The sequence below is a fragment of the Verrucomicrobiia bacterium genome, assembly GCA_035946615.1.
Classification (GTDB): domain Bacteria; phylum Verrucomicrobiota; class Verrucomicrobiia; order Limisphaerales; family UBA8199; genus DASYZB01.
In genome coordinates, this window is the sequence record DASYZB010000111.1 from 1 (window position 1) to 44,440 (window position 44,440).

A 44,440-nucleotide genomic window follows, 5' to 3' on the forward strand; every position below is an offset into this window, starting at 1 on the left:
CGAACTGCCGCCCGAAGAGTTGAAGAAGGTGCCCAATGTGGCGGGGAGCCTGGGTGAGGCCCTGGATTGCCTCGAGAAAGACCACGAGTTCCTGCTCAAGGGCGACGTGTTCACGTCGGATTTTCTGGACATGTGGATAGCAGCCAAACGCAAGGAGCATGACGCCTTGCGCCTCCGGCCCCATCCATATGAGTTCTATCTCTACTACGATGTATAAGCATGGTTGGAAACGAAAAGTTTTCGAAGCATGCGCCTAGTCGAAAAACCGAAAGAATTGCCTGAATTTATCGGTCAAAATGGCCTGTGAATAACTCGTGAACAAAAGTTAATATGTTGTCCTCGCAAGTTGTCTCCCAATTTCCTACAAACTCCATCCGGCACTCGGTTCGGCCCGCAGGTTTTGGGCATAGAAAAGAGCCCTTGGTCGAGTTCTGTTGGATCGCTTTCGCAAGTACTTGAATTGCAGTAAACTAGATTAAAACATTTAGTGCTACTTTTAACAATGGCCTCGACATGGAATGCGGATTTGATTGGCTTGCAAATACTTTGGCCGTATGGGCAAGGGGTTGAGACCACTTTTTTAGCGCGGTAAGTGCCAAGTGAATAAAATGCCCGAAAAACGGGCTTTTGAGACACGAAAATGCAAACTTCCGCTGAGAAGATTTGGGGTTCAGCCCAGGAACATTTACGTTCCATGCTGGCTGCGGACACTTACAATCTGTGGTTTGCGCCACTGAGGGCGTGTGGCCAGGAAGACACAAATCTTGTGCTGGAGGTCGCGAATGATTTTTGCGAAGTCTGGCTCAAGGACAATTATATGGGGCTACTGCAGGATGTGGTAGCTGTGGCCTCGGGCCGCCAACTTCAGATCAAATTCAGGGTGGGCTCCAGCAATGGCAGCCAGCCGCAGCCGCTTGCGGCTCCGCCCGCCGAAAAAGCCAAACTCGCTGAGGCGGCGCCCGAGCGCAACGCCGCTCTGCACGATTTCAGCTTCAATCCCAAGAATACGTTTGATTCATTCGTTGTCGGGAACAACAACAACTTTGCCTATGCCGCTGCTTTGGCCGTAGCGCAGTCCCCTGGCAAATCATACAACCCCCTGTTCCTCTACGGCGGGGTGGGATTGGGCAAGACGCATTTGCTGCATGCCATCGGCCAATACGTCTTCAGCCATAAGAAAGGCGCCCGAGTCGCTTACGTCTCATCGGAAAAATTCACCAACGAGTACATCGATGGAATTCAGAACAACCAGTTGGCCAAGTTCCGAAAAAGGTATCGGCAAACGGATGTCTTGCTGATCGACGATATCCAGTTTCTTGCCGGTAAAGAGCGGATTCAGGAGGAATTCTTCCATACATTTAACACCTTGCACGAAGGGCACAAACAGATCGTCCTGACTTGCGACCGCCCGGCCAGCGAAATACAGAATCTCGAGCATCGCCTGGTTTCGCGTTTCGAGTGGGGGCTGGTCACCGACCTCCAGCCGCCGGATGTGGAGATGCGCCTGGCCATTCTCAATAAGAAGGCCCAACTCATGGGCGTCCAGTTGCCCGATGAAATCATGAACTTCCTGGCCAATCGGATTCGGACCAACATCCGCCGGCTGGAAGGGGCCCTGATTCGTGTCGCCTCGTACGCGGCGCTCACGGGCAAGAAACTGAGCCTGGAAGTGGTCGAGGGCCTCCTGCGCGAATTGCTGCACGAGGAGGGCCGCTACTCGATCAGCATCGAGGTCATTCAAAAGAAAGTGGCCGAGCATTTTGACATCCGCCTGGCCGATATGACCAGCAAACGACGGCCTGAGAATATTGCGTTCCCGCGGCAGGTTGCCATGTTCCTTTCGCGCCAGATGACCGAGAGTTCGCTCAGCACAATTGGCGAGGCCTTCGGCGGACGTGACCACGGGACCGTGCTGCACGCCTGCCGGCTGGTGAAGGATCGGATGGAGGTCGATGCCAATGTCCGGCAAGTGGTCAGCTACCTCGAAAAGCAGCTCATGCGCTAGGGCTGTCCTTAGGTTAGCTTCGGCGGTATGCCTGCCATCGAAGTAAAGGGCCTGACCAAAGCCTTCCGCACGTACAAAAAGCAGCCGGGCTTTTCCGGGGCAGTCAAAGGTCTTTTCAGACGCACGTACGAGCAGACCCTGGCCGTCAACGAGGTTTGCTTCACTATCCAACCGGGAGAATTGGTCGGATTTCTAGGGCCAAACGGGGCCGGCAAAACAACCACACTTAAGATGCTCTCCGGTTTGCTTTATCCCACCAGCGGCTCAGCCCGGGTATTGGGTTACGTGCCTTGGGAACGCGACGATGGGTACCGGCGCCAGTTTGCCCTTCTGCTGGGGCAAAAAAACCAGCTTTGGTGGGACCTGCCCGCCCGCGAATCGTTCGAACTGAACGCTCAGATTTACGGGATTGCGCGCCACACGATGGAAAGCCGCGTAGCGGAGATGAGCCAGTTGCTTTCGGTGAGCGACAAGCTGAACGTGAGCGTGCGCGAGCTGTCGCTCGGTGAGCGAACGAAAATGGAACTGATAGCCTCGCTGCTGCACCAGCCCAAAGTTCTTTTCCTGGATGAGCCGACGATCGGATTGGACGTCATTTCACAGAAAACGGTGCGCGAGTTCCTAAGAGAACACAATGCCACCAAAAAAACCACTATCCTGCTCACCAGCCATTATATGGCTGATATTCAGGAATTGTGTGATCGGGTGATCATTATCGACCATGGCGCCATCTTCTTCGATGGCCGGCTTGCCACGGTGGTGGACCGCTTTGCAGATTCCAAGCTGGTCACCATCCGGTGCGCGGGGCCAGCCGACTGTTTGGCCCAAGACCTGGCAAAATACGGCGAGGTCCTCGAACGCAATCCCGGCGCCATCCAACTCAAGGTCAAGCGCGAGCGGGTCATAGCGGTTTGCAAGGCCTTGTTGGATGAATTGCCCATCACTGATATTGATATTCAGGAGGTCCCGATCGAGGAGGTTATCCGGCGCATTTTCGCCGGACACGCCGGCCTGAGGCTCGATGCGGCATTAAAGGGCCCAGAGGCGCGGTGAATCCCGACTCGATCTGATTTGCCGAAACCCCTTGCCTTTAGGGACTTTTTGGGCACATCTTTACGGCTAAAAAATGGGTTTGCCTACTGAGCCAGTTACTTTAACCGCAGGACAGCTCGAGGAGCTGAATCGCAAGCTATCGACCATGCGCCATGACATAAATAACCATTTGTCACTGATTGTTGCGGCCGTCGAGTTGATCCACCACAAACCGCAACTGGCCGAGCGCATGATGGCCACCCTTTCTGAACAACCGGCCAAAATCACCGCCTCAGTCTCCAAGTTCTCCACCGAGTTCGAGAGCGCGCTGGGCATAACCCGGCCCTAATGGGAAGATTTTCGTTCGACAGCAGAGCCCTCTGGTTGCAAATTCGGGCATGGTTGCAGTGAATTCCACGATGCTTGCCTTGGGCGCGCGCGCGCCTGCGTTTCGTCTGCCGGATACCACCGGCAAGAGCGTTTCGCTCGATGACTTCAACGGGGCCGAGGCATTGCTGGTGGCCTTCATTTGCAATCACTGCCCTTATGTAAGGCACATCCGCTCCGGGCTGGCGCAGGTCGCTCGCGAGTACATGCCGCGGGGCGCTGCCATTGTTGGGATTAGTTCCAACGACGTTGAACATTACCCCGCAGACAGCCCGGCCAAAATGGCCGAAGAAGCCAAAGCCGCTGGATACATTTTTCCCTACCTCTATGACGAAACCCAGGAGGTCGCAAAGGCTTATCGGGCAGCTTGCACTCCCGACTTCTTCCTGTTCGATGCCAGCCAACAGTTGGTTTATCGGGGGCAATTGGATGACAGCCGCCCCGGCAGCAGCATCCCCGTCACAGGCAAAGACTTGCGCGCCGCCCTCGACGCGGTCCTCGGGGGCAAGCCGGTTCCTGCCCAGCAGCGGCCCAGTATTGGCTGCAACATCAAATGGAAACCAGGTAACGAGCCCGGCTACTTTGGATAACAAAAGTGGTTGTTCCCACTGCCCTATTCCATTAGATTCCCGTGTATTGTAGGAATGAGATGGATTCGGTCTATTCGGAGCAAGCCCCTTTCATGACACCCAATCGGCGCATTGGGCTGATTGCTCTGCTGGTTATCGGTTTGGACCAACTGACCAAGGGAATTGTCCTGCGCTTGCTGGGCTACGCCCAGGAGAAAGTAGTGGTTGAGGGCTTCTTCAAATTTGTTCATTGGGCCAATACGGGGGCCGCCTGGAGTCTGTTCCGGGGCAATAACGAGGCCCTGGCTGTTATCGCCTTGCTGGCTTTGCTCATCCTCTTTTTCAGCCGGCACCACTTTGATTCACGCACGCTGTTGGGCCAGGTCGCCTTTGGCTTAATCTTCGGTGGAATCGTCGGGAACCTCATCGACCGCCTGTTCCGCCATCATGTCATTGATTTTCTTTACTTTTACCTCCAGCAACGAGGCGGGACCGAGCTGGGTTTCCCCGCTTTCAATGTGGCCGACAGCGCTATTTGCACGGGTGTGGGATTGATCTTTTTGATGACCTGGCGGAACGAGCGCGATGCCAAAGGGCCCGCATCGGCTGTCGCAAAATAAAACTCCTGCCTTGGATAGTTTCTCTTTATTGATCGATGCCATCGCGCACTGAAGTCATAAGCATTGAGCAATCATTGCCTTCCGAACGGTTGGATGCCTGGTTAAAAAGCCATTTCCCGGCTGTCTCCCGAGGGGCCATCCAGCGCCTCATCCAGGAGGGCCATATCCGCATCAATGGCCGGGTGGTCAAACCGACCCATACCCCGCGCGCAGGCGAGCAGGTTCAGGTCCATTGGCCGGAGGCGCAGCCGGACCAAGCGCTCCCCGAAGCGATTCCATTGGAGATTCTATATGAGGACGAGGCCTTGTTGGTGCTCAATAAACCGCCGGGATTGGTGGTTCACCCTGCAGCAGGCCACGAAACCCGCACCCTGGTCAATGCGCTGCTGCATCATTGCCGCGGAGAACTGAGCGGTATCGGTGGGGTGGCCCGTCCTGGGATCGTCCATCGTCTGGATAAAGACACCAGCGGCTGCATGGTCGTAGCCAAAAGCGACGCAACCCATCTCGCGTTGTCCGCCCAGTTTGCCGGCCGAAAGGTGGAAAAGATTTACAATGCGATTGTGTGCGGCGAGATGGAGCGTGAGCGGGGGGAAATCCGGGCTGCCATCGCCAGACATCCCTCGCATCGCAAGTGCATGGCGGTGGACGAGGAATTCGGGCGCGAAGCGCACACCAGTTATCGGGTGCTGGAACGGTTGCGCGGCACCACACTGGTTGAAGCCCGCTTGCACACCGGGCGGACCCATCAGATTCGAGTGCATTTCAAGTTCCTGGGATACCCGCTGCTAGGCGACTCCACCTACGGTCAGCGCCAGAATCAGCGCCTGGGGGACCTGACCGGTTACCTGGCACCGCGTCAGATGCTGCATGCCTTGCGCCTGGCCTTTATCCATCCGCGCACTGGCAAACGGTTGGGTTGCGAAGCCCCGTTTCCTGAAGATTTCACAGACGCTCTCGCTCGCTTGCGCCCGCCAATGAGAACGTAACCGGTTGAAAAACAAAACAAAGGAATTCCGCTGCAATGGAACCCTCCCGTCCCGAGCGATTATTAGGCGTATTTATACTTCCAGTTATTCAAACTACAATCCGCTTGCGATCCCTTGTCGTGGGTGCTATTCTTCCTCGGATTTTTCTCGGACCATTTGCGCATTTATGAATAAAACTACTACTGTTGTCTTCATCGCCGCACTGGCGGGCTCTCTGCACCTGGCCACTGCGGGTGAAATCATCGGCACCGTCACTCTCAAAGGAACCCCGCCCAAAGAAAAGGACATCACCCCGCTCAAGGACGACCCTAATTGCGGCAAGCTCTATCCCAACACGATGCCTACGACCCATTTCTATGTCGTCGGCTCCAACCACGGCCTGGCCGATGTGGTCGTTTCGCTGCAGGGCATCACCGGCAAATCCACCGGCGCTTCGGCTCCGGCTGTGGTGCTCGATCAGAAGGGATGCGAGTATCATCCCCAGATTTTTGCCGTCCAGACCCATCAAAAGATCACGGTGCGGAATTCCGACCAGGTCCTGCACAATGTGCATGACCTGCCCACTGCCCCGAGCAACAAGGAACAGAACATGGCCCAAATGCCGGGCGGCGCCGACCTGACATTCTCTTTCGACGACCCGGAGATGTTCCTCAAGTTTAAATGCGATGTTCACCCCTGGATGTTTGCCTGGGCAAGCGTGTTCGATCATCCTTATTTCGCCGTGTCGGGCGAGGACGGCTCGTTCAAAATCGAGAATGTTCCTGCAGGCAAGTACACCATTCAGGCAGCGCATCGCAAGGCCGGGACCGCAACACAGGAGGTTGAGGTCAAAGAAGGCCAGCCTGCAAAGGTCGATTTTACACTCGAAGCCAAGTAAGTTTTTGGTCGAGCGGCATCTGTCAATGAACGAAAGAAAAGTGCTTCCGGTGGGAAATCGGGAGGGCAGTTTAATTTGTCCTGGCCTGCACCGGTTTGCTGTGCTCACAGCCGGCGCCACGTTTCTGCTGCTGGGAGCGGGCGGATTGGTCACCAGCCACGGTGTCGGAATGGCCGTGCCGGACTGGCCCAATACCTACGGGTATAACATGTTCTTTTTCCCGTTCTCGAAATGGGTTGGCGGTGTCTTTTATGAGCACACCCACCGCTTGCTGGCTTCAGGTGTGGGCCTACTGACTGCCATCCTGGCCCTCTGGCTTTACGGGCGGAGCGCCCGCCCATTCTTGCGCTGGACAGGTCTGGGGCTTCTGGCACTGGCCATTGGGACCGTGCTGATGGCGCCTAAACATTGGACCGATGCGATCGTTCTTGGCGTCACGGGCCTCAGCGCATTCTTTGCGAGCCGTGTCTGGCCCCGTTGCGAGCCGAGCCCGCGCTGGATGCGCCGATGCGGCCTGGCGGCTTTTGTGGCGGTGGTGCTTCAAGGTGTCCTGGGCGGGTTGCGCGTCGTTCTGTTCAAAGACCAAATTGGCATCTTCCACGCCACCCTGGCGCAACTCTTTTTTGCCCTCACCTGCGCGCTGGCCCTATTGACCAGCCGCGCATGGCAAGAGGCAGCCGCTTCCGGTCATTGGCTAGAGGCCGGGTTCCGCCCGCCCTTATGGTTGTCGCGCCTCGTGCTGACCGCCGCCCTATTAATCCTGGCTCAGCTTGTTTTAGGCGCGACCATGCGCCATCAACACGCCGGTCTGGCTATTCCCGACTTCCCCATGGCCTACGGCAAACTCTGGCCCGCGATGGACCCCCAGTCTGTGGCGCGCTATAACCAGCAGCGCATCGAGGTGCTGGCCGTCCATTTAATTACTGCTTTCCAAATCCTCCTTCAAATGCTCCACAGGTTGATGGCAGCCCTTATTCTTGGGCTGGTCGCCCTTTGCGCCGGGTTGGCCCGTCGCCGCCTCGGCACTAACCATCCCATCAGCAGGCTGACCTTAGCCTGGAGCGCGCTGATAATAGTCCAGGCCCTCTTGGGCGCGGCGACAATTTGGTCCGACAAGGCGGCCGACATCGCCACAGCCCACGTGCTGGTTGGCGCTCTCTCACTGGCGCTGGCCATGATTGTATGTATAATGTCATTTTGGCAGCCCGTGTTTGATCATTCGCCGGTGGAAGACTTGGTCGCCTCCGGCACCTTGTCCGCTGCGCGCTGGCCCCAACGTCCTTGGCCCGTAGGCGGACTGGACTAAGCCGATGTAATCATTAATAGAGTTGAAGATTTTTATGCCGAGTAGCACCTGTGTAGCTAACCCAACTGTTCAGTCATCGATTAATAGGTCGCGCCCTGCCGCAGCCCACTTCATCCTGCAACCCGCTCGATGAGAGCCACGGCCCAATCATTACTCCGCGCCGCTGCGCCGGACAAGAGCTGGGTTGCCGTGTACGCCGACCTGTTCAAAGCCCGGCTGACCTTCCTCGTCCTGCTCACCACCCTGGTCGGCTTTTACATCGGCTCCCGCGGCGCAGTCAACTGGCTGCTCATGGTCCACACCGTCCTGGGGACCGCTCTGGTTGCCGCCGGCGCATCCGCCCTCAACCAGTTGTCCGAGCGCGAGTTTGATGCGCGGATGCGCCGCACACACGACCGCCCGCTCCCCTCGGGCCGGCTCAGACCGGTAACGGTTCTCTTCGTCGGCTGGGCGACTGCTGCGGTCGGACTGGTTTACCTAGCGCTGGCGGTCAATCTCGCGACCAGCTTGCTTGGGGCCGCATCGCTGCTCAGTTATTTATTCATTTACACCCCGCTCAAACGGGTCACCTGGCTCAACACCGCCGTCGGCGCTATACCCGGCGGTTTGCCCCCCCTCATGGGATGGACTGCCGCGCGCGGCCAGCTCGATGCGCCGGGCTGGGCCCTCTTCGGCATCCTGGCTCTGTGGCAGCTCCCTCATTTCATGGCCATCGCTTGGATTTATCGCGACGAATACGCCCGCGCCGGCTTCAAAATGCTCTCCGTCATCGACCCCGAAGGTCGCCGCACTGGACACCAGGCCGTCGCCCACGCCCTCGTCTTGCTGCCTGTCAGCCTCTCCCCATTTCTGCTGAAACTCACCGGGCCCATTTATTTCTTCGGGGCCTTGACCCTTGGCCTGATGTTCTTATGGTGCGCCGTCCGCTTTGCCCGCCAGTTGACCATCCCCCGCGCGCGCCAGTTATTTTATTTCTCGATCTTGTACCTGCCATTGCTGCTGGGGGCGATGGTGTTGGACAAAACCCGCTAGATAAGGAATGGCAACTCCCGACGAAAGCCAGTTGACAGGGTAAAACGCACTAATACAATATTTGCTTTTGCAATGGCAAGATAAGTTGAATTAGATATACTAAATCATAACATCAGCGACGACATGCAGGCCACTACTCCCGCTATCCCGCACCCTACCCTCCACGATACCGCCCATGACGAGGCCGGGTTCTGGAGCAAATACGTCTTTTCCACCGACCATAAGATCATCGGCATCCAGTACGGGCTGACGGCGCTCTGTTTTCTTTTCTTCGGCCTTTGCCTGATGCTTATCATGCGCTGGCAGATAGCGCATCCGGGCCAGCCCGTGCCAGTCCTGGGCCCGTTGCTGGAATCGATTTTCGGCAATGTCGCCTCGAAAGGGACGGTCTCGCCTGACCTTTACAACATGTTCGGCGCAATGCACGGGACGATCATGGTTTTTATGGCGATCGTGCCGCTGGCCTTTGCCGCTTTTGGCAATTACCTGGTTCCATTGCAGATCGGGGCGCCGGACATGGCCTTCCCGCGCGTCAATATGGCCAGCTACCAGTTTTATGTGCTGGGGGGGCTGATCATGTTTATGAGTTTTTTCATCCCGGGCGGGGCGGCCCAGGCTGGCTGGACTTCCTACCCGCCACTCGCCGAGGTCGTTCCAACCGACGGCCAGACTTTTTGGATTATTGGCATGGTCTGTTTAATTTCCTCTTCGCTGTTGGGAGCGGTCAACTTCATCGCGACCGTCATCCAATTGCGGGCGCCGGGAATGACGTGGATGCGTCTGCCCTTTTTTGTTTGGGCGCAATTTGTGACGGCGTTCCTGCTGTTGCTGGCCTTTCCCCCGCTGGAAGCCGCGGCGGTCCTGCAGTTGATGGACAAGGTGGCGCACACGAGCTTCTTCCTGCCGACGGGCCTGGCGGTGGGCGGGCAACTGGCCCACGTCAGCGGGGGCGGCAATCCCTTGTTATGGCAGCACCTGTTTTGGTTCCTGGCGCATCCGGAAGTTTATGTGCTCATCCTGCCGGCGATGGGGATCGTTGCTGAAATCATTGCTAACAACACCCGGAAGCCGATTTGGGGTTATAAATCGCTGGTCTATTCCGTCCTGACCATCGGGTTTCTCTCGTTCATTGTTTGGGCACATCACATGTATTTGACCGGGATGGGCACCCGGATAGCCACCTTCTTCCAGACCACCACCATGATCATCTCGATCCCTTCGGTGATCATCCTGACCTGCATGTTCATTTCCTTGTGGGGAGGCTCCATTCGCTTCAATACCCCGATGCTCTTTGTGATGGCCTTCCTACCTATGTTCGGCATTGGCGGCTTGACTGGGTTGCCCCTGGGGTTCAGTTACAGCGATATTCACCTGCACGATACCTATTACGTCATCGCTCATTTCCATTACATCGTCGCTCCGGGCACCATTTTCGCCCTGTTCGCCGGCATCTATTATTGGTTCCCGAAAATGACCGGGCGGTTCATGAACGAGTTCTGGGGCAAGGTGCATTTCTGGTCCTCGCTGATTTTTATGAACCTCATCTTCCAGCCGATGTTCGCCCAGGGCATGGCCGGCATGTTGCGGCGCATGGCTGACGGGGGCGCCAATTACTCCGCTGCGCACGTGCCGGGCGCCATCGGCGGGTTGAGCGATCATATCATGGCCCTGCACACCTACATCCTCTGGGCGGCTGTGGGTTTGGCCCTCGCCCAAATCCCGTTCATGATTAATGTGTTTTGGAGCATCAACAACGGGCCGAAAACCAATTCCGATAATCCTTGGGATGCCACCACGCTCGAGTGGCAGACGCCAACCCCGCCGCCCCACGGCAACTTCGCCACCGCTCCGGTCGTCCATCGCGGCCCTTATGAATACAGCGTCCCCGGCCACGCAAAGGACTTTACGCCGCAAAACGAGCCAGACTGATTGCATCTATGGATATTCCCTATACCGTCGAACCCCGCGCTGATACCGGCCTGTACAATGCCAAGGTGGGCATCTGGCTTTTCCTGGCGTCTGAAGTGATGCTTTTCGGCGCGCTGTTTTCGTCCTACATCCTGCTGCGGGTGGGGGCTCCTGAGGGCTATTGGCCGCATGGCTGGCTGAACATCCCCATCGGCACCTGCAATACCCTGGTCCTGATTACTTCCAGCATTACCACCGTCATGGCCTGGGCTTCCTGCAAGATGAACCAGTTGGGCCGCTTCAAGTTCTTCCACGCCTGTACCCTCTTGCTGGCCATGACCTTCGTTGGCATCAAGTCCTACGAGTATCACGATAAATTCATGCACTACTCGATTACCCTGGCCGATGGCCGCACCGCCGACGGCCACCTCGTCGAGAAATCCAAGGACTTCGACCTCGCTAAGAAAACCGGTGAGGTAACCATTCACGGATTTGTCGTCAACTTTGCCAACAAGACCGGTGAAGAACTGCAGAACGAGCTGAAAAAGATTTATGATCTCCGCTCGCCGGAAGCCCGGGCGGTGAAGCACGAGGAACTGACCTTCAAGGCCTCGCAAATTGCTTCCATGGAAACCTATGGTCCCTGGCACAATACCTATACGGCGATTTATTTTACGCTCACCGGCCTGCACGCGCTGCACGTCATTGGGGGGGCGATTGTCATTGGGTTCCTTTGGGGACCCGGCAGCAAGCTGTGGGGGCGCGACCCGGAACGATTCACCAATCGCATCGAGGTTTCCGGCTTGTTCTGGCACTTCGTTGACCTGGTCTGGATTTTCCTCTTCCCTGTCTTATACTTGCTATAATATATTATGGACGCACACGCATCGACCGCCGGTTCCGCCCAGCCCGCCCCTGGCCCCCGAACCGTCGTGCACGACGAGCATTTCAGCCAGCATGTCCGGCGCTATCTCTATGTCTTTTACGCGCTGATCTTCGGCACGCTCCTGACCGTGGCAGCGTCGTACATCCCTTTCGGTAATCGCGAGTTCAACATTGCCGTCGCCCTGCTTATCGCGATTTGCAAGGCCTCGCTGGTGGCCGGTTACTTCATGCACTTGATTTCGGAACGCAAAATGGTTTATGGCGTTCTATCCTTTACGGCTTTCTTTTTCATTGGGTTGATGTTCCTGATCCTGTGGTCCTACAGCGATTTTCCAAACCACACCATCCGCCACTGATTATGTCGCTTAAGGCATTCCATCTGATTTTCATCACTGCCGCCTGCGCCCTGGCCTTCGGCTGTGGCGTTTGGGGGCTCAAGGATTACTGGTCGGCCAACGGCCAGGCCCTCGACCTGGTGTTTGGGTTGGGCTCGTTCGCGGCGGGCGTGGCGCTTATCCTGTACGAACGCTATTTCCTCAAGAAACTTAAAGACATTGGTTACCTATGAGAACAATCGTTCCGCCGAAGCGGTTCTGCAGAGTGCCTGGGTTGGCTATTGTGGCCCTTGCCACTTTGGCGCGGGGTTCAGCCCTCGCTTGCGCTGCCTGTTACGGTCAATCCGATTCGCCCCTGGCAGCGGGCATGAACTGGGGCATCTTCACGCTGCTGGGCACTATCGTGCTGGTGTTGGGCGGCGTAGCGGCCTTTTTCATTTATCTCGCCCGGAAATCCGCGCGCATGCCCATTGCCGCTGAGGTTGCGGCGGGGCTGGACGATGCCCCGCTAAAACGCCGGAGTGCGCCCGTGCTCGGGCACAGGGATGCCTGGTCTGCGCGCGGGTCCAGCAAAGGCCCAGCCCTGGCGCGCGCGCGTGAGCGTTGCAGCGGAACAGGTGGGCGGCTCTCTGGTGAGCGGCTTAAACCAACCCGGCGCTGACCTAACCGCAGCACAATTCTATGATGGAAAAACTTCTTGGACTGCCGGTACTGGCCTCCGAGCACGGGCGGCAAGTGGATGACCTCATCATCTATGTTCATTGGCTGATGATCGTCCTGTTCGTCGGCTGGATAGCTTATTTCGCCTACGTGCTCTTCCGGTTTCATCACTCGCGCAACCCCAAGGCGGATTATTTCGGCGTGCGCAGTCACATCTCCAGTTGGATCGAAGGCATCGTCGCCCTGGTTGAAGGCATCTTGCTGGTGGCCATTGCCGTTCCCTTCTGGGCCCGGGCAGTTGATAAATTCCCCAAGGAAAGCGAATCGACTGTTATCCAGGTGGTAGCCCAGCAGTTTGCCTGGAACATCCGCTATCCCGGCAAAGACGGTATATTCGGAAAACAAGACATGCATTGGGTGACCCCGGACAACGTGTTTGGCGTGGACCCCAACGACCCGCATGGCAAGGACGACATCCAGACCCTCAACGAAATGCATGTCCCGCTTGTCAAAAACCCCGACGGCACCACGCGTCCCGTTATCATTTATATCTCGTCCAAGGACGTCGTTCATTCCTTTAAAGTCATCGCGCTGCGTGTGACCCAGGACGCCATCCCCGGGATGCGCATCCCCATCTGGTTCAGGCCGACCGAAGAAGGCCGATTTCAAATCAATTGCGCCCAGCTCTGCGGCAATGGCCATTCCAGCATGTCCCAGGGTTTCCTCACCGTCGAGAGTGAGGCCGCTTACGAAAAGTGGCTCGCGTCAAAGGCCGGCTCCGCGACCAGCTTCGAGTAAAGAGCGCGCTCATCATGGAGAAGCGGATTTGAGGTGGAGAGGGTAGTGAGCAGGGGGTGCGCGGATTTCACGGATGGTGAGAACGCTGATAAACGCTAATGAACGCTGATGGGAACCGAGGGATTCAACGCAGAGACGTAGAGAGGAAAGACGTAAAGGTGGAGGAAGGGAACCGGTGATATTGAAGCTGAGGATGTTCATGGTAAGGTTTGGAGAAAGGGTGAACTGCAATTTGGCGCAATAAGCTGCCGGGGCGATGATCTAGTCACAGCCGAGCTTTGAGCGCCGCTACGAGAAGTTTTCTCCAGCCGTTCCTGCTATCTGGCAAAGAAGCTGCGCTGTTTGTCGCTGATCGGCATCTCCAACCTTTCCATCACTTGCAGCATATCCTCCCAGACGCGGCGCTTCTCGCTTAGGGCCTGGTTTCGCAAAAGAAACGACGGATGATACGTCGGCATTAACGGAATGCCCCGGTAGCTCTGCCAATGGCCGCGCAGTCGGGTGATTCCGGCGGTCTTGCCCAGCAACCCCTCGACGGCGGTCCCGCCTAAAGCGACCAGCACTCGCGGCCGGATAAGGTCAATCTGCTCGTGCAAAAACGGGATGCAGGTCTGCATCTCTTCGGTGGTGGGCTTGCGATTGCCCGCGCTCCAGCCGGGTGTGTCCGGGCGGCACTTGAGAATATTGGCGATGTACACGCTTTCACGGCTTAAGCCCATGGTCTGGATAATTCGCGTCAATAACTGGCCGGCCCTGCCAACGAAGGGTTCGCCCTGCGCATCTTCATCGGCGCCCGGGGCTTCGCCCACAAACATGAGCTGGGCGTTGATGTCGCCCACCCCGAACACCACGTTCTTTCGGGCGGCAGCCAAGTTCGCGCATTTGACGCAGGCCAGGGCGCGTTGACGCACGGCTGCAAAGGCGGCGAGCTTCTCCTCCGCCCCGAGCGCCGGGATTGAAGGCGCGCGGGCATCGGCTGAGCTTGCGTTCAGCTCCTCGACTGGCGCGGCCAGCGCCCTCCTGGCAGCCGCCGGTTCGCGCGATGCGATAGGAGAGCGCGGTGGGGTGGGCGGTTGTTGAGCGCGAGCCGGCCTATGGATTGGGGGCCGGGTCGGGCTTGTTGGCGCGGGACGCGTCAGACGCGCCAGCGTCTCGATATGGACGGGGACGAAGCGTGCCCCGCTCTGCTTCAGCTCGTGCAAATGCTGAATGGCGGCCTCGAGTAGTCGATCATAGGCCACGGACATCGCCGACCATCCTAGTAGCCCGCGTTGGAATTGGCCAGAATCTCTTGCGGCGAGTTGATAACAGTGCTGCCGGTTTGCTACCCTGCGGGCGTGGGACGTCAATGGTTACATGCCAAACGGGCGGTCGCCTCGATGAAAAAGGCGCAAGCGACCGGCAAGCTCGTGCGCGAAATCATGGTGGCCGCCAAAATGGGCGGCGCCGACATCGAGGGCAACGCGCGCCTGGCGGCAGCAGTCGAAAAGGCCCGCAAAGAGAGCGTCTCGCGCGAAGTCATTGAACGGGCCGTCAAAAAGGGAGCGGGAACCGGTCCGGAAAAACTGGTGATGGACCATGTGGTCTTTGAAGGTTATGCTCCGCATAAGGTCGCGGTCATCGTCGAGGTTTATACCGACAATGTAAACCGCACCGCGCCCGAGGTTCGAAACCTTTTCCGCAACAAAGGCCAGCTCGGCACGACCGGCAGCAATAAGTTTCTCTTCGACCACACCGGCATTGTGGAGGCCGGCCACCCCGGCGTGAACGTCGATATCGAAGCGGCCGCCATCGAGGCCGGCGCCAACGAAGTCCTGCCCCTCACCCGTGAGCAAAACGACGATATTCCCGAGGGATACGCGGGCGCCAGGTTCCTGACCGACCGGACCGCTGTCCACACTGTTTCCAAATGGCTTTCACAAAACGGCTGGACTGTGGTGACGAGCGAGATCGGCTACATCGCAAAGAACTATCCCGAGCTGACAGAGTTCCAACGAGCCGAGGCCGGCGAGTTTTTGCAGGCGTTAGAGGACCACGATGACGTGCACAGGGTCTGGGCCGCGCTCCGGTAAACTGGCTGATGGTCCCGCCTACGCTCCTTTTATCTGCGAGGACCGTGGGATGGATTACACACTGAGGGAGCACGCTTTCAGCGTGCGAGGACGCCAAAGGCGTCCCTCATACCAGCCCACGGCAATGCCGTGGGAAACGGGGTGCAAAGTGGATATGGTTGCAGGCCAACGGCCTGCTTTATAGATGACTCTATGAGGCAGGCTGTTGGCCTGCAGGCGGAGTGTTGTTTTCTCTTCCCAGGGCGCTGGCCGTGGGCTGGTTTAAGCGAGGCCTTTGGCCTCGGACCCCGCTGAAAGCGGGGTACCTCCCCTTCGGAAGGGGAGAGGAAGAAGAATCCGCAGATTAAAGATGGAGTTCATGTCAGGGACTCCTCAAGTAAATCATTTCCACCACGCTGTTTTTGATTTATAACGCCCGCCCATGCTCAAAGCCCTGACAGAGTTGATTACGCGGTTGGTGGAATGGTATCGAGGCGCCCTGGTGAGCGGCGGATACCCTTTAGTGGGCTTGCTGATGGCTATCGAGAGCTCGATTCTGCCTGTGCCAAGCGAGGCGGTCATCCCACCCGCTGCGCACCTGGCTTACACTGGAAAAATCCCACTCACTCTTAGCGGGATTGTGATTGCGGGCATGTTAGGGTCCTGGCTGGGCGCGACGGCGATGTATTGGGCAGCCCGGCTCGGTGGGCGTCCGCTCCTGATGCGTTACGGACGTTACGTCCTCATCACGCCTGAAAAAATTGAAGGAGCTGAACGTTGGGCATCGCACTATGGTTCGGTCGGAATCCTGATTTCCAGGCTGATGCCCGTGGTGCGCCACTTGATAGGCATTCCGGCAGGCATCGTGCGCATGAGCTATAAGGCCTTCTCGCTCTATACCCTGTTGGGTTCGGGGATTTGGTGCTCTGTGCTTTGTTATATTGGCATCAAAATGGGCCAGGATGAGCGCCTGTTGCGGGGCGAGGTCAAACACGTTTCACTCTGGCTCGGTGGAGCGGTTCTGGTGCTCGGGGGGATGTATTACGCCTTTGTGCATCGTCACATGAAACGCGACGCCAAGTTGCCGGAGTCCACGACAGCGGGCGGTAAACTGGGATAGCGTTGGAGTAATCGGTTAGTGACGGCGGGCGCTGCCGCCTAAAGGCGGCGTTCCGCGCGTCCGGAACGCCGGCTTCAGCCGGCAGCCCCGCAGTCACTGAGGCATTACGCGTTGGACTGCGCATTGGGTTGAGATTTCCCCCTCATTGCAGCCGACCTGGGACTTTCAAACATGCTCGGAGGCATTTGTCCTGGACCAACTTCTGTGCGAGACTGGCGGCAAATAGATGAAGACAAACATGATTTTATCGGCAGCCCTGCTGTTGGGCAGCATGAGCGCCGGTCGTTCGCAAACCAAGATTATGCAAAACTCAACCAATCTGACCGAAACCGCCACGCTGGGCGGCGGTTGTTTCTGGTGTTTGGAGGCCATTTTCCAAATGCTGCCCGGAGTCAAATCCATCGCCAGCGGATATGCGGGAGGGACAAAGGCCAACCCGACTTATCAAGAGGTCTGCACCGGCACGACGGGCCACGCTGAGGTCATCCAGATTCAGTTCAATCCGCAGCTCATCAGTTACGAAAAAATACTCGATACTTTTTGGGATGTGCACGACCCCACCACGATGAATCGGCAAGGACCCGACTCAGGAACTCAGTACCGGTCCATCATTCTTTACAACAGCGAAGCTCAAAAGGTGGCAGCCGAAAAGTCAAAGGCGGATGCGCAAAAGCATTTTGACCAGCCGATTGTGACGCAGATCGTTCCACTCAAGGCCTTCTACAAAGCCGAGAAATACCATCAGGATTATTTCCGCAGCAACCCCAACCAGCCCTATTGCCGGGCTATCATCCGCCCGAAGGTCGAGAAGTTCGAGCACAAGCTTCAGGAAGCCAAGCCGTAGGATAAGGGCTGGTTAAGGGCTGTGCAGCAATTGGCCGGCTTTGGCGAGGGCTTCGTTGAGTTTAGAAGAGTCTTTACCGCCGCCGCGGGCATTGTCTGGCCGCCCGCCGCCTTTGCCGCCGACAATCGGGGCAATGGCCTGGATGATTTTGCCAGCTTGGACTTGCTTGGCCAGCTCGGGTGAGACGGTTGCCACGAGGGCCACGGCCCCGTTCGAGGCGCTGCCGAGCACCACGACCCCTTTGAACTGGCTTTTGAGCGAATCCGCAACGGCCTGGAGGAAATCGCCATCGCCTGTTCCGAGGTTCTCGATAATGGCTTGGGTCGAGCCGAAGGTCTGGGCTTTGGCGCTCAGGCCGCGCGCAATCTCGGCGGCTTGCTTTTGTTGCGCAGCCTTGAGTTGTTTCTCCAATTCTTTTTGCTGGGCAAGCAGCGATTCGATTTTCTTTTCCAGCTCGTTAACGGGCGAATTGACCTTGCCTGAGAGCGTTTTGATAAGCTGCAATTCCTGGCTTGCTTTCCTATAGGCCTCCAGCCCGGAGACCGCTTCGATGCGCCGGATGCCGGCTGCAATAGCGGATTCAGCAACAATTCGAAACAGGCCAACCTCGCCCGTGGCGCGGGTATGTGTGCCGCCGCACAGTTCCATGGAATAACCGTTCAACGCCCCTGTCCGCCCGCCGATTTGGACAACCCGAACCCGCTCGCCGTACTTCTCGCCGAAAAACTGCATAATATCTTTGCGGGACTTGGCCTCCGCATAAGGGATTTCCGTCCAGCTTACGGGCGCATTTTCCAGGATGCGTTCATTGACGAGTTTTTCGACATCGGCGACTTGCTGAGTAGTTATCGGCGCGCTGCTGAAATCAAACGTGAGTTTCTCAGGGCCGACGTAAGAGCCTTTTTGAACTGCATCGGGGCTGACGACTTCGTGCAGGGCCCAGTGCAAAAGATGCGTCACGGTGTGGTGGCGTTGGATGGCAAAGCGGCGCGGGCGGTCCACGGTCAGTGTCGCCTCCGAGCCAATGGCCGGCGCATTTGCATTGCGCGCCTCTTGTGGTCCATTTTCGCCGAGAAAATGCAACCATGCGCTGCCGGCCTTTTGCGTGTTCGAAATTCGCCAAAGCTCAGCCCCGGAGCTAAGCTCGCCTGTATCACCGACCTGACCGCCCATCTCGGCATAAAGCGGGGATGCATCCAGGATGACGGCGGTTTTGTCTTTTATCTCGAGCACTTCAAGCACCTTGCCGGGGGATTCCAATTCGTCATAACCGACAAACTTCGTGGGCGTGGTCGTTTCGACCTGGGAAAGTTCGATGACTTGTTTCTTCTGGGCGGAGCGGGCGCGCGCCTTTTGCTCTTCCATAAACTTGTTGAATCCTGCCACATCGACGGTGAGGCCGCGCTCGCGGGCCATCAACTCGGTGAGATCAAGAGGGAAGCCCTGCTCGTCATAGAGCCGGAACGCGAAGGCGCCAGAAACTTGCGCTCCGCCGCCTTGCTGGGGAGCGCGCCCGCCCCGAGCGCCGCTTGCCGTGAGCCGCGCGACTTCCTTTTCAAACAGCTCGATGCCGTTATCCAGCGTTTTGTTAAATGCCTCTTCCTCGCGCTGGATGACTTCTTCAATATGCTCTTGTTTGGCGCGCAACTCGGGGAAGACATGCCCCATCGTGTCGGCCAAGACGGTGGTGAGCTTGTAAAAGAACGGCTCGTGAAAACCTAACGACCGGCCATAGCGCACCGCGCGGCGCAGGATGCGGCGCAGCACATAGCCACGGCCCTCGTTTGAGGGGAGAATGCCATCAGCAATAGCGAAGCTGAGCGCGCGGATGTGGTCGGCAATGACACGGAAGGCAATGTCTATTTTAAGCTGAGGATTCCTCGCGTAGGCGAGCAAATCGCTTCCTTGTTCGGAGCGTCCATGGCCGGGCAGCGAGCTTTGGTATTTCTCCCCGCTTAACTTCTCGATGCGGTCGAACAACGGCCTGAAGATGTCCGTTTCGTAATTCGAGATAACCCGGTTGAAATCGGTAAAGTTCCTCGTGTTTTGGATGATACTGGTGACCCGCTCGAAACCCATGCCGGTATCGACATGCTTGGCCGGCAGAGGCGAGAATGTTCCATCCGGGTTGGCATTGAATTGGATGAAGACCAGGTTCCAGATTTCGATGCACTCGGCGGCGCCCTGGTTGACCAACCGGCCTTTGGTATCCCCTTGCGGGGTGAGATCGACATGGATTTCGCTGCACGGCCCACACGGGCCGGTATCGCCCATCATCCAGAAATTGTCCTTCTTGCTGCCGCTGACGATGTGGATTTTGGGGTCGAATCCTGCGGCACTGAATCGTTCGGCCCAGATATCATATGCCTCCTGGTCAAAGACGCTGGGGTCGCTCTTGCTTTTATCCGGCGAATAGACGGTCGCATAGAGACGGTTCTTTGGAAATTGCCAAATCCCTGTGACCAGTTCCCAGGCCCAATCAATGGCCTCTCTTTTGAAGTAATCGCCAAAAGACCAGTTGCCCAGCATCTCGAAAAAGGTGTGGTGATAGGTGTCGAGCCCGACATCTTCCAAGTCGTTGTGTTTGCCACCGGCCCGGATGCATTTCTGCGTATCGGCTGCGCGGGTGTTGCTGCCCGGAATGGCGCCAGGCCATTGGGACACATCCGGCGGGCGTTGGGCGAGAAAGATGGGGACAAACTGGTTCATGCCCGCATTGGTAAACAGGAGATTGGGCGAATCGGGCATCAGACTCGACGAGGGCACGATGGTATGCCCCTTCGATTTGAAGAAATCGAGGAAAGACTCTCTTATCTGGGCGCTCGTCATGAAAGCCAATTTAAACGAAAAAACCCCCAGGAGCACTGAGATTTTTAAAAATTGAAGCTGTAGCCGAACTTGCCGGGTTCGACCTGAAAGTGCGTGACAACTTCAGCGAATATCCTGGTTTGTTCGGGTGTTAAGAGGGCTTGGGTTTCCGTCTTGAATTGTTCCATAATCTGTTTGGCCGCGTCAGCGGCCTGCGGTGCTGGCGTCTCCTTCGAGAGACCTTTTTGCTTGGCCTCTTGCTGGATTTTTTGCATCACGCCGTACACCGCGTTGAACTGTTGCTCATCCAGATTGAGCGCTCCATAGAGCAAGCAGGCTACTTCGTCGATCATCTCATTGGATTGAAGGTCCTCGGATTTGCCCATATCGTATTGTTTGGCGGCCTTCACCAGGTTAGGGAGGTCCTCCAGGGCCTTCGTCCGGGCCGCTTCGAGGGCGGATTTTTCATCCGTTGAAAGCTTGCTGTCATCCTCCTTCGAGAGTGCCCCAATGCGGCCCATCCGGCCAAAAGCGGCCCAGACGTGCCGTTGCGTGGGATACTCGTTGGTTGGGTTCAAATCCTTGGAATTGGCTTGCTCGACCAGTTCCTTGTACAGGGCGGCGCTGCGCCGGGCCTGTTCGCGTTCCGTTTGCAAGCGGGCCTTGTCGGTATTGGCCTTGCTGAGCGCGAGGGACAGTTGGTCGTTCTGAACCTCCAGCCCTTCGACCTTGGTTTGGAGGGTAGCGAGGGCTTTTGCCTTCGCCTGGTTGGAGGGTGAGGTGAGTTGCTGCTGGAGTGTCTTCACCTGGGCACGAAGGAGGGCGGCCTGGCGGGCCTGGTAGGTTCCCACTCCAATCGCGACGGTCAGGGCTGTGGCGATGAGGGTCTTTTGCAGGGTGGTCATAGCAAGGGCCTTTGCGGGAGTTGAGGTTATGAGAGTGCCGACGGCTGTGCCCGCCACCGCTGCCGAAGTGGTTATCGAGAGGGCCAAACCCGCGGGCGCAGCCTGGACGGCGTTGGGCGCGATGAGCACAGCGAGCCCGCCAGCGCCGGCAGTGACCCCGCGTTTGGCAAGCAATTCGCGCAGGTGGTCCACCGCGCGGCTGACGCGCTTTTGCGCCGCCTCTTGGCTCGTGCCGAGGGTCTGGGCTATTTCGTCCGCCGATTTGCCCTCGAAATAGCGCAGCAGCAGCGCGTCTCGGTCCGTTTCGCTCAATTCGCCCAGGGCGGCGTCCAACTGCGGGTCAACCTCATCCCATGGGGCGCCGGGTGCGGTGGAAAGCAAATCATTCATGACAGCGGCCTCCTGTTCGCGGGCGTGGCGGCGCACTTCTGAGCGGACGGTGTTGGCCGCAAGGTTTTGGGTCGTGCGATGCAGCCAGCCGGATAAGACCGGGTGACTTGTGAGTTGCCCCGCGCTGCGCGATAGGGCAACAAACACGCCTTGCGTCACGTCTTCGGCGAGGTGCGCATCCCGGACCATGCGCAAGGCGGCGGAATAGACAAGGTCAACATGCCGCCGCACCAGTTCGCCAAAGGCCGCCTCCGCGGGGTGCTCGGCATATTCGCGCAACAATTCCAGGTCAGTCAGACCATTCATTCATTAGATAGTAACCGCCGCCGCCCAAAGCGGACAAATCCATGCAGGTTCGAGGGGTTCAAGCGTCGGGTTTGGATCGAGGTCCTCCGGCGTCATCGATGCCTTTGCATTTCCAATATGCAGCCTCATTTATGTAATAAAACCTTATTGACCAACAGTTTGTCAAGGTTTATCATATTGGTGTGGCGTAAAGGATTAACTCCAATTTGACGCCAGTTATTTATTCAGCGAGGTCTGACGCGCATGATTGGTGATATACGAAAGCATTTAAGAGCAACCCCCTTCGAGCCATTCACGATTGTGACCAGCAGCGGGAGGCGCTATGCGGTTCCCAGTGCGGATCATGCCAACTCCAATCCCCAGGGGACCCGCGTGGTCGTGTGGTTCGATGATGATACCAGTGTCACGATTGCAGGACTCCACGTCTCGGCCATTGAGGTGGGGAAGCCTTCGGGTGACGGAAACGGCGGTCAATCCGCTTGAGCGAATACCGAATTCATAGGCGTGCAAATGGTGGCGGTCTGATCATGCCTCGACTGCCAGTTCACACCAAAGGATTCAACAAACCTGAGGGACGCCAGTTCCACAGTTTAAGAGATTCTTTTGGCGACGTTTTGGCTGATTCCAGTTTGGCTTGACATTTGCTCTCAATTCGCTAGACCATTGGCTTTGGCCAGCCACTCCGGCGGCGTCGAGCGCTTCGCGAGGCTTTTCGGAAGGGCCAAAGCCGCAGTTGACTATGAAAGTTCGCGCGCCTGCTTTTACTTTAATCGAGTTGCTGGTGGTGATTGCTATCATTGCCATCCTGGCGGCTTTGCTGCTTCCAGGGCTGGCGCGAGCCAAGGCAAAAGCCAAGGACATCGCCTGTATCAATAATCAAAAGCAAGTCGGGCTGGGCTTGCGGATGTGGGCCAATGATCAAGGAGACAAATACCCCTGGTGCGTGAGCTACGATAAAGGCGGCAGCATGGGGTCGGCAGACTGGACGGACCATTTCCGGGTCTGTTCGAACGAATTGGTGACCCCAAAAATCCTGGTGTGTCCAACAGATTCCGCCAAGCAGCCGGGCACTAATGGGTGGGGCCCCCTGCGAGGCGACTTCAACATCAGCTTTTTCGCCGGCACGAATTCGCTCGATGCCAAGACGTTCAATGTTCTCATAGGCGATCGTAACGTGCTGGGCGGTGGCGGGGGGCTCGACCCGTCCTGGAGCGTGTTTCTGGGGACCTCGATTGATGCCGCCTGGGACCGGACACTGCATAATTTGCGCGGCAATCTGGGCATGGGCGACGGAAGCTCGCGCCGCACCACGACGCCAATATTGCGAGACGTGATTAGCGCCCAAATCGCCTCGGGGACAACGAATGTAGTGTTCTCCAAACCGCGTGGAGTGCTTTGAGCTGTCGTGTTTATGCATTCCCCGCAGGTAACATGAGCGGCGGAAAGGTCATGTCGCCCCGCCTGCTCCAGCCGATGCGCGACCCTTAGCCGATTTTAATGCGAGACAGCAGAATAATGTGCATTGGCGCGACCCTGGTTACGCTGGGGGCGATTGCTGTCATTGGAGTCGAACTGCAAGGGGGCTTGCCACCGCGGTTTAATAGCAAACCGCATGAGGCGGCCGGATGGTTCTTGGCACAGCAGGCACTGGGCCTTTTGCAGCCCGGTGGCCGCGTGATAGTCATCACTCGCGACACAACGGCTTTCAACAACCCGGCCACAGATGTCCAACTAGACAGCTTCCGAAAGGCGCTGCGCCGGGCCCATGCTACCTTGGGTCGTATTCATCTCTTGCAGGTGGACCCCTTACGGCCAGTTGAAGTACCCTCGGGGGACTTCGTCGAATTGATCCGGGCCACGCCCAAGGGCAGTGTCATCGTATCGTTCATGGGTCCGCCAGTGCTCACCGAGGGACAACGGCGGCAATTGGGTGACATCAAGCCGGCCATCATTGCCTTTTGCCCAGGTGAGCTGCCTGAATTGGTAGATTTGCGTGTTCTGTTCGCGCAAGGTTTGCTGCAAGCTGCCGTCATCAGCCGCACCCAGGGAATTGCAGCCGGTTCGCCTCCGCACGACATGCAGGGCTGGTTTGATCAGGAGTTTGTTGCGATTACGGCCTCCAATGTAGCTGGGTGCTACTCAGAGGCCGGGCTATGATGCAGTTTCTGAAAACCGAACCTCAAGCATTCACCATAACGGACTTGCTGGTGCTGCTGGCCGTTTTGAGCGTTCTGGGCGCGATTGTCATCGGGCGGCTTGAAAGCGGGCGCCAGCAGGCTGCACAGGTGGTTTGCGCGGGCAACCTGGGCAAAATCGATCGGGCCATCCTGGATTACGCAGCGGACAATGGCGGGCTGCCGGACACATCGCCAAGCGATACACGGAACCTCTGGTGGTCGTACAAGGAACAAGTCAAACGTTACCTGGGCCTCACAGCGCCATCGAGCGCCAAGGACACCGCCTTTGCCTGTCCTCAGGACCGGGGCTACTCGGAACCCGTGCCTTTTCATCTGAGCTTCCGGTTCGATTTCAACAGCTACGTTTACAACGGGGTCACATTGCCCGGCATGCCAAATATTGCCGGCCTGCAACTTTCCGGCGTGAAGCATCCCCGAAAAACTTTGCTGGTCATGGAGTGGACAGCGCACGCCCCTCTGTCCTGGCACAAAAGCAAAACCGGAAAAGAGAACATGCCGTTTTATTGCGATGCGCAAAGCGTGGCGGGTTTCGTGGACGGCCACGTCGGCCTGACCAGGATTTATTATGATGGTTACAACGCAGCCTATACTCGAGACCCAATCCCCGGCTATGATTACCAGTACAGCGCAAGGTGAACTGAACGAAAATAATCTCCTGCCAAGCAATGGATGGCTCTGGAAGGCGCGCCAGCGTCTTGGACTGCGGCAGCTCTCTGCCGCTTTTGCCGGCATGGCCGGCCGTATGAGTTCCACGAGGTTTCCTGCCCGTTTGCTCTTTGTCTGCCTGTGGGCGACGGCCCTCTGTAAAACCCAGGCGACAACCGTTCTGGGCCCATGGGTGCCTCTATTCAAAGCGGTGGATTGGGCGGTAGGGACCAATACCCCTGACGGGACAAGCCTGCCCCACCTGCAGGTCGTCAACGCCCTCCGAGTGGACCTGACGGACCCCGATGTGCGGATGTTCGCAACGCCGAGGACGACGAATTACGTGCTCAATTTATATGAGACCGGCGGACTCACGACTACAAATTTCCTCACGACCTACACCCCGCAGCTCGTGATAAATGCCAATAATTTCCATGACCCCAACACGCTCGATTCTCCCAGCTATACCCTTCCCCAATGGACCAAGTTCGTCGTGACTGGGGAATTGATGACCACTGGCCAGGTTGTGTCCGTGCAGGAAAGTGCGACCGATGCCGGGACTTTCATGTTCACCGCATCCAATCAGCCGACGTTCATCCCAACAAATTGGCCGCCAGCTTCAACCGCTGGGCAGTACACTATCGTTTCCGGGCTTTACGCGGTCCTGGTCAACGGTGTCAACATTGCTTACCCATACACCAACAGCGTGGATTTTGTTCATCAGGTTAACCCCCGAACTGGTTTCGGGCTCTCGAAGGACCGGCGTTATCTGTATATGCTGACCATTGACGGACGGCAGTCAGGCTACAGCGATGGGGCATGGGATTGGGAAACGGCAGATTGGCTCGCGCTGGTGGGGGCCTGGGACGGGGCCAATATGGACGGAGGCGGTTCGACCTGTTTGGCAATCCGCGATACGACAGGCCATGTGGTGGAACTCAATCATGACAGCGCCTCGGCTTCTTACAGGGTCGAGCGGACGATAGGCTGTCATCTGGGCTTTTTTCTCAAACCGGTCCCTGCCTTCATCAATGATGTCTCGGCCCTGCCCGACGATACGGCAGCCACGGTCACCTGGACAACTCTGAGTCCTGCGACGACCCAGGTGCAATACGGGCCGACAACCAACCTGGGGTTTTCGACGCTATTATACTCGGCTCTGGTCACAAACCATGCTGCTTTGCTCACTGGGCTTGCTCCAGGCACAGGCTACTACTTCAAAGTCCTGTCCTCTACAGGCGGGAATCCCTATGTCTCGTCGAACTTCTTTCTGATTACGTCGAACTATGCCGTCACAAATGCCATGTTCGATCTGACCAATACCTGGCAATACGACACAACCAATCTCGATGGAATCAACTGGACCTCACCTTCCTATGATGACTCAGCCTGGGACGGATCGGGACCGGGAGTGCTGTGGGTGGATAACCGGGGGCCAAACGCGGCGATTTATGTGCCGCTGAATACTGAGATGCCACTGGACCCAGCAAGCGGCTATCCGTTTCGCACCTATTATTTGCGCACGCATTTCACTTTTACCAATAATCTATCCGGCGTTTCGCTTTTGTTTCAGGATTTTATTGATGACGGCGCCGTGTTTTATCTCAACGGCACTGAAATCTACCGATTGCGAATGGCTGCTGCGCCTGCGCTGATTCAAAACTCGACCTTAGCGATAGGTTACCCATGCAGCGGCGATGCAACTTGCCCGGATAATTGGGCTGTGACAGGCCCCCTGACAACCAACCTTGTCAATGGCGATAACGTGCTGGCTGCCGAGGTGCACAATTACAATGCCCTCAGCCCGGATATCACCTTTGGCCTCTCGCTCGCCATCACCCTGCCGTACGTTTCGAATCCGCCTCTTGGCATCACCGTCTCGAATGATACCGCGAATCTGAGTTGGACCCGCGGCGGCTTTACCCTTCAACAAGCCAACAGCCTGGCAGGGCCATGGACGGATGTCCCCGGGCCAATCGTCAGCAGCCCCTATGTGACTGGCTTCTCAAATCTGGCGACCTATTTTCGGTTGAAAAAGTAGCGTGGGTTGCGTGCCCTCTATGATGGAATCTCACATGAGGAACTTAAACATCAAACCATGCTTTGCTATCGTGCTGGCGCTCGGCCTTTGCGCCTCAGCGCGCGCGCAAACCCTCAATATCCAGCTCACAGACAGTCTGGCCGGCGTGGGCAAGAGGTTGTCCCGCGCGTATATGGAGGGACATCCCGGGCTAAAGATACAGACAACTGCAGGCAGTCTCGAGGCCGCCCTTGACGCGCTTGACCGCAAAGAGGCGCCGATCATTCTCTTGCCTCGGGCTATCCGCTATAAGGAGGCTCGGGCGTGCCAGGAGGCCTTGGGCAAGCGCCCCGATGAATACAAAATCGGCGTAGAAGGTGTCGCCGTTTATGTCAATACGGCCAATCCGGTGAAGGCGCTGACCTACGAAGAACTTGAGGCGGTATTCACAGGCAAATACACGAATTGGAAGCTGGTAGGTGGTGACGATGGCGCCGTCAATGTTTACAGTCAAAACACCAATGCGGCCTGGGCCGAGTTGTTTCGGGATGAGGTCCTTAACGGCAAACCGGTTGTCGTATCTCAAGTGACTGCTCCCGCTGGCGCAGAGCCAACACAGGCGGTTGCTTCAGATAACCAAGGCATCGCAATAGGGCCGCTCGCAAAGTTGCAGGGCGCCCGCCCACTCGAAGTCAAGCGGGTCGTTTCCTCAACGCCTGTGGAACCTAACCAGGAAAACATTTCAAACCGGATTTATCCGATTACTCGTTACCTCTATGCATACGTCGGCCCGCTGGGCACGGAACCGAGGATGACCGCCTTTGTGGAGTGGATTCGAAGCGAGGCCGGCCAGCAAGTGATTCAGCAAGCCGGCTTTTACCCGCTCCCAGCTAAGTTAAGGAGTGGGCGCTAGACCCAATGTGTTTCAGGAAAACCCTGTCTTTTCAATGTCTCATTAACACCTCGCTTCAGCGAGGTGTTTGCCGGCTGAGGCGGCGCCCAAACCGTTTCAAAGGTATGTCCTAACCGTGCGTACAAGCCCGGCCATTTCCTTTTTTCTTGGGCTGCTCTTGAGCCAATGGCTGCTTCCAGCAGAAACCGCGACGAGATCGGATCGGCCTGGCGACAAATCAAGTGCCTCGGTTCAGATTGAGCCCCCAAGTGGCTACCAGAATTCACCCTTTTCAATTACCCTCTCCAGTCCCGTTCCGCGAGTTGCAATCCTTTTCACCACAAACGGGACGGACCCCGACCTGAAAAGCGGAATTCGGTATCAGCATCCCATCTCTATTAAGGGGACCACCATCATCCAAGCCGCGGGATTCCTGGACGGGGCGATTGTTGGCCGAGCGACTGCCAGGACTTACCTGTTTATTCCGGACATTTTGCGGCAGCGCGGCGATCAATTCCCGGCCAACTGGGGCACCAATGGCGGGCGGGCTGTTCCAGCATCCTATGCCATTGCCGAGGACACCGCGCAAGAACCCGCCTCCCGAAGCGCATTTGTCGAAGGAATCAAATCGCTCCCCACACTCTCGCTTATCGCGGACCCGGAGAAGCTGTTCGGGGGCGGGCACGGGATTTACTCCCATCCGATGGAACGGGGGAGCGCGTGGGAATGTTCAGCGGCTGTCGAGATGGTGGATTCTAACGGCGACTCCGGGTTCAATACCATTTGCGGTTTGCGAATCCACGGCGCATCGAGCCGCAGCCCGGAAGAATCTCCCAAACACTCCTTTCGGTTGCGCTTCAGGCGCCGTTACGGATTGGGCGAGCTAAACTTTCCTCTTTTTGGAAAGGAAAAACCGGCTGAGTTCGACACCCTCATTCTCCGGGCTGGCAACAATAACTCATGGCTGCACAGCGACGGGACCGAGCGGCAACGGGCCGATTATCTCCGCGACCAATGGATGCGCGACACACTGCGGGCGATGGGCTATCCAGCGCCCCGCGGCGCGTTCGTTCATCTTTACCTCAACGGGCTGTATTGGGGCGTGTACAATCTCTGCGAATCACCCGGGCCTGGCTTTGAAGAAAAAGGAAAGGCCGGCTATGATTTTCGAAAAGGAGCCAAAACCAAAAGCGGCGATGCCTCCGCCTGGGAAACGGTGCTTGAGCTTGCCAATTCCGGTTTAACCGATGAGCGCAATTACCAATCGATCACAAACCAGGTCGATCTGGCCCAATTCGCTGATTTCATGATACTTAATTTTTATGCCGGCAACACCGATTGGGACCGCTCTGCCAATTGGTACGCCGTCCGGCCCCGCGCGCCCGCGGGCAAGTTCCGTTTTTTTGTTTGGGACGCCGAGCGGTCTCTCGAAGATTTGCATGCCAATACCTTGGGTTTCGATGATGACGAAAGCCCGGCGCGCCTTTTCCAGCGGTTATCAGAAAACGACAATTTCCGCCGTCTATTCGCAGAGCGGGTGCGTCAATGGCTGCTTGGCGATGGCGTTCTGGCGCCGGGGTCGGCGGCTGAACGCTATCGAATCCTGGCGAGAAACGTTGAGAAAGCCATGGCTGCCGAAGCGGCGCGTTGGGGCAATTATCGTCGGAGGGTTGACCGTTATAAGACCGGCCCGTATAAATTCTATACGGTGGCCGGCGACTGGCAGCCGGAAGTCGATCGGCTCCTGACGCAATACTTTCCCCAAAGGACTAGCATCGTTCTCGACCAATTCAGAGAGCGGGGGATCTTTCCAGTTGAAGCAGGTTTGGACAAGTGAAATTCGACTGCGCTTCTGACTCACAAACGCGTACAGGGGTGTAAAAAATATATCTGGACGAAAATACATTACTGGTCTAATGTCCAGTATGAATGTTGATGGCGTTGGCTAAAGGCCATTGCTCAAAGTCAGTTCTCATACCGGAGGGATGGCTGAGAATAGCCCAACGCTTCAGCGTTGGGGAGACGTTGGGAAAGGATTTTAGTCCCGGAGGGACGGCTGACTGGAAGGCGCAAGTGTGCAGGTTCAGCCGTCCCTTCGGGACTAAAGGACTGCGACATCCCTCCCCAACGTTGAAACGTTGGGCTATTCTCGGATGTCCCTTCGGGACAGCCCGTCGCTGGTTTTGATTATGCAACGCTTCGGAAACCTGCGCTACGACTGTCGACTCATCCCGCGTATTGGCGGTGGTGAATGGCGGCAATCGTCCGTGTAAATTCAAATCAGACCCCTTATGAGAGCTCTCACCAATAAGCAAAGACAGATTCTGGAATTTATTCAGCGAAAGCAGGATTCGGAACGGCTTACGCCCACCCTGCGCGAGATTGCCGCGCATTTCCGCTTTCGCAGTCCCAATGCGGCGCTGGCGCACGTTCAGGCCCTGCTGGTCAAAGGGGCGCTGAAAAATCTGCCCGGGCGCGCCCGCTCGCTGCAAGTGGTGAACCCGCATGGCCCCAAGGACCAGCCTCGGCCCCGAGTGGTATCCATTCCCATCTATGGCTCGATCCCCGCCGGCCTGCCTCAGGATGCCGCCCAGGAGGAAGAGGGCTGTGTGCTAATCGACGTAAACACTTTAGGGATTAAACCGAGCGCCCGAACCTTCGGCCTGAAGGTCCACGGCGATTCGATGATCGGCAAAAATATTGTCGATGGCGACATCGCCATTATCGAGCATGGGGTGCAGCCGCGTCCGGGCGACGTGGTGGCCGCTCTAATCGATGGGCAGGTTACGCTAAAAACGTTCCTCATGCAGCGAGGCAAACCCTATTTACGGGCGGAGAATCCTCGCTACCCAAACCTGATGCCCCGAGAGGAATTGCAGATTCAGGGGGTGATGATGGCGCTGGTGCGCAGGCGCAAATAACAATTCCAAAACCCCGACTGAAAAACGCCAGAGGACTGGCGCAGTCCAAGACGCTGTCGCGTTGTCCAGGACCGGGGACTTGAAATTTAGAGAATCGATTTTTATGACTCCGTGTCGGTCCATCGTGCATTTGGATGCCGATGCCTTTTTTGCCTCAGTCGAGCAGGCATCCGACCGGCGGCTGCGGGGCAAACCCATAGCCGTCGGCGGAGAAAAACGCGGCATCATTGCCTCGGCTTCGTATGAGGCGCGCCAGTTCGGCATTTACACGCCCATGCCTACTGCCCTGGCGCGCCGGCTGTGTCCCAAACTGGTGTTGTTGCCCGGCGACTTCGAGAAATATGAGCTCTTTTCGCGCCTGATGTTTTCGTATGCCTACGATTTCACGCCGGATGTCGAGGTGGGCTCGATTGACGAGGGTTACATCGACCTGACCGCCACCCGCAAGCCGGCGGTGAGCATCGCCCAAACAATTCGCGGTGCGATTTGCCAGGCGCTGAGGCTCTCGGTCAGTGAAGGCATCGCCGGCAACAAACTCGTCAGCCAGATTGCTTCCAAGCTCAAGAAGCCCTCCGCCTTTGAGTTTGTGCCGAATGGAGGGGAGGCGCAGTTCCTGTCGCCCCTGGCCAGCCAGTGGCTGCCTGGGGTCGGGCCGAAGACCTCGATTCAACTCACCGCGGCCGGCCTGGCGCACATTGGCCAGATTGCGCAAACGCCCATCGACCTGCTAAACCTGCTGGTTGGCAGTCAGGCCCCGCAGTTGCGCCGATTCGCCCGGGGCATCGATGAACGGCCAGTCATCTCGATGCGCCCCGCAGCCAAATCTTACGGCGAGCAGGAGACATTCGCGGCCGATACGACCGATGAAGAGTTCCTGGACGCTACCTTGCGGCGGATGGCCGATAAGCTCATGGCCAAAGTACGCGAGGACGGCAAAAGCATCCGCACAGTAACGGTGAAAGTCCGTTACAATGACATGGATGAAGAGCAAGCGAGCGAAAGCCTCATCGAACCCACCGCCCTGGAAACTGAAATTTATGGAATGATTTCGGGTCTGCTTCGCAGGGCCTGGCGCCGGCGGGTCAGCCTCCGGCTTGTCTCGCTCAAACTGGCTAATGTTTATGATGGCCGCTTCGGCGAGGAGTTGGTTTTGGACGGTTCCGCCCGCCAACACATGGCCCGGCAACGCCTGGCCGGCACCTTGGACGAGTTGCGCCAAAAATATGGCCGTGGCGTGGTCCTGCGCGGTCACGATTTTATTCTTAAAGTAGCGCAGGCATCCTCGCCGGCGGGTTTGGGCGGCGTCTCGCCGCACAAAAACCAGGCGAAACGCCTGGAAACCCGCAGGCGAGACACCTGCGCGGGTGTCAATCGCCCTGAGACAACGCCGCGAACGAGCTTTTCTCCCGGGCCGGAGCTCCGGTTTCGCGTGGAATTGAAATCTGCGGCTAATGCCATGCCTCATCTCGGATACAGTATCCGCCATCACGCGCCCCGCGCCACACAGCGCTCCTGCATCCCGCTCAATATTCACAGCTACTATTCCTTTCTTGATTCGACCCTCTCCATCCGAGCCATTGTCGAGTTGGCTAAACGCCATGAACTGCCGGCCATTGCCTTAACCGACAAGAACAACCTGCACGGCGCGGTAGAATTCGCGCAGGCGGCAGCCGAGGCGGGGATCAAACCGATTATTGGGGCTGAACTCAACTGGCGCGGCCATCGCGTCTGCCTCTACGTCCAAAACCAAACCGGCTATCGCAATCTCTGCCGCATTTTAAGCCGTGCGGGGAGCGCGCCTGCCTCCGATTTTGCGCCTCACACCGATGGTCTTTTGGCCGTAAGCGCCAATCCCGCTCTGGCTTCTTTATTTCCAGGCCGTTTTTATCTCGAAATCAACAGCCTCGAAGCTTTTGAATCCGTCAGCCTTCTTGCCTTGCCCTGTGTGGCATCATTGCCAATTCATTACGAACTGCCTGCGGACCGTTGGAAATACGATATCGTGCAAAGCATCCGCACGCTGACCCTGCTGCGGCAGCAACATCCCGAAAAGCGGCTCGATGGGGATTATCATTTCCGGCCCGACGCCGAAATGCAGAAACGGTTTGGCGCGCACCCGGAACTGCTCGCACACAGCTTTGAAATCGCCGAGCGCTGTTCGTTTGAATTTTCACTCGGCAAACCGCAGTTCCCCAGCTACTCGCCGGACGGGTCCGCCCCAGCCGCTTTTCTGCGGCGTCTGGCGCTCGATGGGCTCGAGCGCCGTTACCCCGACAACCACGCCGCCCTCCGGCCGCAGCTCGAAGAGGAGTTGGCGATCATCATGGATGTCGGTTACGAAGAATATTTCCTGGTGATGTGGGATATCCTGCAGGAATGCCACCGCCGGGGCATCGAATGGATCACCCGCGGCAGCGCAGCGGACTCGCTTGCCTGCTATTGTCTTGAGATCAGCGGTGTATGTCCCATTCGGTTCGATCTCTATTTCCGCCGCTTCCTCAATAAAGAGCGGATGGCGCTGAACAAGCTGCCGGATATCGATGTCGATTTCCCGCACGACCGCAAAGATGATGTAATCGATTTAATCTTCGAAAAATATGGTCCGGGGCACACAGCGGTGGTTGGCGGGTTCTCGACCTTTCAATCCCGGAGCGCCTTTGCGGAGGTGGCGAAGGTCCTGGGTGTTTCCGAGCATCAGGTGCGCCGATTGACCGAGCGGCTGCCCCATTTCTCGAGGGCCGGCGAGCTGGTTGAAACCGTTGCCAGCACGCTCGAATGCCGCGATTTGCCCCTTGACCAGGAGCCTTACTCGACCGCGCTGCGCATGGCCCAGTTTCTGGATGGGTTCCCCCGCTATCCAAAAATGCATCCGTGCGGCCTGGTCCTCTCGCGCCAGGCAATAGATGAAATCACTCCCTGCTTCATTTCCGCCAAAGGCTATCCTGCCACGCATTTTGATATGGATTCGGTCGAAGCGGTCGGCCTGGTTAAAATGGACATCCTGGCCCAGGGCGGCCTGGCTGTGATGCGGGATGTGATGGGAAATTGCCGCGAAAGAACGCATGGAACGCAAAGAAGCGAATCTGGAACTGAACGTCCTTTGCCATCGCATGTGCCGCAAATCTCTTGCGACCCGCAAACAAGCCGAACACCTATAGAGCAAACGAGCGCCTCACCTTCAGATTCTCTGCGTTCTTTGCGTTCTTTTGGGGCCCCAATTCCAATTTCGGCTTTGCCCTCAACCTCCGGTCCGTTTGATGATCCCAAGGTCTGGTCGCTGATTGCCAGCGGCAATGCCCGGGCCGTTCATCACATTGAAAGTCCCGCCATGATCTCCCTCTGCCGGATATGCAACGTGCGGGACATCGATACCCTCATTGCCATTGTCTCGGTTATTCGCCCCGGCGCCGCCAATGAGAGCAAGAAAATGGAGTTCGCCCGGCGTTACCAGGGTCTCAGCGCGGCGCATTACCCGCATCCATCGCTCGAACCATGCCTGCGCAGCACTTACGGACTGGTGGTCTATGAGGAGCATATCCTGCAAATCTGCGAGGCCTTTGCCGGCTTGCCACCTGGGCGGGCCGATATCCTCCGGCGGGCCCTGGCCAAAGACAAAACCGAGCTGATTGCGCAAATCCAAATCGAGTTCGCCAATTGCGCCCGGCGCCTTGGTCGCGCCGAAGCGGAGATTGCCGAAGTCTGGGACCTGGTAGCCGGCTTCCGCGGCTATGCCTTTTGCAAGGCGCACAGCACGGCCTATGGAGTCGAGGCCTATCAATCGGCCTGGCTCAAGCGGTATTACCCTGCAGAATTTATGGCCGCTGTCCTCACCAACGGCAAAGGTTTCTATGACGCGCTGGTTTACATCCTCGAATGCCATCGGTTGCGCATCCCGCTGCTGCCGCCATCCATCAATGAACCCGGCCCTCAGTTTACGGTGACGCATCCCCCTCGTCCTCGATTTTGTGATGGTTTCGAGGATGAGGACGAGAACCAGAACCAAAATGATGGGAGGGGACGCGGTAAAACACGTTCTACTAAAAAAATCCGCGTCCCCGTCCTGCAGGTCAAGGGCCTCACCACCTGCACCAAAGAAGCTATCCTCCGCGAACGGGCTCTGGGCAAGTTTTCCTCGCTGGCCGATTTCTTGGCGCGCGTCCAACCGTTGCCGGAAGAAATGGAGGCCTTGATTCGCGTGGGCGCGTTTGATGAGTTCGGCCAAAGCCGGACCGCGCAATATTGGCAATTCAGAACCAATGTGGCACGCAATCTGGCAACCGCTACGCCGGCGCGCGCCCACAGCCAGAATACGCCGCGTAACGCGATAGCGCGCCTGCCAAGGCATCACCAACCCTGGCTGTTGCCTCCCGGAGACATCGATCGCTTGCCTTCCGTTCCATTGGCCGAACCCGGGCGCCTCGAATGCCTGCGGGCTGAAGAGGAACTCCTGGGTTACCCGGTGAGCGGTCATCCGCTTGAGCTATTCCCTGACATCGCCTGGGAGACTTATTGCCCCGTCAACCGCCTGGGCAATCATCTGGGTGAACAAATCGTTACCTGTGGCCTGGTCATCGAACAGCGCCTCTTTCACCAGGTCACCGGTGAGCCGATGAAGTTCCTTACCCTGGCAGACTGGACCGGTGTGGTGGAGACCGAACTCTTTGCGCGCACTTACCGGTCCTATGGCCTGAGCACGATCCGCTATCGCGTCCTGGAAATCACCGCCACAGTCGAGCCATTCGAAAACGGGCGCGGTTATACCTTGCGCGTGCTGCGGGCGGGGCAACCGAGGATAAAGAAGAAATAGGCCACAGTCCCAAACGCCGGCGCGGGCTGCAGGGCGTCCGGCTACTGCTGATGCAGCCTGAAAAAGGCGGCGCCAGCAGTAGGATTGTTCGTCAGAAAAAAACTGTTCCCCGATTGGACCACACCATTGGTCGCCGGAGTCCAAAGGGCCGTAGCGCCTGCCACAGCACTCGTTTCCAGCACATAATTGGTCGCCGTGGCGGGCCAGGAAAGGATGAGCCGGTTTCCCGCCCTTATGGCCGTCAAAACCAGGCCCCGCTGACCAAAACGGATGGTGTCGTTATAGGTGTCGGCGATAAAAAGATTTCCGCTCGAATCGGTGGCCAAACCCTCGGGTTGGTAAAAGAGGGCCAGATTACCGACCTCATCGGTGCTGCCGCTGATTCCGGGCGCGCCGCCCAGGGTCCTGACGATCCAATTGGTCCCAATCGGCGTCACCTCGCGAATCGTATCGTTGTATGTATCCGCCACGTAAAGATTGCCTGCGGTATCCACCGCCACGCCAAACGGATACTCGAAAGAGGCGCTATGGTTTGTGCCGTCAGCGCTGCCGGCGAACCCGTGCAATCCGGCCACAGTGCTCACGACCCAGTCATTGCCTGAGGGCGTCACAGAGCGGATAGTCGAATTGTAGGTGTCCGCTACATACAACTGGTCCACCCCTGTGACCGCAATGCCATACGGAAAATTGAATTGCGCGGAATTATTCGTGCCATCAGCGCTGCCGGGCGCGCCAGCCAGACCAACCGGGGTCGTCACATTCCACCCTCCCGCCCCTGGGCTGACCTCGCGAATCGTGTGATTGTAGGTATCCGCCACAAACAGATTCCCGGCGTTATCGACAGCCAAGCCGGAAGGATAATAGAAAGAAGCTGCGCCGCCCACGCCATTGGCGCTCCCGCGCGCCCCTGGCGAACCAGCGATGGTGTTCACCCACCAATTTGTGCCGGTTGAAGTCAATGTGCGGATCGTCTGATTGTAAGTGTCCGCCACATAAACTGTGCCGGCGCTATCGACCGCTACACCGTAAGGAAAGAAAAAGCGCGCGGAACTGCCCGGGCCGTCATTGGTGCCGGTGGCGCCTGCCAACCCGGCCAAGGTGCTCACAACCCACCCATTGGCCGATGGGGTCAACTGGCGGATCGTATGATTCAACGTGTCCGCTACATAGATATTGCCCGAGGAATCCACAGCGATGCCGGCGGGCTCATGAAGACGAGCGTGGCCGTCTATTCCGTTGGTGAAGCCAGCCTGTCCCGCCAGGCCGGCCAGGGTCGAGAAGGCGTAGGACTGTCCTTGCGTATCAAACGCGCTGCATAAAATGCAGCCCGCCAGCGCCGCGATAGAAACGAAACTCCTCATGAAGAAACTCTCGATCAGCTACCGTTTTGAAGGCGAGGGCAGCGGCACGGTCTCGCCGGAGGTCTTCGGGTTAGTGTGATAGACCGCCGGTTTCAGACTGCGCAGGGGATCGATTTTTGCATAGTGCCGATGGACGGCAACCGCCACCAGGACAGTCGTAACAACCACCAAGGCCCCTACGACTGCAATGCCCTTGCGCCAATCCACCTTTGAAAGCTGGAGCATCAGCAGGTCCAGCACGCCCCGCGGCGGACCCGAGAGCGGTGGCGGCTCGGCAAATTTTTGGGTCTGGCCCAGTTCGGCATCCAGACTGGCCATGATTTGGGGCACGTCCAGCTTCAGCAACGTCGAGTAGGTTCGTACGAAACCGCGGATATAAACCGGGGCGGAGAAGATGTTAAAATCCCCTTTTTCGAGCGCCCGGAGGTGGTCGGAGCGGATTTTGGTTATTTCCGCCACTTGCTCGACGGTGAGGCGTCTGGCTTCGCGGGCCTGGTGCAGTTGAGCGGCAACAGTGGACATGACAGCAAACTTGTAACCTTTGGCCTGGCCCTTTGGCAAGGCTGGAAGCCGGGCTTGCCGGGCTTAAAACCTCGCTTACAAAGTTTTATCGAACCGCGGAATACGAGATACGCGAAAGAATCAGGCGATTGCCGCGTATTCGGCGGTTTAATCCCTTTTCTATGGCAGCATGAATCCTGAGAGCGCAGGAGTGATGCGCTTCTGGTCATACATTTCAGCCATTGGGCGAGGATTAAGGCCGGGCTGCTTTTCGTCGCTTGCATTCGCTTAAGAGCTTTCTTCTAATAATGCCAGTACCGCTATGAAAACCCGCTTCGCCCCCCTGCTGCTCCTGCTGCCGCTGCTCGTTTTGTGCCGGAACCGCTGCCCCGCCGCTCCAGAGCAGGCCGGTCCCCATAAGGACCTGAATACTCCGAGGGATTTCCCCCAAATCACCTCAGGCGAGCAATGGCAACACCGCGCGAGAGAAATCCGCCAGCAGGTTCTGGTCAGTTGCGGGCTTTGGCCTATGCCCGATAAAACCCCGCTCAAGGCGCATGTGTTCGGTAAAATCCTGCGCGATGGCTATACTATCGAGAAGGTCTATTTGGAGACCGCGCCTGGCTTTTATCTGGGAGGAAATCTGTACCGCCCGCGCGGCCAGGGCAGCGGACCTTTTCCGGCGGTGCTCAATCCGCACGGGCATTGGGATGAAGGGCGCTTCGCCGACACGAAGGATGGCAGCATCGCGGCTCGCTGCATCAGCCAGGCGCGCCAGGGGATGATCGCATTTTCCTACGACATGGTCGGGTTCAACGATACGCACTTTATCGATAGCCCAACAAACGAACCCTTCTACCAGGTTCATCACCAGTTCGCCACGAACCGGGTCGATCTGCTCTGGAATATAGATTTGCTGGGCCTGCAGACCTGGAACAGCATCCGGGCGCTGGATTTTCTCGCCTCTCTGCCGGATGCGGACATCAAGCGCCTGGCCTGCACGGGAGAGTCGGGCGGAGGCACCCAAACCTACTTGCTGGGAGCGGTTGATGATCGCCTGGCAGCCCAGGTCCCGGTCGTCATGGTCTCCCATATCATGCAGGGCGGGTGCCTTTGCGAAAACGCCCCGGGCCTGCGTGTGGAGTATTCCAATATGGAGATTGCCGCTGCTGCAGCGCCCCGTCCCCAGCTCCTGGTCTCGGCTACCGGTGATTGGACCAAAGACACCATGAGGGTCGAAGGTCCCTCGATTTCTCATATCTACAGACTTCTTGGAGCGCCCGAAAACTTTAGCTATGAGCAGTTCAACTTCGGCCATAATTACAATCAAACCAGCCGCGAAGCCGTTTATACCTGGTTCGCCAAATGGCTTTTGCACCGCCCGGGGGATGTCGTCGTGAAGGAAGCCTCCTATCGAAAAGAACCGAATGCGGATTTGCGTGTCTTTGCCGGAAGTGCCTTGCCCGCCGATGCGATGACTCAGGAGCAGTTCATCCAATCCTTGCGCCGGCGGCATCGGGCACAATGGGAAGCCCTCGTCCCACGGAACAAACCCGGGCTAAGGAAGTACCAGGCCCTGATGCAGCCGGCCTGGCGGCACACCTTGCAGGTGCAATGGCCGCTCAGCCGGCCCGGGATTCAGGTCGAAGAATCCAAACAGGAGGGCCAGTTCCTGCGCGCTTCTCTGCGCCTCATGCGCCCAGGAGGAACTGTCCCGGTTTCCGCCACCTACTGGGCGCCTCCGGGTATCCTGAGCAACGCCGCGCCTAAGCTGGTCGTGCTTTGCGATGCAACCGAGCACACCACTCCAGCCCAGAACGCGCCGAGTCAGGCGGCCTCCGAGTTTTTAGCTCGCGGTTTGGCTGTGTTGGAAATCGACCAGTTCAGCAGCGGCGCGACACCGGACCCATTTGCCGATTTCTTTACCACCTACAATCGAACGGAGCTTCAGCAACGCGTACGCGACCTGTTGACGGTTTGCGCCGCCGCCGGGGGAGTTGACCCGCGACAATCCTTGCCTTTCCATGTCATTCTGGCAGGGACGGGTCATGCAGGACTCTGGGCGTTACTCGCCGCCCCGGGGGCGGACGCCGTTGTTGCCGATTGTGCCGGATTGGATGTCTCGGATGAACAGGCGCTCCTGGCCCCCGACGTGTTCTGTCCCGGCATCCTGGCTATGGGCGGGTTCGAAGGCGCGGCCATTCTGGGGGCGCCGCATCCGCTCTTGTTGCACGATATAGGAGAGAATTTTCCCACGACCGGTTTGCGTTCGAGTTATAAGGCCGTGGCAGCGACCCGCAAGTTGAAGGTTCAGCCCGGACCCATGTCAACAGACCAAATTGCAAAGTGGGTTGAAACAGTAAATTGATTTCGGCCTTTTTGCTGAGCTTGTCGCCTGATCGAGCTTTCGCTAACTTCCCTTCATGCCGATTTCATGGAATGAAATCCGCCATAACGCCATAAAGTTTTCGCTCGGAAGCAAAAGCCGCTGTACGCGCAAAAGCCACCCGGGTTGCCCCAAGGCAAGAGCACTCCCGAGTCGGAGGCCCTCGCCGCTCATTTTTACTCCGCAAAGGAAACGCCCCCACCGGAATGATTGAGCATCTTGCCAAATCGTGTCCGGAAACTCATTCTTCATTTTCACCCAATTCGCTCTCTGGAGGCATGGGCGCTAATCTCTCTAACTGCCGCTTCAGCCGCATGGAAGCCGCACATCCCGTGAACGCCCCCGCCGGGCGGTGTCGAGGAAGAACAAAGATAAACCCCACGCAGCGGCACGCGGTAGGGAACGGAACTCAACACCGGGCGCGCAATGAGCTGCCATAAATTCGCCGCGCCACCGTTGATGTCGCCACCGATGAGATTTGGATTGCGGCTTTCCAGGTCGGCGCAGTTCATCGTGCGCCGCGCCAGGATGAGTTGGCGAAACCCCGGCGCAAACCGCTCGATCTGTTGTTCGACGCGCTCGGTCATATCGAAAGAGGAATTGTGCGGGACATGGCAGTAGGCCCAGGCGGTGTGTTTGCCTTCCGGCGCGCGCGACGGATCGAATACGCTCGGCTGCGCCAGCAACACGAAAGGCCGTTCTGCCGGGTGACCATCCGCCACCGCCTGCTCGGCCGCCACAACTTCGCCCAATGTGCCGCAGACGTGAACGGTCCCGGAGCGCCTGCACGCCTCGGCTCGCCACGGGATGGGGCCGTTTAGGGCATAGTCCAGCTTGAACACACCCGGGCCGTAACGGTAGCGTTCGAGTTTTCGCCGGTAACGCTCTGGCAAGCGGGCGCCGGCGATGCGGAGCAATTGTCTCGGAGTCACATCGAACAAAACCGCCCGCGACTCAGGCAGCTCGTCCATGTTCTCCACCCGCCGGTTGGCGAGGATTTCGCCTCCGAGAGTGCGCAGGTGCGCGGCCAAAGCGTTGGAAAGCTGCTGCGAACCGCCCTGCGGCAGCGGCCACCCCACCGCGTGGCCCAGCATGCCCAGGACAAGTCCGAACGCCGCCGATGCCCTCGCATCGAGCGGCAAAAATGAATGCGCCGCCAGCCCGGCAAACAACGCCCGCGGCGGCTCGGTTCTAAACTTGGTCAACGCCAGGCCAGTTGCGGAGCGCAGCGCATTCCAGCCGAATCGCGACAACACGAGAGGATGCCGCGGCAGGTGCAGCAAAGGCTGGAGGAATTCCGAAGCCAGGTCTTCCCAGTTGCGCTCGAGTGGTGAAAAGAGGCGTTCGTACCGGCGCTGATCGGCGCCGAAGCCGGCTGCTGTTTGCGCAACGTCTCGCCGCAACACAGCCGCCTGGCCGTCCGGCAACGGATGGGCCAGCGGGCATTCAGGCTGAATCCATTTCAGCCCGTATTTGTCGAGCGGCAGGGTTTGAAAAAAAGGTGAAGCTGCCCCGAGCGGATGGATAGCCGAACAAACATCATGAACGAAACCGGGGAGTGTCAATTCGGCGGACCTGCTCCCGCCGCCGATGGTGGCGTTGGCTTCCAGGACAAGAACGCGCAGGCCTTGCTGAGCCAGACGGATGGCCGCTGCCAACCCGTTTGGCCCCGAGCCTACCACCACCGCATCGTATGGACTGGCCATGTTAAGCTAAAACTGAGACATGCGCCCCGTGGGGGATAGCGAGACGCCCACCCTTCAAGGCAATCCGGCGCGCCGTGGATCGTGAGACCAATGTGCGCAATTCAGGGCACTCAGAAAGCCGGAAGGGAGCAGGGCAGGAGCCGAATTGTTGGTTGAACTATAGCCGTGGCCTGGCGAGACGCACCCGAGAACGATTAGGGTCACAAGCCAGCAGGCACGGCCCCGCTGTTTCGGCTGCTTGAACATCATAAGCCGCCGCGCGCCTTGCTTTACTTCGGCACGACCCAGATGTTGCGGTAGCAAACCGGGTTGCCGTGGCCCTGGAGCTGCAGCGGGCCGCCCTGCGGGCTTTCTGCCTTGCCGCCGGGGGTGGGTCCTTTCAGCTTAACCTGGTCGAGAACCAGCACGCCATTGTGGCGCAGCGTGACGATCGCGTCCTTGGTCTTCTTGCCAGCGTCATCGAACTGCGCAGCGGTGAAATCCACGTCGTAGGTCTGCCAGGTGAGCGGCGGATAACACATGTTTACGGCGGGCGCAGTTTGCGAGTAGATGGCGCCGCATTCGTTGTCCAGGCCCTTGAGCCCGAAGGAATCGAGCACCTGAATCTCGTAACGGTCCTGGAGATAAACGCCGCTGTTGGCGCGCTCCTGGCCGCGGGCAAACGGCTTGAACGGCAAATAAAACTCCACATGCGCGGTGAAGTTGGTGAATTCCTGTTTGCTCTTGCAACCGGAGGCCAGGCAATGCTGGTCAGTCATATGCCCGCCGTTCCAGGCCGCGGGGCTGGCGCCGTCGAACAAGACGAGGGCATCGGCGGGCGGCTTCGCGCCGAGCGTCGGGCTTTTGCGCTCGACCTTTTCCATCGTGTAGGGGCCGCCACTGGGAGTGGTAATAGTTATCTTGCCGTTGGCCAATTCGGCGCGGTACCCGTTCTCTCCGGTGAACACCACCTGCGCGCCCTCCCGTTTGCCGGCGCTTTCGCTCCTGGCGCTTTGGTCCCAACCTTCGCCGGGCAGCCCGCCGGGATAGGTCACCATCCGGAAGTTGCCGTTGCCGAGCGCGATCACCTGCGACCCGCCCCAGTCGTTTTTGTATTCCCCCTGGCCGGCGTAGTCCGGCCCGGCGGTTGCGGGGCTTAGGAAGGTGATTTCGCTAAGTTTTTCAGCGGCATAAAGGACCGTCGATGTGGTGAGCAGCACAATTGGCAGCAGTGTTTTCATAATTCCAAGATCGAACTATCAGAGCGAAGGCAGTCAACATCGCTGCGCGGCAGAAGTCAAAGCAGGATTTGGAATTGCTCGATTTCGCCGGGATTCCACAGGAAAACGCCACCACAAGCCATTTTCATATTGTGAATGCAAAAGCCTCCCGACAACCTATTGGAAGCATACGATGGTTTACGGGCTGGCCCCATCGGTTCAGTTGTGATGAAAACACGCCGCGAATTCTTCAAGTCCGCCGCCCTGGCGGGTGTTCTGGGCGCCCGGGTGTTGCCGCTCAGGGCAGCGGAGAGCAAACCGCAGGACCCGACGGGCGCTGATGAACGGCGCTATTGGGTCTCCATTGCGGAAAAGCTTGCGCGGCCTGTGCTGGCAAATTTGGCTCAGGGCCAGTTGAGGTCAAAAATGCCTATCGAAGAGCGGCCCGGTTCGAACCGCGCAGCCTGCACCCATCTCGAGGCCTTTGGCCGGTTACTCTGCGGCATTTCGCCTTGGCTTTCCCTGGATGATCCACCCGAAAGCGAGCGAGCGCTGCAGCGGGAGTTGATTCATCTCGCACAGGTCTCCCTGGATAAAGCGACCGATCCGCACTCGCCTGACTTCATGAATTTCACTCAGGGCGGCCAACCGCTGGTTGACACTGCCTTTCTGGCCCAGGGCATCTTGCGCGCGCCGGGCGTTTTGTGGAAGGCGCTCAAGCCGCGGGTCAGAGAGCAGGTGCTCGCCGCCTTCAAATCCTCGCGGGCGATAGCCACGCCGGCGAGCAATAACTGGGTGATGTTCGCCGCGACAATCGAGGCGGCGCTGCTGGAGTTCGGCGAGCCGACGCTTGAAGAGCGCCTCGAGAACTGTGCGCGCAAGATGCTCGGTTGGTATGTCGGTGATGGCGTGTACGGCGACGGCGAGTTTTTCCATTTCGATTACTATAACAGCTTTGTCATCCAACCGATGCTGCTCGATGTGCTCTCTGTGTTGAAGAGGCGCGACGCGCGATTTGTGGCCGCTTACGAAACCATTTTGCAGCGGGCGAAACGCTTCGCGCAAATCCAGGAGCGGCTTATCGCCCCGGACGGAACGTTTCCGTCGCTTGGCCGTTCGACGGCGTATCGTTTCGGCGCCTTTCAGACCCTCGCGCTCATCGCATGGTTGCGCGAACTCTCCGGGAATATCAAACCAGCCCAGGTGCGTTGCGCGCTGACAGCGGTCATCCGCAAAATGATGGAAGCCGCGGGAACATTCGATGCCACCGGGTGGTTGCAAATTGGTTTCTGTGGTCATCAACCTGCGCTGGGTGAGCGCTATATTTCTACTGGCAGCCTTTATTTGTGCTCGGCTGGTTTGCTGCCCCTTGGCCTGCCGCCAACCGCTGAATTCTGGAATGCCCCTGCTGAGCGATGGACCTCGCAAAAGATTTGGTCGGGCGAAAATCTGCCCCCGGACCATGCCCTTCGCGACGTGCGGGAAGCGGAGCTGCCGACTCTAAATCGCCCACAATAAAAAACAACCTCCCGATGAGGGCCTCTTCGGTATCTTGGCCATGTAGTCGATGAAGTCAGGCGCAGGAGGCCTTGAGCCCTCCCGCAAGTTTACGGAGCAAACCCGGCGCGGATGCAAAGAAGCGAATCAGCTTGCGCCGCACCAAGACCAAGTATTTTCGCGTAACGGCATTGTCCAACGGCGCTTATCTACTGGAGCCGAGAGTCCTCGTACCCCCGCAGGCCATTTCCCCTCGCGTCCTCAAAATGTTGGACCGTTCGGCCGCAAACCTTAAAAAGGGCATTGCGTCACCACCGATTGACCGTCAAGATTGGCTTTCGGGTTGCGCGCGGTGGCCCGTATTGCGCGGTTTTAGCCTTTTTCACAGTCCCAATGGCCAGCCAGTGTCTGGGGGCGGTTTGGTTACCGTGACCGTAGGCGACCGTACGGTTACCGTGGGTTACCGGCGGATGCCGATTG

The 44,440-nt window shown here is 57.9% G+C and carries 38 protein-coding genes; 30 read left to right on the top strand and 8 right to left on the bottom strand.

The genetic code is table 11. The features are described from left to right. The 16 genes from glnA to VG146_15940 form a co-directional block, all read left to right on the top strand. On the top strand, window positions 1-217 hold a 217-nt coding region (gene glnA, locus VG146_15865; protein ID HEV2393829.1), incomplete at its 5' end, for a glutamine synthetase. Window positions 218-640: 423 nt separating this feature from the next. Continuing rightward, window positions 641-2,005 (top strand): chromosomal replication initiator protein DnaA, encoded by a 1,365-nt coding sequence (gene dnaA / locus VG146_15870; protein ID HEV2393830.1) that lies wholly within the window; start codon window positions 641-643, stop codon window positions 2,003-2,005. A gap of 27 nt (window positions 2,006-2,032) precedes the next feature. Further along, window positions 2,033-3,058: an ATP-binding cassette domain-containing protein gene (locus VG146_15875; GenBank protein HEV2393831.1), complete on the top strand. Its 1,026-nt coding sequence runs from the start codon at window positions 2,033-2,035 to the stop codon at window positions 3,056-3,058. Window positions 3,059-3,131: 73 nt separating this feature from the next. Continuing rightward, the gene (locus VG146_15880) at window positions 3,132-3,386 is read left to right on the top strand and encodes a hypothetical protein (GenBank protein HEV2393832.1); all 255 of its coding nucleotides are present in this window, start codon (window positions 3,132-3,134) and stop codon (window positions 3,384-3,386) included. A gap of 49 nt (window positions 3,387-3,435) precedes the next feature. Beyond that, complete coding sequence (locus tag VG146_15885) at window positions 3,436-4,014, top strand: thioredoxin family protein (protein ID HEV2393833.1); 579 nt, start codon at window positions 3,436-3,438, stop codon at window positions 4,012-4,014. 41 nt (window positions 4,015-4,055) lie between these two features. Continuing rightward, window positions 4,056-4,613: a signal peptidase II gene (lspA, locus tag VG146_15890; protein ID HEV2393834.1), complete on the top strand. Its 558-nt coding sequence runs from the start codon at window positions 4,056-4,058 to the stop codon at window positions 4,611-4,613. 35 nt (window positions 4,614-4,648) lie between these two features. Beyond that, a complete protein-coding gene (locus VG146_15895; GenBank protein HEV2393835.1) occupies window positions 4,649-5,602 on the top strand; it encodes an RluA family pseudouridine synthase in 954 nt (317 codons plus the stop codon). Between the two features lie 166 nt (window positions 5,603-5,768). Beyond that, the gene (locus VG146_15900) at window positions 5,769-6,479 is read left to right on the top strand and encodes a carboxypeptidase regulatory-like domain-containing protein (GenBank protein HEV2393836.1); all 711 of its coding nucleotides are present in this window, start codon (window positions 5,769-5,771) and stop codon (window positions 6,477-6,479) included. Window positions 6,480-6,504: 25 nt separating this feature from the next. Continuing rightward, complete coding sequence (locus tag VG146_15905; GenBank protein HEV2393837.1) at window positions 6,505-7,785, top strand: COX15/CtaA family protein; 1,281 nt, start codon at window positions 6,505-6,507, stop codon at window positions 7,783-7,785. A gap of 129 nt (window positions 7,786-7,914) precedes the next feature. Further along, window positions 7,915-8,817, top strand: coding sequence for a heme o synthase (cyoE, locus tag VG146_15910; protein HEV2393838.1), 903 nt, complete (start codon window positions 7,915-7,917; stop codon window positions 8,815-8,817). 123 nt (window positions 8,818-8,940) lie between these two features. Further along, on the top strand, window positions 8,941-10,746 hold the full coding sequence (locus VG146_15915; GenBank protein HEV2393839.1) for a cbb3-type cytochrome c oxidase subunit I: 1,806 nt from the start codon (window positions 8,941-8,943) through the stop codon (window positions 10,744-10,746). 8 nt (window positions 10,747-10,754) lie between these two features. Then, entirely contained in the window at window positions 10,755-11,591 is an 837-nt protein-coding gene (locus VG146_15920) for a cytochrome c oxidase subunit 3 (GenBank protein HEV2393840.1), read from the top strand. A 6-nt stretch (window positions 11,592-11,597) separates the two neighbouring features. After that, window positions 11,598-11,966, top strand: coding sequence for a cytochrome C oxidase subunit IV family protein (locus VG146_15925; GenBank protein ID HEV2393841.1), 369 nt, complete (start codon window positions 11,598-11,600; stop codon window positions 11,964-11,966). A 2-nt stretch (window positions 11,967-11,968) separates the two neighbouring features. After that, complete coding sequence (locus VG146_15930; protein ID HEV2393842.1) at window positions 11,969-12,178, top strand: hypothetical protein; 210 nt, start codon at window positions 11,969-11,971, stop codon at window positions 12,176-12,178. Then, complete coding sequence (locus VG146_15935) at window positions 12,175-12,606, top strand: hypothetical protein (GenBank protein ID HEV2393843.1); 432 nt, start codon at window positions 12,175-12,177, stop codon at window positions 12,604-12,606. Before VG146_15930 ends, VG146_15935 begins: the two co-directional genes overlap by 4 nt. Before the next feature lie 20 nt (window positions 12,607-12,626). After that, a complete protein-coding gene (locus VG146_15940; protein ID HEV2393844.1) occupies window positions 12,627-13,403 on the top strand; it encodes a cytochrome c oxidase subunit II in 777 nt (258 codons plus the stop codon). Window positions 13,404-13,720: 317 nt separating this feature from the next. On the opposite strand, the gene VG146_15945 is transcribed toward VG146_15940, so the two are convergent. Beyond that, entirely contained in the window at window positions 13,721-14,650 is a 930-nt protein-coding gene (locus tag VG146_15945; GenBank protein HEV2393845.1) for a uracil-DNA glycosylase, read from the bottom strand. Between the two features lie 30 nt (window positions 14,651-14,680). Here VG146_15945 and VG146_15950 point away from each other — a divergent pair, with 30 nt between their 5' ends. The 3 genes from VG146_15950 to msrA all read left to right on the top strand — a co-directional run bounded on the left by VG146_15950 (window position 14,681) and on the right by msrA (window position 17,418). Further along, window positions 14,681-15,475 carry a YebC/PmpR family DNA-binding transcriptional regulator gene (locus tag VG146_15950; GenBank protein ID HEV2393846.1) on the top strand — a complete coding sequence of 265 codons (795 nt, stop codon included), beginning with the start codon at window positions 14,681-14,683 and terminating at the stop codon, window positions 15,473-15,475. Between the two features lie 421 nt (window positions 15,476-15,896). Beyond that, window positions 15,897-16,574, top strand: a complete 678-nt coding sequence (locus tag VG146_15955) for a DedA family protein (protein HEV2393847.1) — start codon at window positions 15,897-15,899, stop codon at window positions 16,572-16,574. 301 nt (window positions 16,575-16,875) lie between these two features. Continuing rightward, window positions 16,876-17,418 (top strand): peptide-methionine (S)-S-oxide reductase MsrA, encoded by a 543-nt coding sequence (msrA, locus tag VG146_15960; protein ID HEV2393848.1) that lies wholly within the window; start codon window positions 16,876-16,878, stop codon window positions 17,416-17,418. Between the two features lie 12 nt (window positions 17,419-17,430). Here msrA and alaS read toward each other — a convergent pair whose 3' ends face one another. From alaS to VG146_15975, 3 genes are read right to left on the bottom strand one after another with little or no spacing between them, the layout of a single operon-like run. Further along, window positions 17,431-20,247 carry an alanine--tRNA ligase gene (gene alaS, locus VG146_15965; GenBank protein ID HEV2393849.1) on the bottom strand — a complete coding sequence of 939 codons (2,817 nt, stop codon included), beginning with the start codon at window positions 20,245-20,247 and terminating at the stop codon, window positions 17,431-17,433. A 44-nt stretch (window positions 20,248-20,291) separates the two neighbouring features. Continuing rightward, window positions 20,292-21,827 carry an RNA polymerase sigma factor gene (locus VG146_15970; GenBank protein HEV2393850.1) on the bottom strand — a complete coding sequence of 512 codons (1,536 nt, stop codon included), beginning with the start codon at window positions 21,825-21,827 and terminating at the stop codon, window positions 20,292-20,294. Between the two features lie 3 nt (window positions 21,828-21,830). After that, a complete protein-coding gene (locus tag VG146_15975; protein HEV2393851.1) occupies window positions 21,831-21,956 on the bottom strand; it encodes a hypothetical protein in 126 nt (41 codons plus the stop codon). 114 nt (window positions 21,957-22,070) lie between these two features. On the opposite strand from VG146_15975, the gene VG146_15980 reads away from it, so the two are divergent. From VG146_15980 to dinB, 9 genes are all read left to right on the top strand, one after another. After that, on the top strand, window positions 22,071-22,310 hold the full coding sequence (locus VG146_15980; protein HEV2393852.1) for a hypothetical protein: 240 nt from the start codon (window positions 22,071-22,073) through the stop codon (window positions 22,308-22,310). A 256-nt stretch (window positions 22,311-22,566) separates the two neighbouring features. After that, window positions 22,567-23,226, top strand: a complete 660-nt coding sequence (locus tag VG146_15985) for a prepilin-type N-terminal cleavage/methylation domain-containing protein (GenBank protein HEV2393853.1) — start codon at window positions 22,567-22,569, stop codon at window positions 23,224-23,226. A gap of 98 nt (window positions 23,227-23,324) precedes the next feature. Then, window positions 23,325-23,984: a hypothetical protein gene (locus VG146_15990; protein HEV2393854.1), complete on the top strand. Its 660-nt coding sequence runs from the start codon at window positions 23,325-23,327 to the stop codon at window positions 23,982-23,984. Further along, the gene (locus VG146_15995) at window positions 23,981-24,661 is read left to right on the top strand and encodes a hypothetical protein (protein ID HEV2393855.1); all 681 of its coding nucleotides are present in this window, start codon (window positions 23,981-23,983) and stop codon (window positions 24,659-24,661) included. The genes VG146_15990 and VG146_15995 overlap by 4 nt, the downstream gene beginning before the upstream one ends. Continuing rightward, window positions 24,591-26,711 (top strand): phosphodiester glycosidase family protein, encoded by a 2,121-nt coding sequence (locus tag VG146_16000; protein ID HEV2393856.1) that lies wholly within the window; start codon window positions 24,591-24,593, stop codon window positions 26,709-26,711. Before VG146_15995 ends, VG146_16000 begins: the two co-directional genes overlap by 71 nt. Window positions 26,712-26,745: 34 nt before the next feature. Further along, on the top strand, window positions 26,746-27,603 hold the full coding sequence (locus VG146_16005; protein HEV2393857.1) for a substrate-binding domain-containing protein: 858 nt from the start codon (window positions 26,746-26,748) through the stop codon (window positions 27,601-27,603). Between the two features lie 115 nt (window positions 27,604-27,718). Further along, on the top strand, window positions 27,719-29,419 hold the full coding sequence (locus VG146_16010) for a CotH kinase family protein (GenBank protein HEV2393858.1): 1,701 nt from the start codon (window positions 27,719-27,721) through the stop codon (window positions 29,417-29,419). Between the two features lie 454 nt (window positions 29,420-29,873). Continuing rightward, window positions 29,874-30,503 (top strand): transcriptional repressor LexA, encoded by a 630-nt coding sequence (gene lexA / locus VG146_16015; protein HEV2393859.1) that lies wholly within the window; start codon window positions 29,874-29,876, stop codon window positions 30,501-30,503. A gap of 103 nt (window positions 30,504-30,606) precedes the next feature. Beyond that, entirely contained in the window at window positions 30,607-35,310 is a 4,704-nt protein-coding gene (gene dinB, locus VG146_16020) for a DNA polymerase IV (protein ID HEV2393860.1), read from the top strand. 41 nt (window positions 35,311-35,351) lie between these two features. On the opposite strand, the gene VG146_16025 is transcribed toward dinB, so the two are convergent. Both VG146_16025 and VG146_16030 read right to left on the bottom strand, forming a co-directional pair. After that, the gene (locus VG146_16025) at window positions 35,352-36,671 is read right to left on the bottom strand and encodes an NHL repeat-containing protein (protein ID HEV2393861.1); all 1,320 of its coding nucleotides are present in this window, start codon (window positions 36,669-36,671) and stop codon (window positions 35,352-35,354) included. Window positions 36,672-36,689: 18 nt separating this feature from the next. Further along, a complete protein-coding gene (locus tag VG146_16030) occupies window positions 36,690-37,193 on the bottom strand; it encodes a helix-turn-helix transcriptional regulator (GenBank protein ID HEV2393862.1) in 504 nt (167 codons plus the stop codon). 301 nt (window positions 37,194-37,494) lie between these two features. On the opposite strand from VG146_16030, the gene VG146_16035 reads away from it, so the two are divergent. Next, the gene (locus VG146_16035) at window positions 37,495-39,540 is read left to right on the top strand and encodes a hypothetical protein (protein ID HEV2393863.1); all 2,046 of its coding nucleotides are present in this window, start codon (window positions 37,495-37,497) and stop codon (window positions 39,538-39,540) included. Between the two features lie 272 nt (window positions 39,541-39,812). Here VG146_16035 and VG146_16040 read toward each other — a convergent pair whose 3' ends face one another. Beyond that, a complete protein-coding gene (locus VG146_16040) occupies window positions 39,813-41,264 on the bottom strand; it encodes an NAD(P)/FAD-dependent oxidoreductase (protein ID HEV2393864.1) in 1,452 nt (483 codons plus the stop codon). 269 nt (window positions 41,265-41,533) lie between these two features. Further along, window positions 41,534-42,484 carry a DUF1080 domain-containing protein gene (locus VG146_16045; GenBank protein ID HEV2393865.1) on the bottom strand — a complete coding sequence of 317 codons (951 nt, stop codon included), beginning with the start codon at window positions 42,482-42,484 and terminating at the stop codon, window positions 41,534-41,536. 207 nt (window positions 42,485-42,691) lie between these two features. On the opposite strand from VG146_16045, the gene VG146_16050 reads away from it, so the two are divergent. Further along, entirely contained in the window at window positions 42,692-43,981 is a 1,290-nt protein-coding gene (locus VG146_16050) for a DUF2264 domain-containing protein (protein ID HEV2393866.1), read from the top strand. The last annotated feature ends 459 nt before the right edge of the window (window positions 43,982-44,440 follow it).

Bases quoted from the DNA above. Each gene is read 5' to 3' on its own strand.
- VG146_15875 (HEV2393831.1), top strand. From the start codon at position 2,033: ATGCCTGCCATCGAAGTAAAGGGCCTGACCAAAGCCTTCCGCACGTAC.
- VG146_15980 (HEV2393852.1), top strand. From the start codon at position 22,071: ATGATTGGTGATATACGAAAGCATTTAAGAGCAACCCCCTTCGAGCCA.
- VG146_15945 (HEV2393845.1), bottom strand. From the start codon at position 14,650: ATGTCCGTGGCCTATGATCGACTACTCGAGGCCGCCATTCAGCATTTG.
- VG146_16030 (HEV2393862.1), bottom strand. From the start codon at position 37,193: ATGTCCACTGTTGCCGCTCAACTGCACCAGGCCCGCGAAGCCAGACGC.
- VG146_15975 (HEV2393851.1), bottom strand. From the start codon at position 21,956: ATGAGGCTGCATATTGGAAATGCAAAGGCATCGATGACGCCGGAGGAC.
- VG146_16035 (HEV2393863.1), top strand. From the start codon at position 37,495: ATGAAAACCCGCTTCGCCCCCCTGCTGCTCCTGCTGCCGCTGCTCGTT.
- VG146_15880 (HEV2393832.1), top strand. From the start codon at position 3,132: ATGGGTTTGCCTACTGAGCCAGTTACTTTAACCGCAGGACAGCTCGAG.
- VG146_15885 (HEV2393833.1), top strand. From the start codon at position 3,436: ATGGTTGCAGTGAATTCCACGATGCTTGCCTTGGGCGCGCGCGCGCCT.
- VG146_16005 (HEV2393857.1), top strand. From the start codon at position 26,746: ATGAGGAACTTAAACATCAAACCATGCTTTGCTATCGTGCTGGCGCTC.
- VG146_15895 (HEV2393835.1), top strand. From the start codon at position 4,649: ATGCCATCGCGCACTGAAGTCATAAGCATTGAGCAATCATTGCCTTCC.
- VG146_15925 (HEV2393841.1), top strand. From the start codon at position 11,598: ATGGACGCACACGCATCGACCGCCGGTTCCGCCCAGCCCGCCCCTGGC.
- VG146_15985 (HEV2393853.1), top strand. From the start codon at position 22,567: ATGAAAGTTCGCGCGCCTGCTTTTACTTTAATCGAGTTGCTGGTGGTG.
- VG146_15930 (HEV2393842.1), top strand. From the start codon at position 11,969: ATGTCGCTTAAGGCATTCCATCTGATTTTCATCACTGCCGCCTGCGCC.
- VG146_15970 (HEV2393850.1), bottom strand. From the start codon at position 21,827: ATGAATGGTCTGACTGACCTGGAATTGTTGCGCGAATATGCCGAGCAC.
- VG146_15935 (HEV2393843.1), top strand. From the start codon at position 12,175: ATGAGAACAATCGTTCCGCCGAAGCGGTTCTGCAGAGTGCCTGGGTTG.
- VG146_15995 (HEV2393855.1), top strand. From the start codon at position 23,981: ATGATGCAGTTTCTGAAAACCGAACCTCAAGCATTCACCATAACGGAC.
- VG146_15915 (HEV2393839.1), top strand. From the start codon at position 8,941: ATGCAGGCCACTACTCCCGCTATCCCGCACCCTACCCTCCACGATACC.
- cyoE (HEV2393838.1), top strand. From the start codon at position 7,915: ATGAGAGCCACGGCCCAATCATTACTCCGCGCCGCTGCGCCGGACAAG.
- VG146_15990 (HEV2393854.1), top strand. From the start codon at position 23,325: ATGCGAGACAGCAGAATAATGTGCATTGGCGCGACCCTGGTTACGCTG.
- VG146_15955 (HEV2393847.1), top strand. From the start codon at position 15,897: ATGCTCAAAGCCCTGACAGAGTTGATTACGCGGTTGGTGGAATGGTAT.
- VG146_16045 (HEV2393865.1), bottom strand. From the start codon at position 42,484: ATGAAAACACTGCTGCCAATTGTGCTGCTCACCACATCGACGGTCCTT.
- VG146_15920 (HEV2393840.1), top strand. From the start codon at position 10,755: ATGGATATTCCCTATACCGTCGAACCCCGCGCTGATACCGGCCTGTAC.
- VG146_15905 (HEV2393837.1), top strand. From the start codon at position 6,505: ATGAACGAAAGAAAAGTGCTTCCGGTGGGAAATCGGGAGGGCAGTTTA.
- dinB (HEV2393860.1), top strand. From the start codon at position 30,607: ATGACTCCGTGTCGGTCCATCGTGCATTTGGATGCCGATGCCTTTTTT.
- dnaA (HEV2393830.1), top strand. From the start codon at position 641: ATGCAAACTTCCGCTGAGAAGATTTGGGGTTCAGCCCAGGAACATTTA.
- VG146_16050 (HEV2393866.1), top strand. From the start codon at position 42,692: ATGAAAACACGCCGCGAATTCTTCAAGTCCGCCGCCCTGGCGGGTGTT.
- VG146_16040 (HEV2393864.1), bottom strand. From the start codon at position 41,264: ATGGCCAGTCCATACGATGCGGTGGTGGTAGGCTCGGGGCCAAACGGG.
- VG146_16025 (HEV2393861.1), bottom strand. From the start codon at position 36,671: ATGAGGAGTTTCGTTTCTATCGCGGCGCTGGCGGGCTGCATTTTATGC.
- lexA (HEV2393859.1), top strand. From the start codon at position 29,874: ATGAGAGCTCTCACCAATAAGCAAAGACAGATTCTGGAATTTATTCAG.
- VG146_15940 (HEV2393844.1), top strand. From the start codon at position 12,627: ATGATGGAAAAACTTCTTGGACTGCCGGTACTGGCCTCCGAGCACGGG.
- alaS (HEV2393849.1), bottom strand. From the start codon at position 20,247: ATGACGAGCGCCCAGATAAGAGAGTCTTTCCTCGATTTCTTCAAATCG.
- VG146_16000 (HEV2393856.1), top strand. From the start codon at position 24,591: ATGATGGTTACAACGCAGCCTATACTCGAGACCCAATCCCCGGCTATG.
- msrA (HEV2393848.1), top strand. From the start codon at position 16,876: ATGCAAAACTCAACCAATCTGACCGAAACCGCCACGCTGGGCGGCGGT.
- VG146_15900 (HEV2393836.1), top strand. From the start codon at position 5,769: ATGAATAAAACTACTACTGTTGTCTTCATCGCCGCACTGGCGGGCTCT.